Origin of the sequence: Enterobacter cloacae complex sp. 277I4, from assembly GCF_050031465.1 — a bacterium.
GTDB lineage: Bacteria > Pseudomonadota > Gammaproteobacteria > Enterobacterales > Enterobacteriaceae > Enterobacter > Enterobacter cloacae.
In genome coordinates this window covers 1,721,696-1,779,366 of sequence record NZ_JBLGWC010000001.1, presented here as the reverse complement: position 1 = coordinate 1,779,366, position 57,671 = coordinate 1,721,696, and the positions used below count along the sequence as shown (strand labels likewise).

Genomic DNA, 57,671 nt, shown 5'->3' with positions numbered 1-57,671 from the left:
ACCCACCTGCGCCATCAGCGGCAGCTGATAGTAGCTTTTCGTTTCACTCCCTGAGCTACAGGCCGTGAGCACCATCGCACCTACAATCGCTAGCCATTTTTTCATTGTTTCGCCCTCTTCGGCTCAGGATCCTTTTTATCTTTTGCTTCAAACACCAGCGCGTTGCTCTTCTCATTGAGCGTTTTCAGTACGGGCTGCAGTTCACGCAAGACCTGATCAAGACGCTGCATATCTGCCACCATCTTGTTGTAGGCCGCCGAACCAGGCTGGAAGCCCTGCATGCTACGGTTCAGTTCACGCAGCGTTTTCTGCATATCCTGCGGCAACTGCTGCATGCTCTGGCTTGCCGTGAGCTTATTGATGTTATCCAGCGTGGTTTGCAGACGCTGCATCGTCTCCTGGCTCTGATGCAACGAGCCTGTCGCCGCTTCAATCATCGGATTCAGTGGCAGATTGTTGATCTTATCCAGTGTTTCCATCAGACGCTGCTGGATTTGAGCCAGACCGCTGCTCACCGTTGGAATGATCTTGTAGCCGCCAAATTCACGGATACCGGTAATCGGCGGAGCTTTTGGATAGAAATCCATATCCACATACAGCGCACCAGTCACCAGGTTGCCAGTCTTCAGCGAGCCGCGCAGGCCACGGTTCATCAAATCAGTAATATGCGCGCCGATATCCTGATTCTCGCCAATCTGGTTAACCAGACGCTCTGGCTCAATGCGGATCAGCACCGGAATACGATAGTCATCATCAAGTACCTGCTGAAGTCCCGGCACAAAGAACGGCACCTGTCCGACCGTACCCAGACGAATACCGCGGAACTCAACGGGCGCCCCTGGCTGCAGGCCGCGGACGGAATCTTTAAAGAACATCAGGTAATCAATGTGATCGGTATAGAGCGCGTCCTGAATGCTTCTTTGATCGTCAAAGAGCCTGAAGGCCGTTTTCTCAGCCACCGGCTGCCCCAGATCCAGCCCTTCCGGCACGTCAAAGCTGACGCCGCCGCCAAACAGGGTGGTCAGCGACCCCATTTCAACGCGCATACCTGCTGAGGTGAGATCGACCGCGATCCCGCTGTCTTTCCAGAAGCGTACGTTGCTGGTCACCAGACGATCGTTTGGCGCATTGATGAACAGCTGATAGCTGATGGTCCTTTTTTGCGGATCAAAGGTGCTGGTCTCGACTGAGCCAACACGATAGCCGCGGAACAACACCGGATCGCCAGGTGAGAGCTGGCCCGCTTTTTTACTGTCGAGAATCACGCGGATCCCTTTTGCATCAGGCGGGGCTAGCGGTGGAGAGTCTAAAAGCTGATACTGGGCTGGCTGCGCCCCTTTTGCCCCCGGCTGTAGCTCAATGTACGCGCCCGAGAGCAGCGTGCCTAAACCACTGATCCCTTCCCGACCGACCTGCGGTTTAACCACCCAAAAAACGGAGTCACCGTGAAGCAGCTTTTCCATCCCGGCATTTAACCGCGCTTTAATTTCTACGTGCGTTAAATCATCCGTCAGGGTGGCGCTTTCAACCACCCCTACATCCACGCTGCGGCTTTTGATGGTCGTTTTACCGCCCTCAATCCCCTCGGCATTGGTGGTGATGAGCGTCACTTCCGGTCCCTGATGGCTGTAATGATAAAACAGGATCCATGCACCGATCAGCGCCGTCACGATGGGGAAAATCCACACCGGTGACCAGTTTTTGACCTTCTGCACTTTCGCCTCTCCACTCTTATTTTCCATGCTCTTACTCTTCCTCATGGCTTGATTCAGGCTCACGATCCCACGATAAACGAGGGTCGAAGGTCATGGCCGCAAACATGGTCATAATCACGACCAGCGCAAACATTAAAGCCCCCATCGCAGGATAAATACTCATCAAACCGCCCATCCGCACCAGTGCAGAGAGAACGGCAATGACAAACACGTCAATCATTGACCAGCGTCCAACAAACTCGACAACTTCATAAATGAGGTGCATGCGTTCGCTGTCGCGTTTGCCGTGCCCTTTCGCATCCCAGCAGAGCCAGGCAATCGCGATCATTTTTAAGGTAGGCACCATAATACTGGCGATAAAAATCACCCCAGCCACCGGATAAGATCCCTCGCCCCACAGCAATATCACCCCGGCGAGGATCGTCGAGGGCATTTTGTCACCGAGCAAATCGGTGATCATGATCGGCAGAATATTCGCGGGAAGATACAGCATGACAGAGGTCACCAGCAGCGCCATGGTCCACTGCAGGCTATTTTTGCGTCTCACATGGCCTTTGGTTTCACAGCGTGGGCAGACGTCCAGATCCGCGGGCAGCACGGCAGTACAGCAGGAGCAAGAGCGCAGTCCCTGGCGGATCCCCGGCACGCCAACCTTCACCGTCTGGGCAAGTGTGGGAGCCGGAGCGATATCATCCCATGCCCAACGCCGGTCAACGCACTGGAATGCGCGCAGTTGCAGCACGCAATAGAGACACCACGGGATAAAGCTGCTGCCAATCCCCACGTCACCGTAGGCCATCAGCTTTACGAAGCTGACCAGAATACCCGCCAGAAAAATCTCGGCCATCCCCCAGCTTTTAAGCTGAAACAGGACTCGCGCCAGTTTGATTTTCAGGGCTGCGGGCATTTTTACGCGGTTGACCAGCAAAAGGATGACAACCAGACAAAAAGCCGGAACGATCTGCACAAACAGAAGGAAGAAGGTGCCGAGGCTGGCGTAATCTTCCGAGAACATCACCCCCGGAATTTCAAGCAGATCGACCTGGCTTGTCATCCCTCCCACCTTCATATAGATGAAGGGGAAGAGATTAGAGAGCAGCAACATGAACAACGCGGCCAGCGCATACGCCGTGGGACGCTGTCTTGGCGCGTCCCATTCGGTTGTCAACGTTGTGCCGCAACGCGGGCACAGGGCCTTATGTCCGTGACCAAGCTCTGGCAACGCCACGAGCATATCGCATTGCGAGCATAGTATATGCCTGTCGGCATGGTGCTGGTCACACATATGTTATCCCTGTTTTATGCGCCGTTTTTCAGAGACTCAAGGTACTCCCAGCGCTCAAATGCTTCTTCCAGAGCTTTTTCAGCTGCGGACAGTTCGGCCAGGACTTTTTGAGTATAGTCGTGCGATTGGGTGAAGAAGGATGCATCGGCAACCTGCGCTTGCAGCGCCTCCAGCGCGGCCTCCAGCTCCTCAAGACGCTGAGGCAAACCCTCCAGTTCGCGCTGCAGGTTATAGCTTAGTTTAGCCGAGGTTTTCTTGACAGTTTCTGCTTTTGTTACAACAGGTTCAGTCGTTGTTTTAGACTTCGCCTGTTTTTGCGCCAGCGACTGTGCCTGCTGCCCTTTCGCGTCGTGGTAGCCACCCACATATTGACCAATCCGCCCTTCGCCTTCGAAGATCCAGCATTCGGTCACGGTGTTGTCAACGAACTGACGGTCGTGGCTCACCAGCATCACGGTGCCCTGATAACCATCGATCAGCTCTTCCAGCAGTTCGAGCGTTTCGACATCCAGGTCGTTGGTTGGTTCATCGAGAATCAACAGGTTGCTTGGTTTCAGGAATAACCGCGCCAGCAGAAGACGGTTTCGCTCACCGCCAGACAGCGCACGCACCGGGGTCATCGCCCGTTTAGGGTGGAACAGGAAGTCCTGGAGATAGCCCAGCACATGGCGCGGCTTACCGTTTACCATGACCTCCTGCTTACCTTCGGCAAGGTTATCCATCACCGTTCTGTCCGGATCCAGCTCCGCGCGGTGCTGGTCAAAATAGGCCACTTCCAGTTTGCTACCGCAGTGAATTCGGCCGCTATCCGCCTGCAACTGGCCCAGCATCAGCTTCAGCAGCGTGGTTTTACCGCAGCCATTGGGGCCAATCAGGGCGATTTTATCCCCGCGCTGAACCTGGGCGGAGAAGTCTTTCACCAGCACTTTCCCGTCAACCTGGTAGTTAACGTTTTCCATCTCGAAGACGATCTTGCCGGAACGGGAGGCCTCTTCTACCTGCATTTTGGCGCTGCCCATCACTTCGCGACGTTCGCTGCGTTCACGACGCATCGCTTTCAGGGCACGAACGCGGCCTTCGTTGCGGGTACGGCGGGCTTTGATCCCCTGACGGATCCACACCTCTTCCTGTGCCAGTTTGCGGTCGAATTCGGCGTTTTGCAGCTCTTCCACGCGCAGGTTTTCTTCTTTTTCCAGCAGATAAGTATCGTAATCGCCGGGATAAGTGACCAGCTTGCCACGATCGAGATCGACAATGCGCGTCGCCATATTGCGAATGAAGGAACGGTCGTGGGAGATGAAGATAATGGTACCGCTGAAAGTTTTCAGGAACCCTTCAAGCCAGTCGATCGCTTCAATGTCCAGGTGGTTGGTTGGTTCATCCAGCAGCAGCACCTTCGGCCCGCTGACCAGCGCGCGGCCCAGTGCCGCCTTACGCAACCAGCCGCCAGATAGCGCAGACAGCTGCATATCCGGCTCCAGGCCCAGCTGAGCCAGCACCTCGTTAATACGGTTCTCCAGCTGCCACAGGCCGTGATGATCGAGCATCTCCTGGACTTTCGCCAGTTCGTTAAGATTTTTGTCGCTCGGGTCGGCCATCACCAGATGAGAAATCTCGTGATAGCGCTTCAGGTATTCAGCCTGCTCCGAAATCCCTTCCGCTACGAAATCGTACACGCTGCCGGTGACATGACGCGGCGGATCCTGCTGCAGGCGGGAGACAATCAGATCCTGCTCGTAAACAATACGCCCGTCATCCAGACCCTGCTCGCGGTTGAGGATTTTCATCAGCGTGGATTTACCCGCGCCGTTACGGCCCACCAGACAGACGCGTTCGTTGTCTTCGATGTGCAGTTCAGCATTGTCGAGAAGCGGTGAGTCGCTGAAGGAGAGCCACGCACCGTGCATACTAATTAAAGACATTTATTTTTCCTTTCAGGCCGCGGTGATAAGCCAGCAGTTATGGATCTGACGATTACGGGCAAAGTCCTGAGACAGCGTTTTTTGGCTGATTTCTTGTGCTTTCAGTCCCAGAGCGGCCAGGCCGTCGTGATCCATGCGGAAACCGCGTTTGTTATTCGAGAACATAATCGTGCCGCCTTTACGCAGAAGGCGCTTCAGGTCGGTCATCAGGCGCAGGTGATCGCGTTGTACATCAAAGCTATCCTCCATACGCTTGGAGTTGGAGAACGTTGGCGGATCGATGAAGATCAGATCGAACTGTTCATCGGTGTCACGCAGCCAGCCCAGGACATCGGCCTGCATCAGACGATGCTGGCGTCCGGTCAGGCCATTGAGACGCAGGTTGCGCTCCGCCCACTCCAGATAGGTGCGCGACATATCCACCGTAGTGGTGCTGCGCGCGCCGCCCAGGCCCGCATGCACGCTGGCGCTACCGGTGTAGGAAAACAGGTTAAGGAAGTCCTTACCTTTGCTCATCTGGCCCAGCATACGACGGGCAATGCGGTGGTCGAGGAACAGCCCGGTATCGAGGTAATCCGTCAGGTTAACCCACAGGCGAGCGTTGTATTCGCCCACTTCAATAAAGTCGCCTTTCTCACCCATCTTCTGATACTGGTTTTTCCCTTTCTGACGCTCGCGGGTTTTCAGCACCAGTTTGTTTGGCGAGATGCCAAGCACGGCAATCGTCGCTGCGATCACGTCCAGCATGCGCTGGCGCGCTTTTTGCGCATCAATGGTTTTTGGTGGAGCATATTCCTGAATCACCACCCAGTCTGCATAGCGGTCAACCGCCACGTTGTACTCCGGCAGATCGGCGTCATACAGGCGATAGCATTCAATGCCTTCCTGTTTGGCCCATTTTTCAAATTTCTTCAGGTTCTTGCGCAGACGGTTAGCGTAATCTTCCGCCACGCCCGACGGTTTGCTGTCCGCCGCTTTCTCCGCCAGATGGTAGTTTTTCTGCACACAGTCCAGCGGGCCATTCTTCGCCTTAAACTGGCGATCGGCGCGCAGCTGCAGACAGCTCAGCAGTTCTGGTGAAGCGCTAAACAGGGAAAGATTCCAGCCGCCAAAGTAGTCTTTCATATTGCGGCCCAGCAGGCTGTGCAGAGCAATCAGCGCCGGTTCGCTATCCAGACGCTCGCCGTATGGCGGGTTGCTGATAACGGTACCGTAGGGGCCTTTCGGCAGCGGGTTGGTCAGGTTCGCGACATCTTTCACTTCAAAGGTCACCAGCTCACCGATACCTGCGCGACGGGCATTGCTGCGCGCACGTTCAATGACGCGCGGGTCGCTGTCAGATCCATAGAAATGGGATGTGTACTCCGCCAGGCCTTTACGCGCACGGGCCTGCGCTTCGGCTTTGACCTCTTTCCAGAGTGTTTCATCGTGCTGCGCCCAGCCGCTAAAGCCCCAGTGGCCACGATGCAGGCCGGGAGCGCGGTCGGTGGCCAGCATCGCGGCTTCAATCAGCAGCGTACCGGAACCACACATTGGGTCGAGCAGCGGCGTGCCCGGCAGCCAGCCGGAGCGCATCACGATGGCGGCGGCCAGCGTTTCTTTGATGGGCGCCATACCGGTGCGATCGCGGTAGCCACGCAGATGCAGACCTGCCCCGCTCAGATCCAGAGAGATGCTGGCGGTATCGCCATTGAGCCAGACGTTAATGCGCAGATCCGGGTTTTCACGATCGACGTTTGGTCGTTCTTTGTTTTTACGGGTAAAGCAGTCCACGATGGCATCTTTCACGCGCAGCGCGCCGTACTGGCTGTTGCGGATCTCATCGTTTACACCGTTAAAATGCACCGCGAAGGTCGCGTCTGGCGTGAAGATCTCTGTCCAGTCGATCATCTGTACGCCGGTATAGAGATCAAGATCGCTGTAGACCTTGCACTCTTTCATCGGCAGCATGATGCGCGACGCCAGGCGGCTCCACATCAGGCTCTGGTAAATAAGCCGTGTGTCGCCCTCAAAATGGACACCACCCTGAACCACCTGGCACTCTTGCGCGCCCAGGGCTTCCAGTTCAGTTTTTAACAGCTCTTCCAGCCCACGGGCCGTACTGGCAAACAGAGAATTCATATCGTCACTTTTACTCTAAGAAAATTGTCGCGCATTATAGCTAATATGACGTGTATGTCATAAAGTTGAAGGCTTATTTTCATTCGAGGGACTGTGCACAGTGGCGACGTTATCCAGGCTTTTTATTCATCCGGTGAAATCCATGCGCGGTATCGGCGTTTCTCACGCCCTGGCTGACATCAGTGGATTTGCCTTCGATCGTATTTTTATGGTCACCGAGCCTGACGGTACGTTCATTACCGCACGCCAGTTCCCGCAGATGGTGCGTTTTACGCCTTCGCCGCTGCATGACGGCCTCCACCTCACCGCCCCGGATGGCTCAAGCGTGGTGATTCGCTTTGCTGATTTTGCGCCTGTCGATGCGCCAACGGAAGTGTGGGGCAATCATTTTACCGCTCGCATCGCTCCGGACGAAATTAACCGCTGGCTGAGCGGCTTCTTCTCCCGCGAGGTACAGCTGCGCTGGGTGGGTCCGGCGCTGACGCGACGCGTCAAGCGCCACGACGCGGTTCCCCTCTCGTTTGCCGATGGTTTCCCGTTCCTGTTAACCAGCGAAGCCTCGCTGCGTGACCTGCAGCGTCGCTGTAAGGCCAGCGTGCAGATGGAACAATTTCGCCCGAATCTGGTGGTGACCGGTACGGAAGCCTGGGAGGAAGATACCTGGAAAGTCATCCGCATCGGCAGCGTCATTTTTGATGTCGTGAAGCCGTGCAGCCGCTGCATTTTCACCACCGTAAGTCCGGAGAAAGGCCTGAAGCATCCTTCCGGCGAACCGCTGAAAACCCTGCAATCATTCCGTACCGCGCAGGATAATGGCGACGTGGATTTCGGCCAGAATCTTATTCCGCGCTCAAGCGGAGTGATCCGCGTGGGTGACGAGGTGGAAATTCTCACCCGTGGGCCTGCGCGCGTGTACGGTGCGGGTCAGGAAGAAGAAACGGTAGAGGTTGAGACGCAAGCCAGTTCGGCAGTGGATATTCACTGGCAGGGCCGCGTTATACGGGGTAACAATCAGCAGGTGATACTTGAGCAGCTGGAGCAAGCCGGGATCCGTATCCCGTATTCCTGTCGGGCGGGTATCTGTGGTTGCTGTCGAATCAAGCTGGTCGAGGGCGATGTCAGTGCGCTGAAGAAATCCGCAATCGGTGATGACGGGACGATCCTGTGCTGTAGCTGTATTCCAAAAACGTCGATACAGCTGGAAGCTTAAACCGCCTGTTCCAGGCTGAATGAATCCACGCGCAGCTGCGGTTTCAGCCTGTCATTCATGACCTTAATGGCATCCCCGAGCTGCATCGTCCGCCCGGCAATGGTCACGCCGGGCTGGGCCAGCAGACAAAGCGCGGCATTTTCGCCAGGTTCCACCACCAGTAAACTCACCTCTTCTGCGGTATCGCTCAGATTGACGCTGGCCGCATCGCCCGTGGACGGCGTCCAGTTCATATCATGCGGCAGAAAATGCCAGCTTTTCGGCATTTGCGGTTTCAGAAAACGAATCGCCACCAGCGCGTTTAATATCAGTTCGGCACGCTGTTCTTTTGAGAGCAGCAGGTCACGGCATTTCTCTTCAAAGGAGAAATAAAGCGCAGCATCGTCTACACAAAAGCCAGACGGGGAGAAAGCGTCCGGGGTTAACATTCGACGCGCAAAACGAGAACGGAACAACATGCCATTGGCTAAATCGAGCATCATTCGATCATGCTCTTCACAAAAATACCAGCGCCAGTTATCGTCAGGTTTAATTCGCATGTGTCTCTCCCGTACCCAAACGTCCTGTACTAAAAATGTCCCATTCGCCGCTTCGTTTATAACACCATTAATAAAAGACTATAATGTCTAAATAAGCAACAGTGACGGAATATAAAACAACCAGGGCTGGAAATAAAGCCCTGGTTGTCTGATTAAGAGAAAAGATTAGATATGAGTAACGATTTCTTTTATGAGCGGCGGGCCTTTAAAAATAAAGCCGGAATAGATTTGCACCAGTGAGGCGCCCGCAGCCATCTTCTCGCGCGCAGCAATCACCGAATCGATACCACCGACACCGATTATTGGCAGACGACCTTTTAATTCGGCGGAGAGCGCCCGAATAATTTCCGTACTTTTTAATTGTACCGGACGTCCACTTAACCCACCCGCTTCGTCACAGTTTTTCATTCCCTGGACGAGGGAGCGATCGAGCGTCGTATTGGTCGCAATCACACCATCAATATTATGGCGAACTAAGCTGTCGGCAACCTGGATCAATTCTTCAGCAGAAAGATCCGGTGCGATCTTAACCGCCACCGGAACATATTTATGATGGATCGCCTGCAGCTCATTTTGTTTATTTTTAATGGCGCTGAGAAGATCGTCCAGCGCTTCACCATATTGCAGAGAACGTAGCCCCGGGGTATTCGGCGATGAAATATTCACGGCGATATAACCGGCATAGGCGTAGACTTTTTCCATACAAATCAGGTAGTCATCTTTACCCTGCTCAACCGGCGTGTCTTTATTTTTGCCAATATTGATGCCTAATACACCATCAAAATGGGCTTTTTTAACGTTTTCTACGAGATGATCCACGCCGAGGTTATTAAAGCCCATACGGTTGATCAGCCCCTCGGCTTCGACCAGGCGGAACAAACGCGGCTTATCATTACCCGGCTGTGGACGCGGCGTGACGGTACCGATTTCGATGGAACCAAAGCCCATCGCGCCCAGGGCATCAATGCACTCGCCATTTTTATCCAGACCTGCCGCCAGACCCAGCGGGTTTTTAAAGGTCAGACCCATGCACTGCACAGGTTTTTCCGGCACGTTCTGACGCACCAGCGCGGCCAGCGGCGTTCCCGTAATACGGCGTAATTGCTGGAATGTAAATTCATGAGCGCGCTCAGGGTCGAGCTGGAAAAGGGCTTTACGAACGAAGGGGTAGTACATGAACTCTCCTGGATTCCCGGTGTGCAAACCGGGAGGGGATTATGTGCGATCCTGCCCGGAAAGGGAATTGACCTGCGGCAAAAAAATCAGCGTAAAACGCAAACGTTTACTTCCCCGTACACTTCTTATGCGCTTTTTCGCATTTTAATTGCGGATAAATCATTTAGTGGAATAACCACGCAGTGTCACACTCCTGAAAATTGTTATGAATGTTAGATAAAAGCAAACAATTAGTTATAAGGAGCACACATGCGCGTCATCACCCTGGCCGGAAGTCCACGTTTCCCTTCTCGTTCCAGCGCCCTGCTGGAATATGCTCGCGAAAGGCTTAATGCTCTGGATGTGGAAGTGTGCCACTGGAATCTGCACAACTTTGAACCTGAGGATCTGCTCTACGCGCGCTTTGACAGTCCGGCATTGAAAACCCTGATTGAACAGCTAAAAAGTGCTGACGGGCTTATCGTCGCGACCCCGATTTATAAAGCCTCATTTTCCGGCGCACTGAAAACCTTGCTCGATCTGCTGCCTGAACGTGCACTTGATGGAAAAGTGGTGTTGCCGCTGGCTACGGGCGGCACGGTTGCCCATTTACTGGCCGTGGATTACGCCCTGAAGCCAGTACTGAACGCGTTGAAGGCGCAGGAGATCCTGCACGGCGTTTTTGCCGATAACTCGCAGGTTATCGATTACCAGCACAAACCGCATTTCACACCGAATCTGCAAACCCGGCTCGACACTGCGCTGGAGACATTCTGGCATGCCCTGCACCGTCGCGATATTCAGGCACCTGCGTTTGGACAGCCACAAGGAGTCGCACATGTTTAAAACATTTACCCGTATCAGCCTGGCTGGTCTGCTCACACTCTCGTCCCTGACCCATGCAGCAGAGACGGCACCTGACAGTTTGCGCATTGGTTACCAGAAAGGCAGCGTCAGTATGGTGCTGGCAAAAAGCCACCAGCTTCTGGAAAAACGCTTCCCACAGACCAAATTCTCCTGGGTGGAGTTTCCTGCCGGGCCACAAATGCTGGAGGCGCTGAACGTTGGAAGCATCGATTTAGGCAGTACTGGCGATATTCCACCGATCTTTGCGCAGGCGGCCGGGGCCGATCTGGTCTACGTTGGCGTTGAGCCACCAAAACCTAAAGCCGAGGTGATTCTGGTGCCGGAAAATAGCGCCATTAAAAATGTCGCCGAACTTAAAGGTCACAAAGTCGCATTCCAGAAAGGTTCCAGCTCGCACAACCTGCTACTCCGCGCCCTGCAGGAGGCCGGGCTAAAGTTCACCGATATTCAGCCCGTCTATCTGACCCCTGCTGATGCCCGCGCCGCCTTCCAGCAAGGCAATGTCGACGCGTGGGCTATCTGGGATCCTTACTACTCCGCGGCATTACTTCAGGGCGGCGTACGGGTATTGAAAGATGGCACAACCCTGAAACAGACCGGTTCGTTCTACCTTGCAGCCCGTCCGTATGCAGAGAAAAACGGTGCCTTTGTTCAGGAGGTCCTGAATACCTTTACCGAGGCCGATACCCTGACGCAAAGCCAGCGCCCGGAGAGCATCACCCTGCTGGCGAAAACCATGGGCTTACCGGAGGCGGTGATCGCGAGCTACCTCAACCACCGTCCACCCACCACCATTATCCCAGTGGACGCGCATGTTGCAGCCCTGCAACAACAGACTGCCGACCTCTTTTATCAAAACCGCTTAGTACCAAAACAGGTGAACATTCGCGAACGCATCTGGCAACCCGCAGCCAAAGAAGGAGCCAAATCATGAGTCTGAATCTTTTCTGGTTTTTACCCACCCACGGTGATGGACACTATCTTGGTACCGAAGAAGGGTCGCGCCCGGTTGACCACGGCTATCTGCAGCAGATTGCGCAGGCGGCAGACCGAATCGGTTTCACCGGCGTGCTGATCCCCACCGGACGCTCGTGCGAAGACGCCTGGCTGGTCGCCGCGTCGATGATCCCGGTCACCCAGCGCCTGAAATTCCTGGTGGCATTACGTCCGAGCGTGGTTTCTCCGACCGTTGCCGCGCGTCAGGCGGCAACGCTCGACAGGCTCTCCAACGGACGCGCGCTGTTTAACCTGGTCACCGGCAGCGATCCGCAGGAACTGGCCGGTGACGGCGTGTTCCTCGATCATACGGAACGCTATGAGGCCTCCGCCGAGTTTACCCGCGTCTGGCGACGTCTGCTTGAGGGCGAAACGGTCACCTTCGATGGCAAGCATATTCATGTTCGCGACGCGAAACTCTACTTTCCTCCGGTACAGCAGCCGCGTCCACCGCTCTACTTCGGCGGATCGTCGGATGTGGCACAGGATCTGGCGGCAGAACAGGTCGATCTCTATCTGACCTGGGGGGAGCCACCTGAACTGGTGAAAGAGAAAATTGCCCAGGTGCAGGCCAAAGCCGCCGCCCACGGCCGCAAGGTGCGCTTTGGCATTCGCCTGCACGTGATTGTGCGTGAAACCAACGAAGAGGCCTGGCAGGCCGCTGACCGGCTGATCTCGCATCTGGACGATGAAACCATCGCCAAAGCGCAGGCGGCGTTTGCGAAAACCGACTCCGTTGGACAGCACCGGATGGCTTCGTTACATAACGGCAAACGCGAGAACCTGGAGATCAGCCCCAATCTCTGGGCGGGTGTCGGCCTAGTACGCGGTGGCGCAGGTACTGCGCTGGTGGGTGACGGCCCGACCGTGGCGGCGCGTATCAACGAATATGCCGAGCTGGGTATCGACAGCTTTATCCTCTCGGGCTATCCGCATCTTGAGGAGGCATACAAAGTGGGAGAACTGCTGTTCCCGCATCTGGATGTCGCTATCCCGGACATTCCGCAGCCCCGCCAGCTGCAGCTTCAGGGCGAAGCCGTGGCCAACGAGTTTATTCCGCGAAAAGTCGCGCAAAGCTAAGGAGTGGCTATGTCTCTCACCACACAAAAATGGCTGTTGCGCGCCGCCCCGTGGTTTTTACCTGTCGGCATTGTCCTTATCTGGCAACTGGCCTCCTCCACCGGCTGGCTGTCGAGCCGTATCCTGCCCTCTCCGGAGGGCGTGATCGAAGCCTTCTGGTCGCTGAGTGACAGCGGCGAGCTGTGGCAGCACCTGGCCATTAGCTCCTGGCGCGCGGTGATTGGGTTTGCCATCGGCGGGAGCATCGGCCTGACGCTGGGGTTGATCAGCGGCCTGTCCCGCTGGGGGGAACGGTTGCTGGATACCTCCATTCAGATGCTGCGCAACGTACCGCATCTGGCGCTGATCCCTCTGGTCATTCTGTGGTTTGGTATTGATGAGAGCGCCAAAATTTTCCTCGTGGCGCTGGGCACGCTGTTCCCGATTTACATCAATACCTGGCATGGGATCCGCAATATCGATCGCGGGCTGGTTGAGATGGCACGCAGCTACGGATTATCAGGATTTGCCCTGTTTATCAACGTGCTGCTGCCGGGCGCCCTGCCCTCCATTATGGTTGGCGTTCGCTTTGCGCTCGGCCTGATGTGGCTGACGCTGATCGTCGCGGAGACCATTTCAGCCAACTCCGGCATTAGCTATCTGGCAATGAACGCCCGCGAATTCCTGCAAACGGACGTGGTGGTAGTCGCCATTATCCTTTATGCCCTGCTGGGCAAACTTGCTGACGTCAGCGCCCAGTGGCTGGAACGCAACTGGCTGCGCTGGAACCCGGCCTATTTCTCTCAGGAGGCGAAAGCATGAATACTGCCCGACTCACTCAGGGGACACCGCTGTTACTTAACGGCGTCACGAAACGCTACGGCGACAAAACCATTCTTAACGCCCTGGATCTGCATATCCCCGCCGGACAATTTGTGGCCGTTGTCGGCCGCAGCGGCGGCGGCAAGAGTACGCTGCTGCGCCTGTTAGCCGGACTGGAAGCGCCGAATGGAGGGGAGATTCTGGCAGGGACAACGCCGCTGGCCAATATTCAGGATGATACTCGCATGATGTTTCAGGATGCGCGCCTGCTGCCCTGGAAAACGGTGATCGATAACGTCGGGCTGGGGCTGAAAGGTCACTGGCGGGAGGAGGCGCGTCAGGCGCTGGCCGCCGTCGGGCTGGAGGATCGCGCCGGTGACTGGCCTGCGGCCCTCTCAGGCGGGCAAAAACAGCGCGTAGCGCTGGCGCGTGCGTTGATACATCGTCCAGGCCTGCTGCTGCTCGATGAGCCGCTCGGGGCACTTGATGCCCTGACGCGGATTGAAATGCAGGATTTAATTGCCTCGCTCTGGCAGGAGCACGGTTTTACGGTCCTGCTGGTGACGCACGACGTGAGCGAAGCCGTCGCCATGGCCGACCGGGTGCTGTTAATAGAAGAGGGAAAAATTGGTCTGGATCTGACGGTGGATATTCCACGCCCTCGCCGTGTGGGATCGGCAAGACTGGCAGAGCTGGAAGCGGAGGTGCTGGAGCGGGTGATGAGGCGCGGTGTGAATGAGCGCGCCTTGATTACGGCTAATACCTGATGCCTTCACCCGGCCCTCTCCCACGGGGAGAGGGTGGGATTAACGTTTATATTACGCCAGCGCCTTCGAAATCTTCTCGTACAGATCGCCTGAGAGATTTTCCAGCCCTTTAAGCTGCTCAAGCGCGGCACGCATCTTCGCCTGGCGCTGCGCATCGTAGCGTTTCAGGCGGATCAGCGGCTCAATCAGACGTGATGCCACCTGCGGGTTACGGCTGTTCAACTCGGTCAGCATTTCTACCATGAACTGATAACCGCTGCCGTCTTCCGCGTGGAACGCAGCCGGGTTGCTGCTGGCAAACGCGCCAATCAGGGAGCGGACGCGGTTCGGGTTGCTCATGGTAAAGGAGCGATGCTTCAGCAGGCTGCGCACGTTGCTGAGCGCATCGGCTGCCGGACTGGTCGCCTGCAGAATGAACCACTTGTCCATAACCAGGCCATCCTGGTACCACTTGTCGTCATACTCTTGCATCAGCGCATCACGGCACGGTAACTCGGCTGCCACGCTTGCCGCCAGGGCGGCGAGCGCGTCGGTCATATTATCCGCTTCGTGATACTGCTTACTCACCAGCGTGTTCGCCAGGTCTGTTTCACCAAAGGCCAGGTAGCGCAGACAGGTATTGCGCAGGGAACGTTTACCAATGTCGCCATGTTCCACGCGGTACGCATCCAGCTTGTTGGCGTTGTAGATCGCCAGGAACTCATCCGCCAGTTCGGCCGCCAGCGTGCGAGTCAGCGCTTCACGCACAGCCACGATGGCAATAGGATCGATGGTCTCGAACAGCTCAGCGATTTCGGTCGCGGACGGCAACGTCAGGATTTCAGCCGCGAGGGCCGGATCAATCTGTTCATCCAGCAGAACCGCACGGAACGCGTCAGCCACGTGAACCGGCAGCGACAGCGGCTGGCCCTGCTGATGACGATTAACGTTCAGCTTGATGTATGTCGCGAGCAGGCTTTGCGCGGCATCCCAGCGGGAGAAATCGTTGCGCGCGTGACGCATCAGGAACGTCAGCTGTTGATCGCTCCACTTGTACTCCAGCTTCACTGGTGCAGAGAATTCACACAGCAGCGCAGGCACAGGCTGGAAATAGACGTTATCGAAGATAAAGGTCTGCTCTGCCTGGGTCACGTTCAGCACGTGGTGTACCGGATGACCGCCCTTCTGCAGCGGGATCACTTTGCCTTCGTTATCATACAGTTCAATGCTGAACGGAATGTGCAGCGGATATTTTTCTTCCTGCTCAGCCGTTGGCGGCGTGCGTTGGCTGATGGTCAGGGTGTACTGCTCGGTCTCCGGATTGTAATCGTCTTTAACGGTGACAATCGGCGTACCGGCCTGGCTGTACCAGCGGCGGAAGTGAGAGAGATCCACATTCGACGCATCTTCCATTGCCTGCACAAAATCATCGCAGGTGGCGGCGCTGCCGTCGTGACGCTCGAAATAGAGCTGCATCCCTTTCTGGAAGTTCTCCTCGCCCAGCAGGGTGTGGATCATACGGATAATTTCCGCCCCTTTTTCATACACCGTCAGGGTGTAGAAGTTATTCATCTCGATGACTTTGTCCGGACGAATTGGGTGCGCCATCGGACTGGCATCTTCCGCGAACTGCAACCCACGCATGGTGCGCACGTTGTTGATGCGGTTAACCGCCCGCGAGCCCAGATCGGAGCTGAACTCCTGGTCACGGAATACGGTCAGGCCTTCTTTAAGGCTCAGCTGGAACCAGTCGCGGCAGGTGACGCGGTTACCGGTCCAGTTATGGAAATATTCGTGGCCAATAACGCGCTCGATATCGAGGTAGTCTTTATCGGTGGCGGTATCGGTACGGGCCAGCACGTATTTGGAGTTAAAGATGTTGAGACCTTTGTTCTCCATCGCGCCCATGTTGAAGAAGTCGACGGCGACAATCATATAGATGTCGAGATCGTATTCCAGACCAAAACGCTCTTCGTCCCATTTCATGGAGTTGATGAGCGAGGTCATCGCCCATGGCGCGCGATCGAGGTTGCCACGGTCAACGAACAGTTCCAGCGCCACTTCTCGGCCAGAACGGGTTTTGAAGGTGTCACGTAAGACGTCGAAATCACCCGCCACCAGCGCAAACAGGTAGCATGGTTTCGGGAACGGATCCTGCCACTGTACCCAGTGACGGCCGTTTTCCAGCTCACCCTCACCCACGCGGTTACCGTTAGAGAGCAGGAAAGGATAAAGCGTTTTATCCGCGATGATTTTGGTGGTAAAGCGCGCCAGCACGTCCGGACGGTCAAGATACCAGGTGATGTGGCGGAAACCTTCCGCTTCACACTGGGTGCACAGCGCCACGCCAGACTGGTAGAGCCCTTCCAGCGCCGTATTGGCGGCAGGGCTGATTTCATTCACGATGCGCAGCGTAAAGCGTTCCGGCAGGTTATCGATCACCAGCTGGTTGTCTTCTTCTTTATAGTCAGTCCAGGCTGCATCATTAATATGCAGGGAGACCAGCGTCAGGTCTTCACCATCCAGACGCAGCGGCACTGCCGTCGCGCTCTGGCGCGTCACCTGGCTTACCGCCGTCACAACGGTTTTAGTGGCATCCAGGTCAAAAGTCAGATCGATATCGCTAATCAGGTAATCCGGCGCACGATAGTCGTGGCGGTATTTGGCTTGTGGCTGTTGTGTCATAGAAAACCTTATGCATCGTTTGTCGAATAACGATTCCAGTCTATTCCTGTTGTGTAGATCGCGCTATGCAGAATGTTCATCTTTTCAGGTACAAACACCCTTTTTGCTACATTTGTATAACACGGGGCACAAAATGCCCTCGACCATAAAGAGCGCTTATGTTGTGATCGGGGTTCAATAAATCACTAAACAAGGTATACTCCGGAGTTGTTTATTGTACTAAACGCTCCTGTGAGAGGATGCTACTGCGCACCTATGACTCGATTCGCTTCTCCTGTTCTGCATACGTTGCTGGATACCGACGCGTATAAACTGCACATGCAGCAAGCCGTTTTCCACCATTACTATGATGTTGATGTTGCGGCGGAATTCCGCTGTCGTGGCGACGACTTGCTCGGTATCTACGCAGATTCCATTCGTGAACAGGTCGATGCTATGCAGCATCTGACGTTGCAGGACGACGAATACCAGTGGCTTTCCGGCCTGCCTTTCTTTAAAGCGGACTATCTGAACTGGCTGCGCGACTTCCGTTATAAGCCAGAGCAGGTCACCGTCACGAATGATAACGGCAAGCTGGATATTCGCCTTGAAGGCCCATGGCGTGAAGTGATCATGTGGGAAGTTCCGCTGCTGGCCGTGATCAGCGAGCTGGCTCACCGCTACCGTTCGCCGGAAACAGGGGTGACTCAGGCACTGGCCGCGCTGGAAAACAAACTCTCAGGGTTTGCCACCCTGACGGATGGGCTGGATATGTCCCGCTTCCGTCTGATGGACTTTGGCACGCGTCGCCGTTTCTCCCGCGACGTTCAGCAGGCCATTGTTCAGCGTCTGCAGCAAGAGTCGTGGTTCATGGGCACCAGTAATTACGATCTGGCACGTCGTCTGAACCTGACACCCATGGGTACCCAGGCGCATGAATGGTTCCAGGCGCATCAGCAGATCAGTCCAGATCTGGCCAACAGCCAACGCGCCGCACTGGCCGCGTGGCTTGACGAGTATCCGAATCAACTCGGCATCGCCCTGACCGACTGCATCACCATGGATGCGTTCCTGCGTGATTTCGGCCCTGAGTTCGCTGAGCGTTACCAGGGGTTACGTCATGACTCCGGGGATCCGGTTGAATGGGGTGAGAAGGCGATAGCGCATTACGAAAAACTCGGCATCGACCCGATGAGCAAGGTGCTGGTCTTCTCCGACAACCTCGATCTCGCGAAAGCGGTTGAACTCTATCGCCATTTCAGTACCCGAGTGAACCTGAGCTTCGGGATTGGCACCCGTTTAACCTGCGACATCCCTCAGGTAAAACCGCTGAATATCGTGATAAAACTGGTGGAATGTAACGGCAAGCCGGTAGCCAAGCTCTCCGATAGCCCGGGTAAAACCATCTGTCATGATAAAGCGTTTGTCCGCGCGTTACGCAAAGCTTTCGATCTCCCTCAGGTCAAAAAAGCCAGTTAAGCGCTTAAGGGAGCCAAATGGCTCCCTACTTCTTATTTATTTCTTAATTCTTCTCTTTTGACTGCGAAATTTACTTGTCTGATAGCGGATGGCAGGTAACATAGATATCCCCCCATTTGGGTGGACAAGTGTTTATTTTTTCCGACTATTAACAGAGAGAATATTATGAGCGTTGTGCCTGTAGCCGACGTACTCCAGGGCCGTGTCGCCGAAGACCTAGAAGTCACCGTGCGCGGATGGGTGCGTACCCGCCGAGATTCTAAAGCTGGCATCTCCTTCCTTGCCGTCTATGACGGTTCCTGCTTTGATCCTGTACAGGCCGTCATTAATAATTCTCTGCCCAATTACAATGATGACGTTCTGCACCTGACAACCGGTTGTTCCGTAATTGTTACCGGCGTGGTTGTCGCATCACCGGGTCAGGGTCAGAGTTTCGAAATTCAGGCCACTGCCGTTGAAGTGACCGGCTGGGTTGAAGATCCTGATACCTACCCGATGGCCGCAAAACGTCACAGCATCGAATATCTGCGTGAAGTGGCTCACCTGCGTCCACGCACCAACCTGATTGGTGCGGTGGCCCGTGTCCGCCACACGCTGGCGCAGGCACTGCATCGCTTCTTCGATGAGCAGGGTTATTTCTGGGTATCTACCCCGCTGATCACCGCCTCCGATACCGAAGGCGCTGGCGAGATGTTCCGCGTTTCTACGCTGGATCTGGAAAACCTGCCGCGCACGCCGGAAGGTAAAGTGGACTTTGACAAAGACTTCTTTGGTAAAGAAGCCTTCCTGACGGTATCCGGCCAGCTCAACGGCGAAACCTACGCCTGTGCGCTGTCTAAAATCTATACCTTCGGCCCAACCTTCCGAGCGGAAAACTCCAACACCAGCCGCCACCTGGCAGAATTCTGGATGCTGGAGCCTGAAGTGGCTTTCGCAGATCTGAACGATGTCGCTGGCCTGGCGGAAGCCATGCTCAAGTACGTCTTCAAAGCGGTACTGGAAGAACGTGCTGATGATATGAAATTCTTCGCTGAGCGTGTCGATAACGAAGCGATTGCACGTCTGGAGCGCTTTGTTTCCTCCGACTTTGCCCAGGTGGATTACACCGATGCGGTCGCTATTCTCGAGAAATGCGGTGAGAAGTTTGAGAACCCGGTTTACTGGGGCGTGGATCTCTCTTCCGAGCATGAGCGTTACCTGGCTGAGAAGCACTTCAAAGCACCGGTTGTTGTGAAAAACTACCCGAAAGACATTAAGGCGTTCTATATGCGCCTTAACGAAGACGGTAAAACCGTTGCCGCAATGGACGTACTGGCGCCGGGCATTGGTGAAATTATCGGTGGTTCCCAGCGTGAAGAGCGTCTGGACGTGCTGGATGCGCGCATGCAAGAGATGGGGCTCAATCCGGCGGATTACAGCTGGTATCGCGATCTGCGCCGTTACGGTACTGTGCCACACTCAGGCTTTGGTCTGGGCTTCGAACGTCTGATCGCCTACGTCACGGGTGTTCAGAACGTACGTGACGTTATTCCGTTCCCACGTACGCCGCGTAATGCTAGCTTCTAAGTAACCAAAATCATAATGGCCAGCATTTGCTGGCCATTATTTTATTCTGCTCTGTCAATTTTCGTCAGCGTAAAGTAAGCACCTTTCAACTTTGACCCCGTCACAACCACTAGTTGTTACGTTTTGTTTCCACGAAATATCTACGAACAAAAAATAAACCCTATTCTTATTGCGATTATTTAATCCTCAAGCAATAGCACAAATTTCAACCAAAATCACAGCCATCCAGAAGTCCTTTTGGGGTCATAAGAAAAAATGAGTCGTTGAAGGTGCGCGTATACGAATTGCCTTTATCTAAATTAATTATAAGGAATTCATATATATAGGAATCTGCTTGTCGTTTAATTCGCCAGGTCTTTCTGAAATTTGAGGTGGTTCACAAAGTTCCGAAAAATACACATTTAGTTACATATAATTTCTTTTTGTTACTCAATCTTGAAAACTGTAGCACTTTCAGGCTAGCGAAACGGTTCTATGAATGGAAAGATGCCTGACAGATACATAAAGACACCAAACTCTCATCAATAGTTCCGGAAATATTTATTGACGGAATTTATTGGCGGCAGTGGCGAGTGTCATAAAAAAACCAATGAGGGTAATAAATAATGATGAAGCGCAATATTCTGGCAGTGGTAATCCCTGCCCTGCTGGTAGCCGGTGCAGCTAACGCTGCAGAAATCTATAACAAAAACGGCAACAAACTGGATCTGTACGGGAAAGTGGTTGGTGAGCACGATTTCGTGACCTCCGGTGACAACACAGACAGCAGCGATGCGACCTATGCTCAGATCGGTTTCAAAGGCGAAACCCAAATCAACGACCAACTGACCGGTTACGGCCAGTGGGAATACCGTGCTCTGGCAAGCCAGCCAGAAAGCAGCCAGACTCAGCGTACCCGTCTGGCGTTCGCTGGCCTGAAAGCTGGTGATGCAGGTTCCATCGACTACGGCCGTAACTACGGTATCGTTTACGATGTAGAATCTTACACCGATATGGCGCCATCCTACTCAGGTATGACCTGGGCTAACTACTCTGATAACTTCATGACCGGCCGTACCACTGGCGTTCTGACCTATCGTAACTCTGACTTCTTCGGTCTGGTTGATGGTCTGAGCCTGGGCCTGCAGTATCAGGGTAAAAACGATCGTACCGACGTTAGAACCGCTAATGGTGACGGTTTTGGTACCTCTGTTGGTTATGAATTCGGCGAAGGTTTCGGCCTGATCGGCGCATACAGCAACTCTGACCGTACTAACCTGCAGACCGCTGACGGTAAAGGCGAGAAAGCGGAAGCATGGGCTGTTGGTGCTAAGTACGACGCGAACAACATCTACCTGGCAACCACCTACGCTGAAACCCGCAACATGACCCGTGAAGAAGACGGTTCATTCGCAAACAAAACTCAGAACTTCGAAGTTATCGCTCAGTACCAGTTCGACTTCGGTCTGCGTCCATCCGTGTCCTACGTTCAGTCTAAAGGTAAAAACCTGGCTCAGCGCGGCACCTTCGCGGGCGGCGATGCTGACCTGCAGAAATTTGTTGAACTCGGTGCAACTTACTACTTCAACAAAAACTTCAACATCTATGTTGACTACCAGCTGAATCTGATCGACGACACCGACTACTCTCGTAGCGTGGGTATCGTGAACGGTAAAGACGACCAGGTTGCAATGGCTGTAACTTACCAGTTCTAATCAGTACACCACTTTGTTATATGCTTAATGAACAGGGCTTCGGCCCTGTTTTTTTATGCCTGACAGAAAATAATGGCGACTTTTGAAAAGCCGCACGCTTTTCGTCGCAAACGGTTGGCATTTTGTAAATCTACCGTTAACCTGATAGCGGATTTCACTTCTGTAATCACAATGGAACTTCGTCATGTTTGAGAACATTACCGCCGCTCCTGCCGACCCTATTCTGGGCCTGGCCGATCTGTTTCGTGCCGACGACCGCCCTGGCAAAATCAACCTGGGTATTGGTGTATATAAAGATGAAACCGGCAAAACCCCGGTACTGACCAGCGTAAAAAAAGCTGAGCAGTATCTGCTGGAAAATGAAACCACCAAGAACTACCTCGGTATTGATGGTATCCCTGAGTTTGGTCGTTGCACGCAGGAGCTGCTGTTCGGTAAAGGTAGTACAATTGTGAGCGACAAACGCGCGCGCACAGCACAAACGCCTGGCGGTACCGGCGCACTGCGCGTGGCGGCGGATTTCCTTGCAAAAAATACCGCTGTTAAGCGCGTATGGGTAAGCAACCCAAGTTGGCCGAACCATAAGAGCGTCTTTAACTCTGCGGGTCTGGAAGTGCGCGAATATGCCTACTACGACGCCGCAAATCACGCTCTGGACTTCGACGGTCTGCTGGCGAGCCTGAGTGAAGCCCAGGCGGGCGACGTGGTACTGTTCCACGGCTGCTGCCACAACCCAACCGGCATTGATCCGACGCTTGAACAGTGGGAACAGCTGGCGAAACTGTCTGTCGAAAAAGGCTGGCTGCCGCTGTTTGACTTCGCTTACCAGGGCTTCGCCCGTGGTCTGGAAGAAGATGCTGAAGGTCTGCGCGCTTTCGCAGCCGTCCATCAGGAGCTGATCGTTGCTAGCTCCTACTCCAAGAACTTTGGCCTGTACAATGAGCGTGTTGGTGCCTGCACGCTGGTCGCAGCAAACGAAGAGACTGCCGATCGTGCGTTCAGCCAGATGAAATCAGTTATCCGCGCTAACTACTCTAACCCACCAGCACACGGTGCCTCTGTCGTTGCCACCATCCTGAGCAACGATGCGCTCCGCGCGATTTGGGAACAAGAGCTCAACGATATGCGTCAGCGTATTCAGCGCATGCGCCTGCTGTTTGTGAACACCCTGGCAGAGAAAGGTGCAGACCGTGATTTCAGCTTTATTACTAAGCAGAACGGTATGTTCTCTTTCAGTGGCCTGACCAAAGAACAGGTTCTGCGTCTGCGTGAAGAGTTTGGCGTGTACGCCGTGGCCTCTGGCCGCGTGAACGTTGCAGGTATGACCCCTGACAACATGGCGCCACTGTGCGAAGCGATTGTCGCCGTACTGTAATGTAATTAGCGCCCACAAAAAAGCCTGCACAATGCAGGCTTTTTTTATTATCCGGATTTACCAGACAGGCATTTCATCCTGAAGGAAGGGGTTATGCACCCGCTCGTAGCCCAGCGTCGACATCGGGCCGTGTCCAGGGATAAACGTCACGTCATCACCCAGTGGCAATAACTTCTGTTTAATCGACTGGATCAGCTGTCCGTGGTCGCCACGCGGAAAATCGCTGCGCCCTACGCCACCTTTGAAAATCACATCTCCGGAAATCAGCAGACGGGACTGGTCATCAAAGAAGACAATATGGCCTGGCGTATGCCCAGGACAATGCAACACCTGTAAAGTCACATTCCCTACGTTCACACGCTCTCCTTCGTTTAACCAGCGATCGGGCGTCAATGGCTGACACTCATCGAGGCCAAACATGCGGCTTTGGGCTGGCAAACCCTGCAGCCAGAACTCATCTTCTTTTTCCGGACCGATCACCGGCACTCCATAGTGCTGTGCCAGCTCCGCCGCTGCGCCGACATGGTCAAGGTGACCATGCGTCAGTAAAATCTGCATCAGCGTCACACCGCTTTCTGCAACTTCCTGTTTGATCTTCTCAGCGTCACCGCCGGGATCGACAAGCGCGGCCAGTTTGGTTTGCTCACACCAGATCAATGAACAATTCTGGGAGAACGCCGTAACCGGAATAATACGATAGTTCATACTGCTCCTGTGTTTCGTTATTACCAGTGCCGAACTGGACCGGTATCAATATGCACAAAGTTACTACTTGGGTAATATCCTACACCACCTGCGCGCATAGATAACGCAGCTTTGCGAATATTGGCTAACGAAACGCCTTCAATATGGAAATCCATTGCCTGTCCCCTGGTGTGATAGCTTTTTTTCGCTACCCCACGGCTGCGGGCGCGCAATTCATTATTGGTATCAATGGAACGATAACCCGAAATGAGTTGCACCGGCTTGCTGGTACCCAGCAGGCCCTGAAGGCGGAACAACTGGTCAAATAATCCTGGGTCGATGGCTTTTACTTTATTCGCGCGGAAATCACGGAAAAAATGGTTAAGTCTTGCTAATTCATCCTGAATATAGCCTCTGCCATCGAAGAATTCCGCTTTTAGCGACTCACCAGTATGCAGATTGTTGAGCGTTAAAATACGCGGACGAGGTGTCGAGAGGGTGGCAAATGCTGGCGTCGGCAGGATGGCCGCTGCGCCGAGCGCAACGCCACCTAACGCCAGCAGTTTGCGGCGATTAGCGTCAAATTTGTCCATGATAATCAGGTCTACAGGTCAAAGAAATCGTAATATGCTTAGCGCACGAAGGGCACCTTAACTGGCAAAGCCGACGACGTCAAGGCACCCAACCCCAGCAAACACGCGGCTTCCAGCCATATCGCCACGTATTTGCCCTAACTTACGACAACCTATTTTCCCGAACTGCTTCATTTACCTGATTAATTGTTCAGCTTTTGGCAAAATTTGTGCGCCGGATCGCGCCGTGAGATCATAATTGTAAATATCTGTACGATACTGGGTACGTCCATCTTCGCCAACAAACGCCGTCAGATAGTAAAGATTGACCGGTATATTGTGTCGAATGTTAACGTAACGGGTGTCCCCCTGCTTGAGGGCATCGGAAATCCGCGTGTCGTTCCAGCCCGCATCCTGCAACAGCATATTCGCCAGTTCCGATGCCTTATTCACACGAACGCAGCCTGAGCTGAGCGCACGGGCATCTTTCTGGAACAGGTTATGGTTCGGCGTATCATGCAGATAGATAGCGTCCGAACTTGGCATGTTGAATTTATAGCGCCCCAGCGAGTTATGCGCACCCGGTGCCTGCTGGAAACGGAATGGCAGGTTCGACGGCGTAATTGTTGACCAGTCAACCATCCACGGATCGATCGTCTCTTTGCTGTTCCAGCCGCGGATCACCGTATAGTTATGACGCTCCAGATAGCCAGGATCGTTCCAGACCTTAGGCAGAATATCCTTGCGCGCCAGCGTCGGTGGCACGTTCCACGGCGGGTTTACCACCACGTTATTCAGGGCACTGCTCATCATCGGCGTTTTACGGTCAGGACGTCCGACAATCACACGCGACGCCAGCACCTCGCTACCGTTCTGATAATAAACCAGCGAATACGCTGGAATATTCACCATAATCCCGGTCGACAGTGTTCCCGGCAGCAGACGTAAACGCTGGATATTCAGCGCCAGCACCCCAGCACGCTGGGCAGGCGAGACGTTCAGCCAGTCGCGGGTGGATGGACCGATCACCCCGTCTGCGCCCAGCCCCTGCGCGGCCTGGAACTGCTTAACCGCCGCGACCAGTTCGCGATCGTAGGCGGCGGGTTTGTTGCTCTGTGCAACGGCCTTTTTCTCTTTTACCGGGGCCGACGGGCTGACGACCGCGCTTTGCGTATCGTCGCCAGGCAGCGCAATCTTAGGACCGCTTTCGAGAATGCCGGAGCGTTTCATAATTTCGCGGATCGCCGGGACATCGCTGCTCCACTGTCCCGGACGAAGCGTGGTTGTGCCACGCACCTGAGGCCACGGGCGGGAATCCGCAACCAGCTCAAGCAGCGACTGATGCATGGTGGCATACTGCGGATGGGCCGGCGCCAGGCTTGCGATAAAGCGCGGCAGGTCACCGTTGTCCAGCGCCAGTTGCCACTGGTTAATGACCGACAGCGCAGGCGTCGCCAGCTTGTATGTTTTTTGACTGTATAACCAGCGGTTGCCATTGACCGGAATGCCCGCCACGAACTGGAGGTAGCCCATCATGGCATCAGACAGCACCACATCACGCGCCTGACCGGTAACGGCTGGATCGGTGAGGAGCTCAACCCAAGTGGTGAATTGCGGCTGAAAACCTGCAATGGCGACTTCCGCCAGCTGCTGCTGGAAAGCGCGCACGGCGTCCCGGTTTTCCCACATCGGCTTCATATCACGCGCGGCATAAAGCAGCGTAAGCTGGTTAATGTAGGCAGGCGTGTATCCTGCTGGAAGCCCGGTTAGAAGCTGCTGGCGGAGCGCGCCGGTGTCGATACCTTCGGGTAGCGGTCTGATACCCGCTAAAATGGCCGTTGCCGGAGATTGATCCAGCGGTTGTGACAGCGACGTCGGCTGCGCCCCCATCGTCGCGGAACTGTCTGACGGTACAACTTCAGGCTCATCGGCCTGAGCGCTTAACAGTGGAGCAAACATCACCGCCAGACACAAACTCAACGCTGACAGCTGATGACCACGATTTTTCTTTAGCAACATCCCTTGCCCCCTGTTTTCTCACGACATGCCCATCACACTGGGGCTTTTATTCATTATAGGAAGGCACAAACGCAGTTGCCTTACCTTATGTAAAGAAGTTTAAAGATAACGCAGCCGTAAGCATAAGTTAAGCGTAAAAAAAAGCGGCGCTAATGCGCCGCGCTTTGTAACAACACGCCTCAGGAGGCGTCTGCCGTGCCCGGTAAGGACTCCGGCGGCTGCGGAGCAAAGCCACGCAGGCCTACAACATGAACGTGCTCGCTGTTCTGGAACACTTTACGCACCAGTTTATAGGTTGTGCCTTTTTCCGGACTAATATTTTCCGGTGCCGCAATGATGAGCTGCATATCCAGACGTTCGCAGAGCTCAAACAGCGTGGCGATGGAGCGGGCATCCAGACGCGCTGCCTCATCAAGGAACAGCAGACGGCATGGGGAAATATCTTTGCCGCGCAGACGACGCGCTTCATCTTCCCAGCTCTGCACCACCATCACCAGAATCGACATCCCGGTACCGATAGCTTCACCGGTCGACAGTGCCCCGGATTCCGCACGCAGCCAGCCATCTGAACCACGGTTAACCTCAACTTCCATCTCCAGGTAGTTACGGTAATCCAGCAGCTCTTCACCGATGGTTTGCGGCGTACGTTGCCCCATATCAATCTGCGGATTCAGACGCTGATACAGCTTCGCCAGCGCTTCAGAGAAGGTCAGACGGTTGCTGTTAAACAGATCCTGATGCTGTTCATGCTGCTCAGAGAGCACATCCAGCAGCGTAGAGTGCGCTTCACGGACGTTTACATTCAGACGTACGCTGTTCACCTGACCAAACGATACGCTCTGCAGACCCTGGTTCAGCTGGCGAATACGGTTCTGCTCGCGCTGAATGGTCTTGCGGATGATGTTCGCCACGCTACGGGAGCTGATAGCCAGCTTCTGTTCACGGGAGGTCAGTTCTTCCGTCAGGCGCCCCAGTTCAATTTCCATCTGTTCAATGGCTTCGACCGGATCGTCGGTACGGATGATGTCCTGACGAATACGCTCACGCAGATGCTGGTATACCGCAACGAAGAACTGAATTTTACGCTCAGGACGCTTCGGATCTTCAGACATACGCAGCACATCGCGCAGATGTTCGTTATCTGCCACCGCCAGACGCAGCGCACCCAACGCCTTATCCGACATAGATCGCAGTTCATCCGCAGAGAGGTACGCCAGTTCACGACGATGCAGACGGCGTTCAACATTATTGTCTTTCACCATGCGCATCACCGCGCACCAGCCAGCCTTCGCAGATACCACCTGCTCGCGCATTTCGTGATAGTCGCGCTCAAGCTTGCGCAGGCGGCGAGTCAGGTTATCCATCTCCGCTTCACAGAAGGTCAGCGCTTTTTCCAGCTGATTACGACGCGCGCGGTTATTGCTCAGCTGGGCATGCAGCTCATCACGACGAACACGCGCCCGCTCTTCTGCCCCGCTGTCGGCACGGACGCCGATATCCTGCAGCTCTTTTTGCAGATCGTTTAACAGCTCTTTCTTGGTATCAAAGGAGCTTTTTAGCGAGGCCAGAACCTGGTTGTACTGGTTCAACTGGGCCGCGTGGCTACGCATCGCTTCACGGGCACGCGTACGTTCCGCTTCAGCCTGCTCAAGGCGCTGGCGTAATTTCTCGTTCAGATCGCTGTTACCGCTCAGCATTTCCGCCGAGTCAGAGTAGCCGAAGTGAGCGCGACGCTGCACCACTTCCGTCAGGGCAAACGCCTGCTGGCGTGCTTCACGCTGCACCTGCTGGGACCAGGCATAATCTTCTTTTAGCTGCTCAAACTGCTCTGGATCGCTTTGAAGCACCGAAACGACCGGCTCCAGCTTCGCCAGCTGATTACCGTGTTGCTGAACGAAGCGTGCGGCTTCCTGCGCTTCATCCAGACGTTCCTGGATTTCATCCACACGGTCAGCCAGCGTATCGTCCGCCAGCAGATTCAGACGCGGCAGAATGCGGTTAAGGGCAGCAACGCCCTCTTTCGCCTGTTCAAACTGAACGCGGCTCTGCTGGTTGTCATTTTCATGGCTGGCAATTGCGCGCTCAAGCTCGCCACGGCGGGTGTTGAGCTTGCGAATTTCCGCTTCCGGGTCAGCCTCAAAGGCCACTCCCAGATGGCTACCGATAAAGCGGCTAAATGCCTGATGCAGGCGCTGGGTTTTCTGCACGTCAAACGACAACGTCGCAAAACGTTCAGACAGTGTTTCACGCTCAGCGTGCAGGCTCTCAATACGACTTTCACGCGCGGCGCGGCCAAACAGAGGAAGTTCCGGGAAGCGCGAGTAACGCCACTGACGGTCAGCGATTTTCACCACTACCGCTTTTTCCAGCTCGTCAACGCTGAACACGCTGTCATCGAACGACTGCGGATCCCCTTCGATCAAATAGAGATCTTCCGGGCAATCTTCCAGCCCTTCGAGCTGTTCGGCAATCAGAGACAGATCCGGCACCACAATCGCGTTACGCGACGGGCCATACAGCGCGGAGAAGTACGGCGCATCGTCCAGACCCACGTCATCATAAATTTCTGACAGCAGTACGCCACCGAAACGCTCCGCCAGCGTATTCAGGCGTGCATCTTCCGCACCGCCCGGCTGGCTTAAGCGTTCAATCTCTTCGTCAACCTCGCGCTTGCGCGCGCCAACTTCATCACGCTCAACAATCGCCTCGCGCTCGCGCTCAAGCAGCTGTTGCAGATATTCGGTCACTTCCTGGCTGGATTCGAACGTTTCACCGCACTGTTCGCTGAGCTGGTTCAGGCTGCTTTGCGCCGCCAGCCAGACGGGTGCGCGTTGCAACAGCGTCTGCGAGCGGGACTGAAGCTGCTCCAGCTCCTGACGCAGCGTCATCCGCTGTTCGCTGGCGCTGGATACTGTATCGGAAAGGGCGGCGATACGGGCTTCAAGCTCCTGGTGCAGAGCCTCAAGATCGTCAATATCGTAATGTTTACCCTGACGCTTACAGAACTCGGCCAGCAGACGCTCGGCCTCCTGCTGCTCGCGCAGACGCTGTTCCAGCTCGTTCAGACGCATACGCAGCGGTTGCACCTGTTCGGCCAGATGACGCTGGTTGACGCCGTCGCGCAGCAACTCGCGGGCTACGTCCCACGCTTCGTTTCGCGCCAGCGGGCCGTTAATCGCCACCACCAGCTGATAAGCTTGTTCAAACTGGCTGTGCGCGGTCTGCGCGACGCTCATTTTCTGTTCCAGGGAGAGCAGTTTTTCCGTGGCTTCCTGCTCTTTCGCCTGGAAGGTGTCCAGCCATTCATCGGCGCTGTCCGGCGTCAGGTCAGGCAGATGGCATAGCTCTTTCGCACGCTGCAATGCCTGCAGGGCCTGGTTGTACTGAATTGCACGCGTCTGCTGTACGTCCAGCGCCTGCTGGTAATCGGCGAGCTGGCTTTTCAGCTCATCCACTTCCAGTTCGGCGGCTTCGGCACGCGCTTCGTTCTCTTCCTGCATGTCGGCGGCTTCGGCCACCACTTCGTTTTGCTCTTCGAGACGAATTTGCAGTTCATCGAGATCGGCTTCGTAGCGCTCGATTTTTTCCTGCTGGCGCAGCGCGGTCTGAACCAGGTTCAGGTGATCGCTGGCGGCCTGATAATCGGCTTCCAGATCGCCCTCAGCCCCGTTGTGTTCGCCCAGTTCACGGGCCATTTCAACGTGCTTATACTGCTCAGCCACCAGCTGTTTACGGGAGGTGAACAGCTCGCGGCGGTACTCTAATGCCTGATCGAGATGCACGCGGCGCTCGTTGGCGTGACGCATATAATCCGCCGCCACATAGTTGGTGGCTTCACTGATCAGGTGTTTAAACAGATCGCGGTCAGACTGGGTAACGCGAATCGCTTCCAGCGTCATGCGGTTTTCACGCAGCGCGGCTTCCATGTCCTGGAAGGCCTTACGCACGCCGCTGTTTTCCGGCAACAGGTAGTCGCGCAGGGAGCGGGTAATGGCGCTGGAGATCCCGCCGTACAGGGAGGCTTCAATCAGACGGTAATATTTGCTGCGGTCGGATGCGGTACGCAGACGACGCGCCACCACGCCCAGATCGAACATCAGGGAGTGGTAATCGGTAATCGAGTTGAACTGCTTGAACTGCACGCCTTCGATAGCTTCGAGCTTGTCTTTCAGCTCCTGCAGCGTCAGTACGCGCGCCTGGCGCTCATTGAGCGCTTCCGTCAGCAGCGCCGTTGGCTGCATTGAGGTTGGCAGCCCCTGAATCGCGAACGGTTTGATATCCACTTTTCGATCGCGACCGGCGACCTGCTGCAGACGCACGCCCACCACCACACGCTGGTGACGGGAGTTGATCACATCCAGCACCGAATAACAGACGCCAGCTTTGAGCTTACCGTGCAGGCCTTTATCACGAGAGCCGCTTGTCGCCCCCGCTTCGGTGGTGTTACGGAAGTGCAGCAGCGTCAAATCAGGGATCAGCGCCGTCACAAAGGCCGCCATGGTGGTGGATTTACCCGCACCGTTACCGCCGGAGAGCGTTGTCACCAGCTCATCGAGATCAAAGGTTCGGGCAAAGAAACCGTTCCAGTTAATCAGCGTTAGTGAGCGAAATTTACCGCGTTCAATCATTACTCTTCCTCCCCGCTATCCGGCTGATTGTCTTCAGGCTCGTCATTGAGCTGCAAATGGTTTTCCACCGGCATCGCCTCACCGTCGCGGATCATGCGAAGCTGCGCTTCACGCGCGTCGTCGCCCGCACGCACGTCGGCACCGAAGCGGAAAACAGATTCCGTAATGCGGAATTTGCTGCTGTCGTGGCCCATAAACCAGACCATCCCCAGACGACGCAGACGGTTCAGAGAAGAGCGAACTTTTTCCTGCAATTTCTGACGATCGAGATCCGACCCCGTTGAACGGTTGTTCACAAGCTTCAGCAGCTTGCTTTCGTCTGCCAGCGTCAACAGCTCATCGTAAAGCTCCTGCTGGGTGAAGATCCCTTCATTTGCCAGACGTTCCGGGCTGAGGTAGAGGTAGCACAGAATTTTGCCGACCATCATATCCAGCTCGGAGAGCACGGAGCGCGGAATAAGCGTGGTGGAGCGCGGACGCAGGTAGAAGAAACCTTCCGGCGCGCGGATAAGCTCAACGTTATAGCGTGCGTAAAACTCTTCCAGATACTCCTGGAAGTCCATCAAAAAGGCGTGATTATCCAGCTCGTCGAGGCCAATATGACGACCGGCACGCAGCTGGCTGTCCAGCGCCGGAAATAACGGATTCGCCAGCGCCTGTGCCAGCTTTAATGGCATCACTTGTTCAATATTTGTCAATGACATGCGCCTGTACCTTGGCTCCGTAATCGTTAATCGGCTGCCACTTCGGCGGCAGTCCGGTGAAATCTGCTTGCGCGATACCCAGGCGAACCGCCTGATCTACCACAATGCGGGCAACGTCGAAGTGGCGCGCGCGAGGATATTGCGCCAGATAGTCGCGCACCACGAGACCAAGATCCAGCGGTACCTGTCTGGTTTTGTAGACAGCGAGCTGTTCTTCGATCATGGCCGCAAGCTGCTCACGAATTTCGTTGAATTCTTCGTATTCCAGATCCGGCGGCAGCTCACCGGTTACCTCTTCATCACGCAACGCCATCTCTTCGTCACGCATATCGAGCAGACGATCGGCATTGGCGTAGGTTAGCGCCCACGGCGCATCGAAGTAGGTTTGAACAGACTGACGCAGACGCTGAGCAAAGACGCGGTTTTTATCCATATCGATGGCGGTACGGATAAATTTATGTACGTGACGATCGTAACCGATCCACAGGTCAATCGATTGCTGGCCCCAGCTAATGATGCGATCGAGCTTGCTCTGCAAATCAAAGACCAGACGGTCGATAAAATGCAGATCGTCATGTGCCATGGTCGCATCCTGAATGCGCAGCAGGTTGGCCTGGAGCTTATCGCCTGCGGCTTCCAGCGTATCCTGCAGTTCACGCAGCGTGCCGGAGGTTTCCGACAGCAGCAACTCACAGCTGGAGATGGCCGCACGCCAGTCTTTATTCAGCAATTGCGCGATATCATCTTTCACCTGCTGCTGCTGTTCGTCCATCAGACGCTGGGTCAGATCGATACTGTCAAAAATCTCCGCTACCGAATATTTCAGCGGCGCGTAGACGTTACGGTGCCAGTGGAATTCATCACCGTTTTCATCCGCAGCATCGGCTGCACGCTTGAGTTCACCCGCCACAATGGAGAGCTGCATGGAAAGACGCAGCGTGGAAAACTCACGCTGGCGGATGTAGTAATCGGTAATGCCGATGCCCAGTGGCGTCAGTCGATAAATGGCGTTACCTTCCGCCTGCTCGCTGGTAAAGCGGTTCAGCAGACGTTGACGCACCATATCGTTGATTGCGTTGTTGGCACGCACGCTAATGGTTTCGCTGGTTTGCTCAAACGCATCACTCACATGGCGGAACGCATCCACCAGTTCACCCTCGCTCATTTCGCCATCGAGCCGTTCGCCGTTCAGCGTGGCAACCGCCAGCAGGAAAGAGAGTCTGTCTACCGGCAGCGAGATGGAGAAATCATTTTTCCTGGCCCAGGCAACCAGTTCGGGGACTGTCTGGGAAAATTCACTCATAGGTTATCCTTGCATCTGCGGCTTGTGCGCGGTGACGTGAATATAGCGGCCAAGACTGATAAACGGTTCCTGACGGCAATACCGCGTTTCTAATTCTGTTAAGGTGTCAAAACAGTCACGCTGTTTGTGTTTTTCACGCAGATAATCATGAAACACCCTGACGCCCGTCTTCCCGGTTATCTGCCAGCCAATCTCTTCCAGCCAGCCGTAAACCTGCTGGGGATCGCGCGGATAGTCCGGGGAAAGCGTGCGCTTTTTCTTTTTCGGCATTCCGACCTGAACATAGTCGAAGTTGCCCGCAACCATGTTGTGCATCAGGAAGCCGTTAGCATTGTAGAACATCAGCGACAGCGTACCGCCCGGGCGTAGCATCGACCACAGGGTTTGTAACACGCTTAAGGGATCGGCTACCCATTCCAGCACCGCATGAAACAATATCAGATCAACCTGTGTTTCCAAATGCTGTGCGATGTCCTGAGCGGCGCATTGTACAAAATGCATGTTGTCGCTCACACCTTTCTCCTCTGCTGCACGCGTGGCACGCGCAACCATCTCAGCAGAAAGATCGCAAAGTGTGACGTGATGACCGCGCTCAGCCATTTTTATGGCCGTCTGCCCTTCACCGCCTCCGGCGTCAAGCACGCGCAACGTTTGACCGCCATACGTGGCCAGAATGGTGTCCAGATCCTGCCAGAGGATCGTCTGACGTAACTGCCCTTTTGTGGTGCCGTATATGTTGCGCGAAAACTTTTCCGCGATGTCATCAAAATTGCGATCCCGCATTGGGAGAGTTCCACTCGCTAACTGCAAAACCGCTATTTTGTCACACCCGCGCGGAGAATGAACCTCTCTGGTGTAATATCACGGGTATTCGCCTGCTATATGGTTAAAAAAGGAACCAAAAAGGATGCTTTTTACCCTGAAGAAATACATTGGAGGCATGATGCTTCCCCTTCCGCTACTGCTGCTCATCATCGCGCTGGGGCTGGGGCTGGTGTGGTTTAGTCGCTTTCAGAAAAGTGGCAAAACGCTGATCACCTTCGGCTGGCTGGTACTGCTGCTGCTGAGCCTGCAACCCGTCGCAGACAAACTGTTACGTCCCATCGAAAACACCTACCCAACCTGGCAGGGAAACCAGAAAGTGGAGTACATCGTGGTGCTGGGCGGCGGGTATACCTGGGATCCAAACTGGGCCCCCAGCTCCAACCTGATCAATAACAGCCTGCCGCGCCTGAACGAAGGTATTCGCCTGTGGCTGGCTAATCCGGGATCAAAAATGATCTTCACCGGCGCGCCAGCCAAAACCAACCCGGTCAGCACGGCTGAAGCCGGCGCCAGGGTGGCGGAATCCCTCGGCGTGCCGCGCTCCGCTATTATCACGCTAGACAGTCCGAAAGATACCGAAGAAGAAGCCGCCGCGGTGAAACAGGCTATTGGCGATGTTCCGTTCTTACTGGTGACATCTGCTTCACATCTGCCAAGGGCAATGATTTTCTTCGAAAAACAAGGTCTGCACCCGCTTCCCGCGCCGGCGAACCAGATGGCCATTAACGCCCCGCTCAACCCATGGGAACGGGTGATCCCGTCCCCAATGTGGTTGATGCATAGCGATCGCGTCGGCTATGAGACGCTGGGACGCATCTGGCAGTGGCTGAAAGGCTCCTCAGGCGAGCCAGGGCAGGAGTGATTTTGTCGCAAGGTCAAAGTTGGCGCGGTTGAAACGTCCGGTATTCACCAGCTGCGCCACTTCATCCCACAATAAATAAAGCCAGCGCCGCCAGAGAAACGCCTCCGCAACGGGCGCGCGCTGCAGATAGTGCCACAGCAAGCCTTCAGCGGCCGCGCTGTCGCTGAGCCTGAACAGGTCATACTCGCGCGGAGCCCAGAGCATGACCCCTGGCCCCAGCATCGCCAGAAGCTGATCGCTACGAGAATCTTTAAGCATGCTACGCAGGGTAAAATTACCGTGTATCAACACGCAGTTGTCGTTAAAGCCCTCAAACAGCGCCGGTAAACACTCCCGGGTGCGGAACAGGATACGTTTATCCTGCATGGTCAAGCCGGTGTTGTTGAACTGATTAAGCGTTCCCCACAGCACCTCCACCCGCTGGCGATACCACAGCGGCCAGAGATTTTCCTGAGTGCTGTCGACGGGTCCCACAAGGCCACGGCTATCCTGCCGGTGCCAGGCCAGCAGTGCCTCCACAATCTGGTCTTTCAGTTGTTCCCAGCGCTCCGGTGTACGCGCCGGGGCTTCAACGGATACTCCGCGTAAACGCTCAATCAGCAGAACATCCGGACCGGGGTGCTCTTCATGCGTCATCACCCCATAAACCGTCGGCATACGCACGGTTCCTTGCCGCGCGAGCATTGAAATTTTCCAGGCGAGCTGCCTGGCTACACCCGGCGAGGTAAAGCTTCGGGCCATCAGCGGCATTGGGTTTCCCTGACTGTCGTACAACGACCAGAGCGCGGTATCTGCCTTTTCACTTACACATTCCACTCGGCTTAACTTCTCGCCAAGCAGGTGACTCAGTTCGGCACGCAGCTGTTCCATATGAGATTACCCCCATTAAGACTACTGCTTTTATAATGAGCGCGCAGGACGCAGATGTCACCCTGCGGAGATCAATTATGGAAAAGATAAGAGAAAATAAACGGCGGAGTGCATCCCTCCCAAAAGAGGGATGCCGCAAGGATTAACGCAATTCAGCGCGAACGCGCTCAAGATCTTCTGGGGTGTCTACGCCTGTACCAGGCACCTCTTCGGCGACGGCAACGTGGATCTTTTCGCCGTACCAGAGCACACGAAGCTGTTCCAGCATTTCAATATGCTCCAGCGGACTCGGTGTCCAGGTTACATACCGGCGAATAAAGCCAGCGCGATAGCCGTAGATGCCAATATGGCGCAGGAAGGTATCGCCAATGGTCTCTTTGGACACCGCAAAGCGATCACGATCCCACGGGATGGTGGCACGGGAGAAATAGAGCGCATAGCCCTCCGCATCCGTCACAACCTTCACCGCGTTCGGGTTGAACGCTTCTTCCGCGTGGTGGATAGGTACCGCGAGAGTTGCCATGCCAACCTGACGCTGCGCCAGGTTTTCCGCCACCTGACGAATAATCGCCGCCGGGATCATCGGTTCGTCGCCCTGCACGTTAACGATTAACGTATCGTCGCTGAATGCGCATTTCTCAACCACTTCAGCCAGTCGTTCAGTACCAGACTGGTGATCGGCGCGGGTCATGCACACTTCCCCGCCTGCGGCTTCAACCGCACGCGCAACATCAGGATGATCGGTGGCCACGATAATACGGTCAGCGCCGGACTCACGGGCGCGTTCAAGGACATGCACAATCATTGGCTTGCCGTTGATATCTACCAGCGGCTTACCCGGCAGACGCGTTGAGGCGTAACGGGCAGGAATAATGACGACAAAGCTCATGGTTTGCTCTCTTCTGCGACCAGGGAACGGGCTTCGTTTTCCAGCAGTACCGGAATACCGTCACGCAGCGGGAAAGCCAGGCTGTCCGGTTTGCAAATCAGCTCTTGTTTGTCCTGGCTATAGTAGAGTTTGCCGTTGCACACCGGGCAGGCAATAATTTCAAGTAAACGGTGATCCATAGTTCCTCCGTATGGGTAATCGCTAAAGCTTAACACATTCTCTTTTCAGGGCGTGCCTGTTTCCCAGCCACTTCGACAGGATGTAAAGAGTCCGTCAGGCACGCGGCCCAGCGTCACTTCACAGGCCTTCTGCCAGCAGGCGAAATCATTGATGGCGGATGTTAACCTTTTTTCCAGGGGCGCGGTTAACCTGACGCCCTCTTCCAGATACAGCGCAATGACCTCTAGCGTGCCGGTTTTACGGTGCATTTTGGCATCCATGCGCCCTACCAGTTGTCCCTTGTGCAGCAGGGGCAAAACAAAGTAACCGTACTGGCGCTTTGGCGCGGGAGTGTAGCACTCCAGCCGGTAGCTGAAATCAAACAGCTGCTCGGCCCGTTTTCTGTCCCAGACCACCGGATCAAAAGGTGACAGCACCGCGCTATGGGTTGCCTGAAGTTTACCTGCTTCAGCTTGTGGCAGCAGCGGGAGTAAATCCGCATGCAGCCACATTTCGCCCAACTTCTCTACAGAGACCGGGATAACCCGCTGTTCACGCTGCCAGTTATCCAGCAACGGTTTCAGCTCGGGCTGTCGGAGACGGTAATAATCGGCCAGCCATTGCGGACGGAAAATACCCAGACTGCGGGCGCTGTTTTCAAGCATGACGGCTTCGGCTGCCTCCTGTGTGAGCAGGTCGCGCTCGTCGTCCCAGTGAGGCATCACCCGCTGCGTCAGGTCGTACACCCGTTGAAAATTACGCCGCTCGACTACCATCACCTTGCCTGATGTAAACAACCCTTCGAGATGACGCTTGTGCGGTTTCCATTCCCACCAGCCGCTTGCCCCTTTTCGTGGATGTTCAAAATCCGCGGAACGTACTGGCCCCTTTTCCGCGATATGGGCAATGAGCTGCTCAATCTCAGCCGCATGCTCGTGCATCCACGCCTGCCGGTATTTCCAGCCCATTTTTTCCGGGGCGAGCATACGGTGGCGAACCAGGGCAAAATCGCTGCGGGGCAGGAAACAGGCTTCATGTGCCCAGTATTCCATCAGCTCTCCCTTGCTGAGCGCATCATCGAGCCACTGAGGCGGATAATTACCCAGCCGGCTGAACAGCACCAGGTAGGGGCTACGAGCCACAATGTTGATGGTGTCGATTTGCAACAACGACATGCGTTGCACGGTAGTGAGGATATCGGCAGGCTGCGCGCGGCGACGGGGCTTTTTAAGAAGTCCTTGCGCGGCAAGGTGCAAGTTACGTGCGGCTGAAAGCGAGAGTTGCGGTAAAGACATGCGTTTTCCTGTCAGTCAAAGCGCCACCAGAACCGCGTAAGCTCTTAATGCACCAACGCAATCAGTTCCTGGAGCAAGTGTTCCGGCTGCTCGCCGCTGAGTTCAGCGTCAACCGGCAGATACCACCAGTTTTCTTTCGCAAAAGCGCGGCATTTCACCGCATCTTTTTCGGTCATGATTAATGTCTGACCGGATGTTGTCAACGCGTCTACCTGCTCCGCCACCAGCGCCTGGTGATCGGCCAGCGGAACACGCTTTTCAAGGCGGGCACCACACTGTTCCAGCGTTGCGAAGAAACGCGGAGGATGACCAATACCTGCCATCGCGACCAGCGCCGGTAGCCGGGAAACGGCCTGTCGTTCACCGGTCAACAGGTTAATTGCCATGCCTGGCTGGAGTTGCATCGGGATCTCCCCCGGCTGTGCCACACCGCCGTTAACAATCACCGCATCCACGGACTTCAGGCGCGAAGCGCGTTCACGCATGGGGCCTGCAGGCAGCCACCAGCCGTTGCCAAAACGGCGGACGCCATCAATGACCACAATCTCTTTATCACGCGCCAGCGCGTAATGCTGCAGACCGTCATCGGTAATAATTATTTGCACGTCGTGTTCGGCAAGCAGCGCCTGAACAGCATCACTACGCACCGGAGAGACTGCGACAGGCGCGCCAGTACGCTGATAAATCAATACCGGCTCATCCCCCGCCTCGGCGGTCGTCGTGTCCGGCGTCAGGAGCAGTGGATAGTGCGCCGCTTTGCCGCCGTAACCTCGCGACACCACGCCGGGGCGGATGCCGCGCTTTTGCAGTTGCTCAACCAGCCAGATGACCACAGGGGTTTTACCGTTCCCCCCTGCCGTGAGGTTACCCACCACGACAACCGGCACCGGCGCACGCCACGCCCGCTTTAGCCCCAGACGGTAAAGCAGACGAATAATGCCGCTCACCAGACCATACAGCCAGGAGAGCGGCAGAAGCAGCAGCCACAGCGGGGACTCACCGGACCAGATGCGGGCAATCATTCGCCGAACTGCATCTTATGGAGCTGAGCGTAAACACCACGCTGTGCCAGTAAATCGGTATGGCTACCGCGTTCTACAATGACCCCATCCTCCACAACGACGATTTCGTCAGCCTGTTCAATCGTTGACAGGCGGTGCGCAATCACCAGTGATGTACGGTTCTTTTGCAGTTCATCCAGCGCAGACTGAATTGCACGTTCAGATTCTGTATCCAAAGCAGAGGTTGCTTCGTCGAGGATCAGAATAGGGCTGTTACGCAGCAGTGCACGGGCGATGGCGATACGCTGACGTTGACCACCGGAGAGCAGAACTCCATTCTCACCGATGATGGTATCCAGGCCGTTGTCCATCTTGTTAATAAAGTCCATGGCATAGGCCATGCGAGCGGCTTCTTCAATCTGCTCGCGGCTGTACTCTTCAGTGCGCGCATAGGCAATGTTGTTCGCAACAGTATCGTTGAACAGATGCACGTTCTGAGAAACCAGCGCAACCTGGTTACGCAGCGACTGCAGGGTGTATTCCCGCAGGTCGTGACCGTCTAACAGAATTTCACCCTGATCGATGTCGTAGAAACGGGTAATCAGGCTGGCAATCGTCGATTTACCCGAACCGGAACGGCCGACCAGCGCAACGGTTTTGCCTGCCGGAATGGTCAGGTTGATGTTACGTAATGCTGGAACTTCACGGCCAGGGTAAGTGAAGGTCACGTTGCGGAATTCGACATCGCCCTTTGCGCGCTCAATGACGCGAGTACCTTCGTCTTTCTCTTGCTCAGAATCCAGGATGCTGAACAGCGTCTGGCATGCTGCCATCCCGCGCTGGAACTGGGCGTTAACGTTGGTCAGCGACTTCAGCGGACGCATCAGCGCAATCATGGAAGAGAACACAACGGTGATGGTCCCCGCCGTCAGCGTTTCCATTACGCTCGGGAAGCTTGCCGCATACAGGACGAATGCCAGAGCCAGAGAGGCAATCAGCTGAATAATGGGATCAGAGATTGAAGAGGCCGAGACCATTTTCATCCCCTGCAGACGCATTTTGTTGCTGACTTTATCGAAGCGTTTTGTTTCGACCTCCTGCCCGCCGAAAATCAACACCTCTTTATGTCCTTTCAGCATCTGCTCAGCGCTGGTGGTCACCTGCCCCATCGTATTCTGCATATTCTTACTGATATTGCGAAAACGCTTTGAAACGACGCGGATCGCGACAGAAACAACCGGAGCCAGCACGATGAGGATCAGCGACAGCTGCCAGCTATAATAGAACATCATCACGAACAGACCGATAATTGACGCACCTTCACGCACAACGGTAATCAGTGCGCTGGAGGAAGAGGATGCCACCTGTTCTGAGTCATAGGTGATACGTGACAACAACGTACCTGTCGATTGTTTGTCAAAGAAGGCCACCGGCATGCCCATCATGTGGCTGAACAGCCGACGGCGCATTGTCATGACCACTTTTCCTGACACCCAGGAGATGCAATAACTGGAAATATAGCTGGTGATACCGCGTAAGATCATCAGTCCGATCACCACCAGAGGCATCCATAGCAACACTGAGCGATCCGTTTTACCAAAACCGTCATCCAGTAACGGTTTGAGGAGCGATAACATAAAAGTATCGCTGGCTGCGTTGAGAACTAACGCTATACCCGCCACGATTAAACCTGCTTTAAAAGGTGCAATCATCGGCCAGAGTCGGCGGAAGGTTTGCCACGTGGAGAGATCTTTGTCGTTATGCATTCAAAAAACCAGCATCTGTTGAAATAGCCGCATATTCTACCCGTTATCGACGGGCGCGCCAAACCACTGATGATACCAACGCGGTAAATATTGCTCCCGCAACCGTCGGATTTGCCAGGCATGTTGCGAAAACGTCACCGATATTTGGCCCGAATGAGGGGTATCGTGCCAGACATAGCCCTCCTTTCGATAACGCTTCACCACCTTCACTGACGGGAATCGCCACGCATTGTAACGGGCCGCAGAATCCAGCGCGATTTCACCTCCCACCCGTTGTACCAGCGGCAACGATGAGGAGGTATTACTGCCATGGTGCGGCACCTGTATCACCGTTGACGTCAGATAACGCCAGTAATGGCTAAGCATAGCCTGTTCCGCTTGCGCTTCAATGTCCCCTGTCAGCAAAACACTCTGCTCACCGTCATCAATTTTAACCACGCAGGAGCGATTGTTACCCTGGGCAGTGGATCCAGCCGGTGGCCAGTGGACGGTGAATGTTAACCCCTGCCATTTCCACTGCTGCCCGCGAAAGCAGGAAAGATGCTGCGCCCACCCCAGCGGGCTTCGTACCCATAAGCCGGGCCATGCCGCCTGCAGCGATGCCAGACCACCAGCATGGTCCAGGTGCTCGTGACTGAGAATAACGCCCTCTGGTTGCAGGTGATGCCAGCGTAACCACGGAATGATCAACTGCTGCGCACTGTCTCCCCCAGGCCAGCCGGGACCGGTGTCGTATAGAAGCGCTTTACCCTGCCGCTCAATAACCATTGATAGCCCCTGCCCCACATCCAGCATATGCAACGTCCAGCTATCGGTTTTCTCCGTTCGCATGAATGGGGATGCCAGCACGACAGTTCCTGTCAGACACACCGCCGGCATGCTTTTCCAGGAGCGAAAACGCCAGCCGATAATGGCCAGCCAGGGCAGTAATGTCAGGTACTGCCAGCGCTCATCGACGTCCTGCCAGCCATCAGGCAGACGCTGCAGCAGCCAGAACAAACCGGCCAGGGACTTATCTGCCGCAAACCATACGCCAGTTTCCAGAGAGACCAGCGGGAGCAGGTGCAGTAGCATACCGAGCAGGATCAGCGGAACCGAGATAAAGGTCACCAGCGGAACGGCAAAGAGATTGGCTACCAGCGAAGAGACGCTGAAGCCATGGAACATCAACACCTGCAAAGGCAGGAGCAGCAGCAACATCCCAACCTGCAGATAGAGTAAATTTACCAGGGGTCGCACCCGGCGAGTCCAGCGCCAGCTGGGGAGTGGCAGCCACTGATACCAGAAAATCAACGCCGCGACAGCAAACGCTGACAACACCAGGCTTTGAGAAAGCACCGCCAGCGGATCAACGATGAGTATCGCTGCAATACAGCTACACCAGATCTGCCATGCAGACCACTGACGCGCGCCGATCCGCAGAGCGGCCAGCACCGCAAGCGCGATGACCGTGCGTAATGCAGGCGGCTGCAGACCCGTTAGCCATGCGTAGAAGGCCGCAAAAAACAGTCCCGCAAGCAGAGGCATCTGCCAGCGGATCCACTGACACGGCAATAAAAACTGAAAACCCCTGGCAAGCGTCCAGATGATGGAAGCCGCCAGCGTGATATGCAAACCCGAGATCGCCATCAGATGCGACGTGCCGGTTTCACGCATCAGTGTTTTTATTTCCCGGGGCACATCCAGGCGCTCGCCCATCCCCAGCCCCAGGATCACCGCTCCCCAACGATAGGCTGAAAGGGTGTCGTGCAGCGATGACAGATAGCGGGCACGCAAGCTGCAGCGTTCATCAATGATTTCTGCCCGTGTAAAACGTCCGCTCAACGTTTGATGCCGGGCAAAAGCATTTCGCTGAGGATCATATCCTCCGTCGTTCAGTTCACCATGTACAGGCCTTAGCCTGAGCGTCATGGCCCAGCGTTGACCCGCGCAGCCCTTTTGCGGCAGGTAATTGCCATACAACACGATGCCCGTCGATGCCCACCAGCGTTTGCCATTAAGTGCAACGATTTTACCCTGATGGACTGTTGCGCCATCGGTGGCGGTGATCTCCACCTCTGCCTTGACTGCACCGGTGGTTAAATGCTGCATCGGCCAGACGCTTTCCTGCGCAGCCAGAATGCCCCACGCGCAAAATAACAACCCCATACCGATACACTTCAGACTGATGCTTCGCTGTAAGCCCAGCACCAACCCGCCGGCAACCATGATCCATAAAGTATGCCGTGCAGGTAGTTCAGGTAACCAGAGTAGCGGCACTATCGCCAGAATGGCGCACAGACTTAGTGTGGGAATTCCCATTACGACCTCCCTGTTTCAGGGCGGCAGTATGTAAGAAGAGGGAGAGAGGCGTCAGTTGAATAAAATGCAGGTTACAGCGCACGCTGCACTGTTTTTGTCGGTTTGCAGAAAACGACACGGGGATTGCGGCACGGCTTCAGAATAAAAACGATAAGTACAAAAAAAGCACCCGGAGGTGCTTTCTTTTGAACCCAGTTTAACCTGATGGCTAAACTCAGTTGCCGTAAATATTGGCGCGATCGCGCAGTTCTTTACCCGGCTTAAAGTGTGGAACGTACTTACCTTCCAGCTCGACTTTATCGCCAGTCTTCGGGTTACGCCCGGTACGTGGAGCACGATAGTGCAGAGAAAAACTACCGAAACCGCGGATTTCAATGCGCTCGCCCTGGGCAAGAGTGGTGGCCATATGCTCCAGCATCTCTTTTACGGCATCTTCCACTGCTTTAGCTGGGATATGCGGTTGCTGACTGGCAAGTCTTTCAATCAATTCTGACTTGGTCATGATTCCTCCGGTTCCTTTCAAACCAATTAGCTGAACAGCTCATTAAACAAGGGCGGCCGTAGCCGCCCTTTGTTATTGATTACAGGACGAATCCTGCAATCTGTCAAGTTTGCTCCTCATCCTTCGCGCGATAAATGCGTTACCGCTCAAAGGATGCTGAGGACTTGATATTACTCGCCTTTAGCTGCTTTGAAAGCTTCAGCCATTGCGTTGTTAGAGAAGTTTGCATCTTCCTGTTTGTTAACAGTAGCGATTGCATCTTTCTCGTCAGCTTCGTCTTTCGCACGAACAGACAGGCTGATTGCACGGTTCTTACGGTCAACACCGGTGAACTTAGCTTCAACATCGTCGCCAACGTTCAGAACCAGAGTGGCATCTTCAACGCGGTCACGTGAAGCTTCAGAAGCGCGCAGGTAACCTTCAACGCCGTCAGCCAGTTCTACGGTTGCGCCTTTAGCGTCAACTGCAGTCACTTTACCGTTTACGATTGCGCCTTTCTTGTTCAGTGCAACCCAGTTGTTGAACGGATCTTCTGCGAGCTGTTTAACGCCCAGAGAGATACGCTCACGCTCTGCGTCAACCTGCAGAACAACTGCTGCGATTTCGTCGCCTTTTTTGTATTCACGAACTGCTTCTTCGCCTGCAACGTTCCAGGAGATGTCAGACAGGTGAACCAGGCCGTCGATGCCGCCGTCCAGGCCGATGAAGATACCGAAGTCAGTGATAGACTTGATTTTACCTTCAACACGGTCGCCCTTGTTGTGGGTTTCCGCGAACTGCTGCCATGGGTTGTTTTTGCACTGCTTCAGGCCCAGGGAGATACGACGACGTTCTTCGTCGATATCCAGAACCATAACTTCCACTACGTCACCAACGTTAACAACTTTGGATGGGTGGATGTTTTTGTTGGTCCAGTCCATTTCGGAAACGTGTACCAGACCTTCAACGCCTTCTTCGATTTCAACGAAGCAGCCGTAGTCAGTCAGGTTGGTCACGCGGCCAGTCAGTTTGGTACCTTCTGGGTAACGCTTAGCGATAGCTACCCATGGATCTTCGCCCAGCTGTTTCAGGCCGAGGGATACACGAGTACGCTCGCGGTCGAACTTCAGCACTTTAACAGTGATTTCGTCGCCCACGTTCACGATTTCGCTTGGGTGCTTAACGCGTTTCCACGCCATGTCGGTGATGTGCAGCAGGCCATCAACGCCGCCCAGGTCAACGAATGCGCCGTAGTCAGTGAGGTTCTTAACGATACCTTTGACTTCCATGCCTTCCTGCAGGTTTTCCAGCAGCTGATCGCGTTCTGCGCTGTTTTCGGATTCGATAACGGCACGACGGGAAACAACAACGTTGTTACGCTTCTGGTCCAGCTTGATTACTTTGAACTCAAGCTCTTTGCCTTCGAGGTGCAGGGTGTCACGGACTGGACGAACGTCTACCAGAGAACCTGGCAGGAACGCACGAATACCATTCAGCTCAACAGTGAAGCCACCTTTAACTTTGCCGTTGATAACACCGACCACAGTTTCAGCTTCTTCGTAAGCTTTCTCCAGCGTGATCCATGCTTCGTGACGTTTAGCTTTTTCACGAGACAGCAGGGTTTCGCCGAAGCCGTCTTCTACTGCGTCCAGAGCAACGTCAACTTCGTCACCTACCTGGATTTCCAGCTCGCCCTGGGCGTTTTTGAACTGCTCTGCCGGAATGGCGGACTCAGATTTCAGACCGGCGTCAACCAGTACAACGTCTTTGTCGATAGCAACAACAACACCGCGAACGATGGAACCCGGACGGGTTTCGATTTCTTTTAAGGATTCTTCAAACAGTTGAGCAAAAGATTCAGTCATGTTTAATCTTCAGGTTAATATTAACGTCCACCTGGCTCCGTGCCGGATGGGGTTGTTTCACATACCCGCCGTCAATCCATTGCAGCGGGGGTACTGCTAAATCGGTCGCAATTACGCGAGTGCCAGTTTTTGGCGCGCATATTGTAGCGCTTTTTCAATCACTTGCTCAATAGTTAAACTGGTGGAATCCAGAACTAATGCATCTTCTGCAGGAACAAGTGGGGCGACGGCGCGGTTACGGTCGCGGTCATCGCGCTCTTTTATCTCGGATAAAAGGCGATCAAAGTTAACACTAAACCCCTTCTCCTGCAACTGAAGCATGCGGCGTTGAGCCCGTTCTTCCGAGGAAGCGTCAAGGAAAATTTTCACTGGCGCATCAGGGAATACCACCGTCCCCATATCTCGTCCGTCAGCGATCAGGCCGGGTGCTTCACGGAAAGCACGCTGACGGCGTAACAGGGCCTCACGAACGCGCGGGAAAGCCGCCACCTGAGAGGCAGCGTTAGCAACCTCCTGCGTACGAATTTCGCCGCTCACATCTTCCCCTTCCAGGATCACTTCGAGGTTGCCATCGGTCGAGACAAAACGCACATCCAGATGCGCAGCCAGCGGAACCAGCGCCTCTTCAGACGCAACATCCACATGGTGATGCAGCGCTGCCAGCGCCAGCACGCGATAGATAGCTCCCGAATCTAAAAGATGCCATTGCAATGCTTCCGCCATCGCCTTGCACAGAGTTCCTTTCCCTGCGCCACTAGGCCCATCAATGGTGATTACCGGGGCAACTGCCGTCATCTTTTTCTCCTTAATAAAGGCATACCGTTAACATGAACGCCGCGCATTATACGCGCCAACGTGCGCAACTGTTACCTTTGCGTGCAAATTACGGAATTAATGAAGCAGAGTGTAGAAGAAATGTGCGGGAACAAACGTCAGAAAACGTAAGGAAATGCCGCATCGGGTGATGCGGCATCATGTCATCAGGCCAGTGTACTGATGCGGGCCAGCTGTTCGAAATAGTCCGGGAAGGTTTTCGCCGTACATTTCGGATCGAGGATCGTGACAGGTGTATCGGACAACGCCACCAGCGAGAAGCACATCGCCATACGGTGATCGTTGTAAGTTCCGATTTCCGCGAACTGCAGTTTTGCCGGAGGCGTTACGCGAATGTAGTCTTCGCCCTCTTCCACTTCGGCACCCACTTTACGCAACTCGGTGGCCATCGCGAACAGACGGTCAGTCTCTTTTACGCGCCAGTTGTAGATGTTACGCAGCGTCGTAGTGCCTTTTGCAAAGAGCGCAGCGGTGGCAATGGTCATTGCCGCGTCAGGAATGTGGTTCATGTCCATATCGATGGCGTTGAGTTCACCACGTGTACAGGCGATGAAATCCTCCCCCCAGGTCACTACCGCACCCATTTTCTCCAGCACATCAGCAAAACGAATATCGCCCTGCACGCTGTTACGGCCAATACCGGTCACTTTCACCGTACCGCCTTTAATAGCACCTGCCGCCAGGAAGTAAGACGCAGATGAGGCGTCACCTTCAACCAGATAGTTACCCGGAGACTGATACTGCTGCGCACCGCGAACCACGAAGCGCTGATACGCGTGGTTTTCCACCTCCACACCGAAGGTTTTCATCAGATGCAGGGTGATATCAATGTACGGCTTAGACACCAGGTCACCCTTGATGGTGATGACCGTATCCTGCGGTGCCAGCGGTGCAGTCATCAACAGTGCCGTCAGGAACTGGCTGGAGACGCTGCCGTCCACCTCGACGTTGCCGCCGGTAAAGCCACCGCGAAGGCGCAGTGGTGGGTAATTTTCTTGCTCCAGATAGTCAATCTGGGCACCGCCCTGACGAAGGGCATCCACCAGATGACCGATCGGACGCTCTTTCATGCGCGGTTCGCCGGTCAGAACAATATTGTTGCTGCCCAGGCACAGAGCTGCCGCCAGTGGGCGCATGGCGGTTCCCGCGTTACCCAGAAACAGTTCCAGTTCCTCGGCTGAACGTAGCGCACCGCCGTTCCCCGTCACTTCACAGCGGGTACGGTCGTCAGACAGCGTGTAGTGAACTCCCAACGCTTTCAGCGCATTGAGCATATGGCGCACGTCATCGCTGTCCAGCAGGTTCGTGAGGACGGTGGTGCCGTTTGCCAGAGCTGCCAGCAGCAGAGCGCGGTTCGAGACACTTTTTGAACCAGGCAGATTGATGGTGCCATCTACCCGCGCGATAGGATGTAACGTCAGGGATTCCATGAAACTTAACTCTCAACTCAACATAATAAAAACCCCGCAGCAGGGCTACGGGGGTGAAAACAGCGCAATCAACCGTGGCGACGTTCAAAGTCAATCATGAAATCGGTCAGGGCTTTAACGCCTTCCAGCGGCATGGCGTTATAGATGGAGGCGCGCATGCCGCCTACCACACGGTGACCTTTCAGCGCATGCAGACCTGCGGCGAAGGACTCTTCCAGGAAAACTTTATCCAGGTTGCTGTCCGCCAGCTGGAACGGCACGTTCATGCGGGAACGGTTGGCTTTCGCCACATCGTTACGATAGAAATCACTCTTATCAATGACGCCGTACAGCAGTTCAGCTTTCTGCTGATTGATCTTGTCCATCTGCGCCACACCGCCGTTTTGCTTCAGCCATTTAAAGACCAGGCCGGAGAGATACCAGGCAAACGTCGGTGGGGTGTTGAACATGGAGTCGTTATCGTTCAGCACAGTGTAATCAAGAATCGACGGGCAGGATTTATGCGCTTTACCCAGCAGATCGTCACGTACGATGACGATAGTCAGGCCTGCAGGGCCGATATTTTTCTGCGCACCCGCATAGATGACACCGTAGCGGCTGACGTCAATCGGCGCAGAGAGAATGGTGGAGGAGAAGTCAGCGGCAACCACCACGTCTTTACCGAAGTCCGGCGTCTCGTCGATGGCAATCCCGTCAATGGTTTCGTTCGGGCAGTAGTGCAGATACGCGGCGTTGTCAGAGAGCTGCCACTCGCTCATTGGCTTCACGGCACGCAGGCCATCAACGGTCACTTTGGCGTCGATGACGTTTGGCGTGCAATATTTATGCGCCTCTTTCACCGCGCTGGCAGCCCAGTAGCCAGCGTCAACATAGTCTGCCGTGGTTTTGTCACCCAGAATATTCAGCGGTACGCCAGCAAACTGGCCGCGCCCACCACCGTGGCAGAACAATACTTTGTAGTTCGAGGGAATGTTCAGCAGATCGCGAAAATCCTTTTCTGCCTCTTCCGCCACCTGAATAAACTCTTTACCTCGGTGGCTGATTTCCATCACCGACGTACCCAGACCGTTCCAGTCACAAAGTTCCTGTTGAGCCTGTTTAAGCACGTCTGCCGGTAACATTGCCGGACCTGAACTGAAATTAAAGACTTGAGCCATTTCCCCTCACCACGCTAAAAGCCATAAGTTATAACTGTGGATATCGGTTTTATCATTCAGTGACACGCGCCGCAATGTCTAAAACTTATGACCGGTGAAATGTGCCCTTCGTCACACAATACAATCTGCCGCCTCGCTGTCACAAAACCGACAAAATGGCTGTCAGACAAGGCGTTTGGCCCGGCTAACCTTCGACCATTCCGGATTTGTACAGCGGGGACATAATTGATGATCGCCCACGTGCATGGCAACGACATGGCTACATCTTACACAGGCATATTCGCCGGATTCCGGTACCGTTTTAAACCGCTCGATCAACATATCCGGCAGAATACAGAGCCCTGGCTTAACCTCGTCGTCAGGATAGTAATACACGCTGATTTGCCCATTCGTTTCCATTATCGCCAGACGCACTTGCCCAAGCTGCTCCACGCTGTTCAGCCGCAGCTCCATAAAGAACTCAAATTCGGTCATATTGGCGCTTTGGACATTTTCCCAGGCCAGCTGTCCGTTCTCAACGATAACGACGGGTTTCCCTTCAAGCATGTCTTCCAGCTTTTCGCTTTTCGACATCAGCCACATGACCAGCCGGTAAAGCAGCGCCAGCGTGACGAAGACAATAAACACCGGCACCATTGGCACATCATCGTAAAAAGCGACATCCCCCGCCGCTGAACCCAGCGTCAGAATGATCAGCACCTCAAACAGCGACATCTGCCGTACGCCACGCCGACCGGTGATTTTAAGAAACAGGAAGACCAGGACGAAGGTATACAGACTACGCAGCGCCACTTCGCCTAAAAATTCGGGTGGGACTTTATCAAACGCCATCCTTTGCAGATCGAATGCTTTCATTTTTTTTATGCCTTAACAGTCAGTTACTGACAGTAAGCATAGCCCAGTCTTTTATTTTCGCCGGAGATAGCACCCGTCACGCAAAACCCGTATCATTGCGCGCTTTACGTACGATAAAAGTGAACGCCATGACTCAAACGTTTATCCCCGGCAAAGACGCCGCCCTGGAAGATTCCATCGCTCGCTTCCAGCAGAAACTGACCGACCTGGGCTTTAATATCGAAGAAGCCTCCTGGCTTAATCCAGTGCCTCACGTCTGGTCCGTGCATATTCGCGATAAAGACTGTGCACTGTGCTTTACCAACGGTAAAGGCGCGACGAAAAAAGCGGCGCTGGCTTCTGCGCTGGGTGAGTATTTTGAACGTCTGTCGACCAACTACTTCTTCGCCGATTTCTGGCTGGGTGAAACCATCGCTAACGGCCCGTTTGTTCACTATCCCAATGAAAAATGGTTCCCGTTGACCGAAGACGATGAACTGCCGGAAGGCATTCTGGATGCGCGTCTGCGTGCGTTCTACGATCCAGAAAATGAACTGACCGCCAGCATGCTGATCGATCTGCAGTCGGGTAATGAAGAGCGTGGGATCTGTGCCCTGCCGTTCACCCGTCAGTCTGATGAACAGACCGTGTACATCCCGATGAACATTGTCGGTAACCTGTATGTCTCTAACGGCATGTCCGCCGGTAATACCCGCAATGAAGCGCGTGTGCAGGGGCTGTCAGAAGTGTTTGAGCGCCACATTAAAAACCGCATCATTGCTGAATCCATCAGTCTGCCTGAAATTCCGGCCGACGTGCTGGCGCGCTATCCGGGCGTGGTGGAATCCATTGCTAAGCTGGAGGCAGAAGGCTTCCCTATCTTTGCGTATGATGGCTCGCTGGGCGGTAAATACCCGGTTATCTGCGTTGTGCTGTTTAACCCAACGAACGGCACCTGCTTCGCCTCCTTCGGCGCACATCCTGACTTCGGCGTGGCGCTGGAGCGTACCGTCACCGAGCTGCTACAGGGCCGTAGCCTGAAAGATCTCGATGTATTTACTCCACCAACCTTTGACGACGAAGAAGTGGCCGAGCATACCAACCTCGAAACCCACTTCATCGACTCCAGCGGTTTGATCTCCTGGGATATGTTCAAGCAGGACGCAGACTATCCATTCGTCGACTGGAGCTTTGCCGGTACGACCGAAGAAGAGTTCGCTACCCTGATGGCCATCTTCAACGCGGAAGATAAAGAAGTCTACATTGCTGACTACGAACACCTGGGTGTTTACGCCTGCCGTATTCTGGTGCCGGGCATGTCCGATATCTATCCGGCTGAAGATCTGTGGCTGGCAAACAACAGCATGGGTGCGCACCTGCGTGAAACGCTGCTGGCCCTGCCGGGCAGCGAGTGGGAAAAAGAGGATTATCTGAACCTGATCGCCCAGCTGGACGACGAAGGCCATGATGACTTCACGCGCGTACGTGAACTGCTGGGTCTGGCTACCGGTAAAGACAACGGCTGGTATACCCTGCGCATCGGCGAGCTGAAAGCGATGCTGGCGCTGGCTGGCGGCGATCTGGATCAGGCCCTGGCCTGGACCGAGTGGACCATGGAATTCAACCAGTCAGTGTTCTCTGCCGAGCGCACCAACTACTACCGCTGCCTGCAAACCCTCCTGCTTCTTGCGCAGGAAGAGGATCGTGAGCCGCTGCAGTACCTGAACGCCTTCGTGCGCATGTACGGTGCAGAGGCGGTAGAAGCCGCCAGCGCGGCCCTGAGCGGCGAAGCACCATTCTACGGACTGCAGGCGGTAGACAGCGATCTGAAAGCCTTCCCTGCGCATCAGTCGCTGTTGAAGGCCTATGAAAAACTGCAGAAAGCAAAAGCCGCTTACTGGTCAAAATAAGCGCATATAACATTATCAGCAGTAGGCGTATTTAATCGTCTGGGCTATATTACGGGGCAATTTCATTGCCCCGTTTTTTATTTTTTTCGGCAATGAACGTTGAATGTAATAATAAAGTTAAATATGGGTAAATATAATAATATTTACCTGGGCTTTACTGTTACTTTTTATGGCAAATACTCCATATTAATTAACTGTTTCAGAGGTGGCCGACCGAAAAAATTCAACTCTTTTCATAACTTTTAAAATTTATTTTTATACGGATAATCAAAAACTTACACCGCATTTGTCGTAAAACCATACACACTGCGGGCCTATAAGCCAGGCGAGATATGATCTATATCAATTTCTCTTCTATAATGCTTTGTTAGTATCTCGTCGCCGACTTAATAAAGAGAGAGTTAGTGTGAAAGCTGACAACCCTTTTGATCTTTTACTCCCTGCTGCGATGGCCAAAGTGGCCGAAGAAGCAGGTGTCTATAAAGCAACGAAACACCCGATGAAGACGTTCTATCTGGCGATCACGGCCGGTGTGTTCATCTCTATCGCGTTCGTCTTCTACATCACTGCCACCACCGGTACTGCCGCGATGCCTTACGGCATGGCCAAACTGATTGGCGGCATTTGCTTCTCACTGGGTCTGATTCTGTGCGTTATCTGCGGCGCCGACCTCTTCACCTCAACGGTGCTGATTGTCGTAGCAAAAGCCAGCGGAAGAATTACCTGGGGTCAACTGGCGCGCAACTGGCTTAACGTCTATGTTGGTAACCTGATTGGCTGTCTGCTCTTTGTTTTGTTGATGTGGCTCTCTGGCGAGTATATGACCGCCAACGGTGGCTGGGGACTGAACGTCCTGCAGACCGCGGACCACAAAATGCACCACACATTTATCGAAGCGGTTGCACTTGGCATCCTCGCGAACCTGATGGTCTGTCTGGCGGTATGGATGAGTTACTCCGGCCGTAGCCTGATGGACAAAGCCATGATTATGGTTCTGCCGGTTGCGATGTTTGTTGCCAGCGGCTTCGAGCACAGTATCGCGAACATGTTTATGATCCCAATGGGTATTGTAATCCGCAACTTTGCGAGCCCGGAGTTCTGGACTGCAATTGGTTCAACCCCGGAAAGTTTCTCTCACCTGACTATTATGAATTTCATTACTGATAACCTGATCCCTGTCACTATCGGGAACATTATCGGTGGGGGTCTGTTAGTTGGGTTGACATACTGGGTCATTTACCTGCGTGGCGACGATCATCATTGATGGTTATCTCAGGCAGTAAATAAAAAATCCACTTAAGAAGGTAGGTGTTACATGTCCGAGCTTAATGAAAAGTTAGCCACAGCCTGGGAAGGTTTTGCAAAAGGTGACTGGCAGAATGAAGTAAACGTACGTGACTTCATTCAGAAAAACTATACCCCGTATGAAGGTGACGAATCCTTCCTGGCTGGCGCAACTGAAGCGACCACCAAGCTGTGGGACAGCGTAATGGAAGGCGTAAAACTGGAAAACCGCACTCACGCGCCAGTTGATTTTGACACCTCCGTTGCTTCCACCATCACTTCTCACGATGCTGGTTACATCAACAAAGCCCTTGAGAAAATCGTTGGTCTGCAGACTGAAGCACCACTGAAACGTGCGATCATCCCGTTCGGTGGTATCAAAATGGTTGAAGGTTCCTGCAAAGCGTACAACCGCGAGCTGGACCCAATGCTGAAAAAAATCTTCACCGAATACCGTAAAACCCACAACCAGGGTGTATTCGATGTTTACACCAAAGACATTCTGAATTGCCGTAAATCCGGTGTTCTGACTGGTCTGCCAGATGCCTACGGCCGTGGCCGTATCATCGGTGACTACCGTCGCGTTGCGCTGTACGGTATCGACTTCCTGATGAAAGACAAATACGCGCAGTTCGTTTCCCTGCAGTCCGATCTGGAAAACGGCGTAAACCTGGAAGCAACCATCCGTCTGCGTGAAGAGATCGCTGAACAGCACCGTGCGCTGGGTCAGATCAAAGAGATGGCTGCTAAATATGGCTGCGATATCTCTGGTCCTGCAACTAACGCTCAGGAAGCTATCCAGTGGACCTACTTCGGCTACCTGGCCGCAGTTAAGTCTCAGAACGGTGCAGCAATGTCCTTCGGTCGTGTATCCACCTTCCTGGATGCGTACATCGAACGTGACCTGAAAGCAGGTAAAATCACCGAGCAAGACGCTCAGGAAATGATTGACCACCTGGTCATGAAACTGCGTATGGTTCGCTTCCTGCGTACCCCTGAATATGATGAACTGTTCTCTGGTGACCCAATCTGGGCAACCGAATCTATCGGTGGTATGGGCGTAGATGGCCGTACTCTGGTCACCAAAAACAGCTTCCGCTTCCTGAACACCCTGTACACCATGGGTCCTTCTCCGGAGCCAAACATCACCGTTCTGTGGTCTGAAAAACTGCCTCTGAACTTCAAGAAATTCGCCGCTAAAGTGTCCATCGACACCTCTTCTCTGCAGTATGAGAACGATGACCTGATGCGTCCGGACTTCAACAACGACGACTACGCTATCGCATGCTGCGTAAGCCCAATGGTTGTTGGTAAACAAATGCAGTTCTTCGGTGCGCGTGCAAACCTGGCGAAAACCATGCTGTACGCTATCAACGGCGGCGTTGATGAAAAACTGAAAATGCAGGTTGGTCCTAAGTCTGAACCAATCAAAGGCGATGTGCTGAACTATGACGAAGTCATGGATCGCATGGATCACTTCATGGACTGGCTGGCGAAACAGTACGTTACTGCACTGAACGTTATCCACTACATGCACGACAAGTACAGCTACGAAGCCTCTCTGATGGCGCTGCATGACCGTGACGTTATCCGTACCATGGCGTGTGGTATTGCAGGTCTGTCCGTTGCTGCTGACTCCCTGTCTGCTATCAAATATGCGAAAGTTAAACCAATTCGTGACGAAGACGGTCTGGCTATCGACTTCGAAATCGAAGGCGAATATCCGCAGTTTGGTAACAACGACGCTCGCGTTGATGACATGGCGGTTGACCTGGTTGAACGTTTCATGAAGAAAATTCAGAAACTGACCACTTACCGTAACGCTATCCCGACTCAGTCTGTTCTGACCATCACCTCTAACGTTGTGTATGGTAAGAAAACCGGTAACACCCCAGACGGTCGTCGTGCTGGCGCGCCATTTGGCCCAGGTGCTAACCCAATGCACGGTCGTGACCAGAAAGGTGCGGTTGCCTCTCTGACTTCCGTTGCAAAACTGCCGTTTGCTTACGCGAAAGATGGTATCTCTTACACCTTCTCTATCGTGCCAAACGCGCTGGGTAAAGATGACGAAGTACGTAAAACTAACCTCGCGGGTCTGATGGATGGTTACTTCCACCACGAAGCGTCCATCGAAGGTGGTCAGCACCTGAACGTGAACGTCATGAACCGTGAAATGCTGCTTGATGCGATGGAACACCCTGAGAAATATCCTCAGCTGACCATCCGTGTATCTGGCTACGCAGTACGCTTTAACTCCCTGACTAAAGAACAGCAGCAGGACGTTATCACCCGTACTTTCACTCAGTCCATGTAACTGGAATTGACTGAAATCACGCGTTAAAAAGCGTACAATAAAGGCTCCACGTCAGTGGGGCCTTTTTCTTCCCCACCCCAGTCTCTTTTGGCCGCTATCTATACTGAATGGATAACAGCCAAAACAGACTCGACATAGCCTTTGAGCTGTGCATCAACACAGGCCCCGGGATGGGCCAAATTCGGAGATATCACCGCAATGTCAATTATTGGTCGCATTCACTCCTTTGAATCCTGTGGCACTGTTGATGGCCCGGGCATCCGTTTCATCACCTTTTTCCAGGGCTGCCTGATGCGCTGCCTGTACTGCCACAACCGTGACACATGGGATACGCACGGCGGCAAAGAAGTGACCGTTGAAGATCTGATGAAAGAGGTGGTGACTTACCGCCACTTTATGAACGCGTCCGGCGGGGGCGTCACCGCATCCGGTGGTGAAGCCATTCTTCAGGCGGAATTTGTGCGCGACTGGTTTCGCGCCTGCCACAAAGAAGGCATACACACCTGCCTCGACACGAACGGGTTTGTGCGCCGCTACGATCCGGTCATCGATGAATTGCTTGAAGTCACCGACCTGGTCATGCTCGATCTCAAACAGATGAATGATGAGATCCACCAGAACCTGGTTGGCGTATCCAACCACCGTACGCTGGAGTTCGCCAAATATATTTCAGCCAAGGGCATCAAAACCTGGATCCGCTATGTCGTGGTTCCAGGCTGGTCTGATGATGATGATTCCGCACATCGCCTGGGCGAATTTACCCGCGATATGGGCAACGTCGAGAAAATTGAGCTTCTGCCCTACCATGAGCTGGGTAAACATAAATGGGTGGCGATGGGTGAAGAATATAAGCTTGATGGCGTTAAGCCGCCGAAGAAAGAGACGATGGAGCGCGTGAAAGGTATTCTGGAACAATACGGACACAAGGTCATGTATTAAACAAGAGGCCCGGTGAGAACCGGGCCTTTTTGTATTTTATTTAAAGACACCATTAATAATGGAAGTCACAATCGCAGTACTCAGCGCAACCAGGACCAGATCGTCACCGACCACGCGCCATTCATAGCCAGGATAGTTAGGGAGCTGGCCCAGCATGGAGGCTGGCACGGTTTTCTTCGCAATACCTGGAGGCAGTGGTTTGCCGCGCGCGAGGTTTTTAGCGATGCCCGGAGGCAGCGATTCATACCCCGTTAATCCATAGTTCACTGCCAGATGGCGAGCATGATCGAAGCTCACGCGAGCATCGACATCATCGCTGACGCTTTTATTCGATTTACCCGGGTTGTCCAGACCACTTTTTTTATTGCCATGAGTATCGGACATTCCGTTGCCATGATTGCCGGAATTCCCGTTGCCGTGATTACCGCCATTACCTTGTCCGCCACTGTTACCGTGACCACCACCGCCATTCCCGTTTCCAGGGTTAGCCATGACCGGTGCTGTAGCAAACGTTAAAGACAACACTACTGCCAGTGCGGTAGTGGTTAAACGACGTGTAGCCATGATTGCTGCCTTTTAGTGTTAGAACTCACCTGAATTATCGCCTGGCGTGATAAACAAACAATGCGTAAAATTCTTATATGTGATGGGGACAAAAAAGCCAGTCAATGACTGGCTTTTAATTCATCAGGCATGCGCCACTGGCGTGGGATGTTCGCCCGCTTTGCGCAGCAGCATTAAGAGATAAATAAACGACACGCTGGCAATCATGATAAACAGCAAATTGTCGGAATAATTCTGCATCAGCATCGCGGTGAATGTCGGCCCCAGCAAACTCCCAATGGTATAGCTTAATAACAGCGCCTGGTTCATTGCCACCAGCTGGTGATGTTCAACTTTTTCACAGGCCCAGGCCATCGCGACCGGATAAAGTGTGAAGCCTGCCGCCCCCAGAATAAACAGCGCTGGCGCCATCGCGGCATTGCTGAGCATGGCAAGGCAACCCATGATCACCACGAAGACCTGAACGCGCAACACCAGCAGACGCCCAAAACGGTCTGCCAGACGGCCAATCGGCCACTGTCCGACGATGCCCGCGCTGACCATTACCGCCATCCAGAAGCCGATCCCGGAATCACTGACGCCCTGATGGTTCAGGTAGAGCGGCATCAGACCATAAAGCGACCCCAGAACAATTCCGGAGATGATGCAGCCGTTCACGCCCAAACGCGCCTGTCGCAGTCTCAGCATCGGCCAGACGTGGGTCGCTTCCTGATGCTCACTGTTCTGATTCACAATGCGTGTAAAGAGCAGCGGCAGGATCGCCGCCAGGACCATGCCCGTTACCCACGGCAGAACGCTCATCAGGTCGGTCGTCAGTTTGCTGACCATTAATTGCCCAAGCACGGTTCCGACGTAATAGACCATCATATACGCTGCCAGCAGACGTCCCCGGTTGCGCGAGGTACCGCTGCACATCAGCGCACTTTCCACCACGACCCAAATCATCGCGCAGCCTACGCCAGCGAT

General features: G+C 54.3%; 45 protein-coding genes (2 of these 45 running past the window's edge). 15 read left to right on the top strand and 30 right to left on the bottom strand.

The window, feature by feature from the left end:
- The 5 genes in view from pqiC to rlmKL are tightly spaced (at most 14 nt apart) and all read right to left on the bottom strand, a layout consistent with a single transcriptional unit that may run on beyond the window.
- Positions 1-105: the 5' portion of a membrane integrity-associated transporter subunit PqiC gene (gene pqiC / locus ACQG19_RS08445; RefSeq protein WP_013097262.1), read on the bottom strand. It extends 462 nt beyond the left edge of the window; the window shows 105 of its 567 coding nt (coding positions 1-105); it begins with the start codon at positions 103-105; its stop codon lies off the left edge, out of view.
- Positions 102-1,742: an intermembrane transport protein PqiB gene (pqiB, locus tag ACQG19_RS08440; protein ID WP_013097263.1), complete on the bottom strand. Its 1,641-nt coding sequence runs from the start codon at positions 1,740-1,742 to the stop codon at positions 102-104. Before pqiB ends, pqiC begins: the two co-directional genes overlap by 4 nt.
- A gap of 4 nt (positions 1,743-1,746) precedes the next feature.
- On the bottom strand, positions 1,747-3,000 hold the full coding sequence (pqiA, locus tag ACQG19_RS08435) for a membrane integrity-associated transporter subunit PqiA (RefSeq protein WP_028027912.1): 1,254 nt from the start codon (positions 2,998-3,000) through the stop codon (positions 1,747-1,749).
- 14 nt (positions 3,001-3,014) lie between these two features.
- Entirely contained in the window at positions 3,015-4,922 is a 1,908-nt protein-coding gene (locus ACQG19_RS08430; RefSeq protein WP_246931485.1) for an ABC transporter ATP-binding protein, read from the bottom strand.
- A gap of 12 nt (positions 4,923-4,934) precedes the next feature.
- The gene (gene rlmKL / locus ACQG19_RS08425) at positions 4,935-7,043 is read right to left on the bottom strand and encodes a bifunctional 23S rRNA (guanine(2069)-N(7))-methyltransferase RlmK/23S rRNA (guanine(2445)-N(2))-methyltransferase RlmL (RefSeq protein ID WP_246931487.1); all 2,109 of its coding nucleotides are present in this window, start codon (positions 7,041-7,043) and stop codon (positions 4,935-4,937) included.
- A gap of 100 nt (positions 7,044-7,143) precedes the next feature.
- Here rlmKL and ACQG19_RS08420 point away from each other — a divergent pair, with 100 nt between their 5' ends.
- Entirely contained in the window at positions 7,144-8,253 is a 1,110-nt protein-coding gene (locus ACQG19_RS08420) for a YcbX family protein (protein ID WP_095907626.1), read from the top strand.
- On the opposite strand, the gene zapC is transcribed toward ACQG19_RS08420, so the two are convergent.
- The gene (gene zapC / locus ACQG19_RS08415) at positions 8,250-8,792 is read right to left on the bottom strand and encodes a cell division protein ZapC (RefSeq protein ID WP_020689696.1); all 543 of its coding nucleotides are present in this window, start codon (positions 8,790-8,792) and stop codon (positions 8,250-8,252) included. The two genes, ACQG19_RS08420 and zapC, sit on opposite strands and share 4 nt — an antisense overlap.
- A gap of 165 nt (positions 8,793-8,957) precedes the next feature.
- Positions 8,958-9,968, bottom strand: a complete 1,011-nt coding sequence (gene pyrD / locus ACQG19_RS08410) for a quinone-dependent dihydroorotate dehydrogenase (protein ID WP_013097269.1) — start codon at positions 9,966-9,968, stop codon at positions 8,958-8,960.
- A 249-nt stretch (positions 9,969-10,217) separates the two neighbouring features.
- Here pyrD and ssuE point away from each other — a divergent pair, with 249 nt between their 5' ends.
- From ssuE to ssuB, 5 genes are read left to right on the top strand one after another with little or no spacing between them, the layout of a single operon-like run.
- The gene (gene ssuE, locus ACQG19_RS08405; protein WP_246931489.1) at positions 10,218-10,793 is read left to right on the top strand and encodes an NADPH-dependent FMN reductase; all 576 of its coding nucleotides are present in this window, start codon (positions 10,218-10,220) and stop codon (positions 10,791-10,793) included.
- The gene (locus ACQG19_RS08400; RefSeq protein WP_095440310.1) at positions 10,786-11,748 is read left to right on the top strand and encodes a sulfonate ABC transporter substrate-binding protein; all 963 of its coding nucleotides are present in this window, start codon (positions 10,786-10,788) and stop codon (positions 11,746-11,748) included. The genes ssuE and ACQG19_RS08400 overlap by 8 nt, the downstream gene beginning before the upstream one ends.
- The gene (ssuD, locus tag ACQG19_RS08395; protein ID WP_013097272.1) at positions 11,745-12,890 is read left to right on the top strand and encodes an FMNH2-dependent alkanesulfonate monooxygenase; all 1,146 of its coding nucleotides are present in this window, start codon (positions 11,745-11,747) and stop codon (positions 12,888-12,890) included. Before ACQG19_RS08400 ends, ssuD begins: the two co-directional genes overlap by 4 nt.
- A gap of 9 nt (positions 12,891-12,899) precedes the next feature.
- Entirely contained in the window at positions 12,900-13,691 is a 792-nt protein-coding gene (gene ssuC / locus ACQG19_RS08390; RefSeq protein WP_246931491.1) for an aliphatic sulfonate ABC transporter permease SsuC, read from the top strand.
- Positions 13,688-14,458 (top strand): aliphatic sulfonates ABC transporter ATP-binding protein, encoded by a 771-nt coding sequence (gene ssuB / locus ACQG19_RS08385; RefSeq protein ID WP_246931493.1) that lies wholly within the window; start codon positions 13,688-13,690, stop codon positions 14,456-14,458. The genes ssuC and ssuB overlap by 4 nt, the downstream gene beginning before the upstream one ends.
- Positions 14,459-14,509: 51 nt before the next feature.
- Here ssuB and pepN read toward each other — a convergent pair whose 3' ends face one another.
- A complete protein-coding gene (gene pepN / locus ACQG19_RS08380; RefSeq protein WP_246931495.1) occupies positions 14,510-17,122 on the bottom strand; it encodes an aminopeptidase N in 2,613 nt (870 codons plus the stop codon).
- 255 nt (positions 17,123-17,377) lie between these two features.
- Here pepN and pncB point away from each other — a divergent pair, with 255 nt between their 5' ends.
- The 4 genes from pncB (at position 17,378) to ACQG19_RS08360 (ending at position 23,215) form a co-directional block, all read left to right on the top strand.
- Complete coding sequence (gene pncB, locus ACQG19_RS08375) at positions 17,378-18,580, top strand: nicotinate phosphoribosyltransferase (RefSeq protein ID WP_246931497.1); 1,203 nt, start codon at positions 17,378-17,380, stop codon at positions 18,578-18,580.
- A gap of 165 nt (positions 18,581-18,745) precedes the next feature.
- A complete protein-coding gene (asnS, locus tag ACQG19_RS08370; RefSeq protein ID WP_029882977.1) occupies positions 18,746-20,146 on the top strand; it encodes an asparagine--tRNA ligase in 1,401 nt (466 codons plus the stop codon).
- Between the two features lie 605 nt (positions 20,147-20,751).
- A complete protein-coding gene (locus ACQG19_RS08365) occupies positions 20,752-21,840 on the top strand; it encodes a porin (RefSeq protein WP_038981303.1) in 1,089 nt (362 codons plus the stop codon).
- Between the two features lie 184 nt (positions 21,841-22,024).
- Complete coding sequence (locus ACQG19_RS08360; protein ID WP_029882979.1) at positions 22,025-23,215, top strand: amino acid aminotransferase; 1,191 nt, start codon at positions 22,025-22,027, stop codon at positions 23,213-23,215.
- Between the two features lie 57 nt (positions 23,216-23,272).
- Here ACQG19_RS08360 and ACQG19_RS08355 read toward each other — a convergent pair whose 3' ends face one another.
- The 7 genes from ACQG19_RS08355 to cmoM all read right to left on the bottom strand — a co-directional run bounded on the left by ACQG19_RS08355 (position 23,273) and on the right by cmoM (position 33,908).
- Positions 23,273-23,920, bottom strand: coding sequence for an MBL fold metallo-hydrolase (locus tag ACQG19_RS08355; RefSeq protein WP_013097289.1), 648 nt, complete (start codon positions 23,918-23,920; stop codon positions 23,273-23,275).
- 20 nt (positions 23,921-23,940) lie between these two features.
- Positions 23,941-24,492 (bottom strand): YcbK family protein, encoded by a 552-nt coding sequence (locus ACQG19_RS08350; RefSeq protein ID WP_013097290.1) that lies wholly within the window; start codon positions 24,490-24,492, stop codon positions 23,941-23,943.
- Between the two features lie 174 nt (positions 24,493-24,666).
- Positions 24,667-26,490, bottom strand: a complete 1,824-nt coding sequence (ldtD, locus tag ACQG19_RS08345; protein WP_246931498.1) for a L,D-transpeptidase — start codon at positions 26,488-26,490, stop codon at positions 24,667-24,669.
- A gap of 179 nt (positions 26,491-26,669) precedes the next feature.
- Positions 26,670-31,118, bottom strand: coding sequence for a chromosome partition protein MukB (gene mukB / locus ACQG19_RS08340; RefSeq protein ID WP_058660290.1), 4,449 nt, complete (start codon positions 31,116-31,118; stop codon positions 26,670-26,672).
- A complete protein-coding gene (gene mukE / locus ACQG19_RS08335; RefSeq protein ID WP_013097294.1) occupies positions 31,118-31,822 on the bottom strand; it encodes a chromosome partition protein MukE in 705 nt (234 codons plus the stop codon). Before mukE ends, mukB begins: the two co-directional genes overlap by 1 nt.
- Complete coding sequence (mukF, locus tag ACQG19_RS08330; RefSeq protein WP_013097295.1) at positions 31,803-33,125, bottom strand: chromosome partition protein MukF; 1,323 nt, start codon at positions 33,123-33,125, stop codon at positions 31,803-31,805. The genes mukE and mukF overlap by 20 nt, the downstream gene beginning before the upstream one ends.
- A gap of 3 nt (positions 33,126-33,128) precedes the next feature.
- Positions 33,129-33,908, bottom strand: a complete 780-nt coding sequence (gene cmoM / locus ACQG19_RS08325; protein ID WP_013097296.1) for a tRNA uridine 5-oxyacetic acid(34) methyltransferase CmoM — start codon at positions 33,906-33,908, stop codon at positions 33,129-33,131.
- 124 nt (positions 33,909-34,032) lie between these two features.
- Here cmoM and elyC point away from each other — a divergent pair, with 124 nt between their 5' ends.
- A complete protein-coding gene (gene elyC / locus ACQG19_RS08320; protein WP_013097297.1) occupies positions 34,033-34,812 on the top strand; it encodes an envelope biogenesis factor ElyC in 780 nt (259 codons plus the stop codon).
- Here elyC and ACQG19_RS08315 read toward each other — a convergent pair.
- The 13 genes from ACQG19_RS08315 to ACQG19_RS08255 all read right to left on the bottom strand — a co-directional run bounded on the left by ACQG19_RS08315 (position 34,789) and on the right by ACQG19_RS08255 (position 49,715).
- Entirely contained in the window at positions 34,789-35,682 is an 894-nt protein-coding gene (locus ACQG19_RS08315; protein ID WP_013097298.1) for a YcbJ family phosphotransferase, read from the bottom strand. The genes elyC and ACQG19_RS08315 overlap by 24 nt on opposite strands.
- 142 nt (positions 35,683-35,824) lie before the next feature.
- Positions 35,825-36,571, bottom strand: coding sequence for a 3-deoxy-manno-octulosonate cytidylyltransferase (gene kdsB, locus ACQG19_RS08310; protein WP_222168596.1), 747 nt, complete (start codon positions 36,569-36,571; stop codon positions 35,825-35,827).
- Complete coding sequence (gene ycaR, locus ACQG19_RS08305; RefSeq protein WP_013097300.1) at positions 36,568-36,750, bottom strand: protein YcaR; 183 nt, start codon at positions 36,748-36,750, stop codon at positions 36,568-36,570. The genes kdsB and ycaR overlap by 4 nt, the downstream gene beginning before the upstream one ends.
- A 45-nt stretch (positions 36,751-36,795) precedes the next feature.
- On the bottom strand, positions 36,796-38,025 hold the full coding sequence (locus ACQG19_RS08300) for a winged helix-turn-helix domain-containing protein (RefSeq protein WP_222168595.1): 1,230 nt from the start codon (positions 38,023-38,025) through the stop codon (positions 36,796-36,798).
- 44 nt (positions 38,026-38,069) lie between these two features.
- Positions 38,070-39,047 (bottom strand): tetraacyldisaccharide 4'-kinase, encoded by a 978-nt coding sequence (gene lpxK, locus ACQG19_RS08295; RefSeq protein WP_058679353.1) that lies wholly within the window; start codon positions 39,045-39,047, stop codon positions 38,070-38,072.
- Complete coding sequence (gene msbA, locus ACQG19_RS08290) at positions 39,044-40,792, bottom strand: lipid A ABC transporter ATP-binding protein/permease MsbA (protein WP_013097303.1); 1,749 nt, start codon at positions 40,790-40,792, stop codon at positions 39,044-39,046. Before msbA ends, lpxK begins: the two co-directional genes overlap by 4 nt.
- A gap of 36 nt (positions 40,793-40,828) precedes the next feature.
- Positions 40,829-43,093: a ComEC family protein gene (locus ACQG19_RS08285; RefSeq protein WP_129252579.1), complete on the bottom strand. Its 2,265-nt coding sequence runs from the start codon at positions 43,091-43,093 to the stop codon at positions 40,829-40,831.
- A 214-nt stretch (positions 43,094-43,307) separates the two neighbouring features.
- Positions 43,308-43,595 carry an integration host factor subunit beta gene (gene ihfB / locus ACQG19_RS08280; protein WP_003858233.1) on the bottom strand — a complete coding sequence of 96 codons (288 nt, stop codon included), beginning with the start codon at positions 43,593-43,595 and terminating at the stop codon, positions 43,308-43,310.
- 170 nt (positions 43,596-43,765) lie between these two features.
- Entirely contained in the window at positions 43,766-45,439 is a 1,674-nt protein-coding gene (gene rpsA / locus ACQG19_RS08275) for a 30S ribosomal protein S1 (protein WP_008499966.1), read from the bottom strand.
- A 111-nt stretch (positions 45,440-45,550) separates the two neighbouring features.
- Positions 45,551-46,234, bottom strand: a complete 684-nt coding sequence (gene cmk / locus ACQG19_RS08270; RefSeq protein WP_013097305.1) for a (d)CMP kinase — start codon at positions 46,232-46,234, stop codon at positions 45,551-45,553.
- Between the two features lie 185 nt (positions 46,235-46,419).
- Positions 46,420-47,703 carry a 3-phosphoshikimate 1-carboxyvinyltransferase gene (gene aroA / locus ACQG19_RS08265; protein WP_045295727.1) on the bottom strand — a complete coding sequence of 428 codons (1,284 nt, stop codon included), beginning with the start codon at positions 47,701-47,703 and terminating at the stop codon, positions 46,420-46,422.
- Positions 47,704-47,771: 68 nt separating this feature from the next.
- Positions 47,772-48,860, bottom strand: coding sequence for a 3-phosphoserine/phosphohydroxythreonine transaminase (gene serC / locus ACQG19_RS08260; protein WP_048972468.1), 1,089 nt, complete (start codon positions 48,858-48,860; stop codon positions 47,772-47,774).
- A gap of 162 nt (positions 48,861-49,022) precedes the next feature.
- Positions 49,023-49,715 carry a DUF421 domain-containing protein gene (locus ACQG19_RS08255; protein WP_013097308.1) on the bottom strand — a complete coding sequence of 231 codons (693 nt, stop codon included), beginning with the start codon at positions 49,713-49,715 and terminating at the stop codon, positions 49,023-49,025.
- A gap of 128 nt (positions 49,716-49,843) precedes the next feature.
- Between ACQG19_RS08255 and ycaO the strand changes: the two genes are divergently transcribed.
- From ycaO to pflA, 4 genes are all read left to right on the top strand, one after another.
- Positions 49,844-51,604, top strand: coding sequence for a 30S ribosomal protein S12 methylthiotransferase accessory factor YcaO (gene ycaO / locus ACQG19_RS08250; RefSeq protein WP_038981416.1), 1,761 nt, complete (start codon positions 49,844-49,846; stop codon positions 51,602-51,604).
- A gap of 406 nt (positions 51,605-52,010) precedes the next feature.
- Positions 52,011-52,868: a formate transporter FocA gene (focA, locus tag ACQG19_RS08245; RefSeq protein WP_102752528.1), complete on the top strand. Its 858-nt coding sequence runs from the start codon at positions 52,011-52,013 to the stop codon at positions 52,866-52,868.
- Positions 52,869-52,919: 51 nt separating this feature from the next.
- The gene (gene pflB / locus ACQG19_RS08240) at positions 52,920-55,202 is read left to right on the top strand and encodes a formate C-acetyltransferase (protein WP_013097311.1); all 2,283 of its coding nucleotides are present in this window, start codon (positions 52,920-52,922) and stop codon (positions 55,200-55,202) included.
- 198 nt (positions 55,203-55,400) lie between these two features.
- Entirely contained in the window at positions 55,401-56,141 is a 741-nt protein-coding gene (pflA, locus tag ACQG19_RS08235; RefSeq protein ID WP_014831281.1) for a pyruvate formate lyase 1-activating protein, read from the top strand.
- 36 nt (positions 56,142-56,177) lie between these two features.
- Here pflA and ACQG19_RS08230 read toward each other — a convergent pair whose 3' ends face one another.
- Together ACQG19_RS08230 and ACQG19_RS08225 are read right to left on the bottom strand one after the other, a co-directional pair.
- Positions 56,178-56,705, bottom strand: coding sequence for an anti-virulence regulator CigR family protein (locus ACQG19_RS08230; RefSeq protein ID WP_040022911.1), 528 nt, complete (start codon positions 56,703-56,705; stop codon positions 56,178-56,180).
- A 123-nt stretch (positions 56,706-56,828) separates the two neighbouring features.
- Positions 56,829-57,671 carry the 3' portion of an MFS transporter gene (locus tag ACQG19_RS08225; protein ID WP_222168594.1) on the bottom strand. Its footprint extends 306 nt past the window's final position, so only the last 843 of its 1,149 coding nucleotides appear in the window; the start codon falls outside the window, past its right edge; it ends in the stop codon at positions 56,829-56,831.

Coding starts and splice junctions, on each gene's coding strand:
- pqiA (WP_028027912.1), bottom strand. CDS start 3,000: ATGTGTGACCAGCACCATGCCGACAGGCATATACTATGCTCGCAATGC.
- pflB (WP_013097311.1), top strand. CDS start 52,920: ATGTCCGAGCTTAATGAAAAGTTAGCCACAGCCTGGGAAGGTTTTGCA.
- elyC (WP_013097297.1), top strand. CDS start 34,033: ATGCTTTTTACCCTGAAGAAATACATTGGAGGCATGATGCTTCCCCTT.
- ACQG19_RS08315 (WP_013097298.1), bottom strand. CDS start 35,682: ATGGAACAGCTGCGTGCCGAACTGAGTCACCTGCTTGGCGAGAAGTTA.
- kdsB (WP_222168596.1), bottom strand. CDS start 36,571: ATGAGCTTTGTCGTCATTATTCCTGCCCGTTACGCCTCAACGCGTCTG.
- ssuD (WP_013097272.1), top strand. CDS start 11,745: ATGAGTCTGAATCTTTTCTGGTTTTTACCCACCCACGGTGATGGACAC.
- cmoM (WP_013097296.1), bottom strand. CDS start 33,908: ATGCGGGATCGCAATTTTGATGACATCGCGGAAAAGTTTTCGCGCAAC.
- mukB (WP_058660290.1), bottom strand. CDS start 31,118: ATGATTGAACGCGGTAAATTTCGCTCACTAACGCTGATTAACTGGAAC.
- lpxK (WP_058679353.1), bottom strand. CDS start 39,047: ATGATTGCCCGCATCTGGTCCGGTGAGTCCCCGCTGTGGCTGCTGCTT.
- ihfB (WP_003858233.1), bottom strand. CDS start 43,595: ATGACCAAGTCAGAATTGATTGAAAGACTTGCCAGTCAGCAACCGCAT.
- ycaR (WP_013097300.1), bottom strand. CDS start 36,750: ATGGATCACCGTTTACTTGAAATTATTGCCTGCCCGGTGTGCAACGGC.
- mukE (WP_013097294.1), bottom strand. CDS start 31,822: ATGTCATTGACAAATATTGAACAAGTGATGCCATTAAAGCTGGCACAG.
- ACQG19_RS08230 (WP_040022911.1), bottom strand. CDS start 56,705: ATGGCTACACGTCGTTTAACCACTACCGCACTGGCAGTAGTGTTGTCT.
- pepN (WP_246931495.1), bottom strand. CDS start 17,122: ATGACACAACAGCCACAAGCCAAATACCGCCACGACTATCGTGCGCCG.
- ACQG19_RS08350 (WP_013097290.1), bottom strand. CDS start 24,492: ATGGACAAATTTGACGCTAATCGCCGCAAACTGCTGGCGTTAGGTGGC.
- ACQG19_RS08360 (WP_029882979.1), top strand. CDS start 22,025: ATGTTTGAGAACATTACCGCCGCTCCTGCCGACCCTATTCTGGGCCTG.
- mukF (WP_013097295.1), bottom strand. CDS start 33,125: ATGAGTGAATTTTCCCAGACAGTCCCCGAACTGGTTGCCTGGGCCAGG.
- ssuC (WP_246931491.1), top strand. CDS start 12,900: ATGTCTCTCACCACACAAAAATGGCTGTTGCGCGCCGCCCCGTGGTTT.
- ACQG19_RS08300 (WP_222168595.1), bottom strand. CDS start 38,025: ATGTCTTTACCGCAACTCTCGCTTTCAGCCGCACGTAACTTGCACCTT.
- ACQG19_RS08355 (WP_013097289.1), bottom strand. CDS start 23,920: ATGAACTATCGTATTATTCCGGTTACGGCGTTCTCCCAGAATTGTTCA.
- ssuB (WP_246931493.1), top strand. CDS start 13,688: ATGAATACTGCCCGACTCACTCAGGGGACACCGCTGTTACTTAACGGC.
- ssuE (WP_246931489.1), top strand. CDS start 10,218: ATGCGCGTCATCACCCTGGCCGGAAGTCCACGTTTCCCTTCTCGTTCC.
- asnS (WP_029882977.1), top strand. CDS start 18,746: ATGAGCGTTGTGCCTGTAGCCGACGTACTCCAGGGCCGTGTCGCCGAA.
- rlmKL (WP_246931487.1), bottom strand. CDS start 7,043: ATGAATTCTCTGTTTGCCAGTACGGCCCGTGGGCTGGAAGAGCTGTTA.
- msbA (WP_013097303.1), bottom strand. CDS start 40,792: ATGCATAACGACAAAGATCTCTCCACGTGGCAAACCTTCCGCCGACTC.
- pyrD (WP_013097269.1), bottom strand. CDS start 9,968: ATGTACTACCCCTTCGTTCGTAAAGCCCTTTTCCAGCTCGACCCTGAG.
- ACQG19_RS08430 (WP_246931485.1), bottom strand. CDS start 4,922: ATGTCTTTAATTAGTATGCACGGTGCGTGGCTCTCCTTCAGCGACTCA.
- ACQG19_RS08285 (WP_129252579.1), bottom strand. CDS start 43,093: ATGGGAATTCCCACACTAAGTCTGTGCGCCATTCTGGCGATAGTGCCG.
- aroA (WP_045295727.1), bottom strand. CDS start 47,703: ATGGAATCCCTGACGTTACATCCTATCGCGCGGGTAGATGGCACCATC.
- zapC (WP_020689696.1), bottom strand. CDS start 8,792: ATGCGAATTAAACCTGACGATAACTGGCGCTGGTATTTTTGTGAAGAG.
- serC (WP_048972468.1), bottom strand. CDS start 48,860: ATGGCTCAAGTCTTTAATTTCAGTTCAGGTCCGGCAATGTTACCGGCA.
- ACQG19_RS08365 (WP_038981303.1), top strand. CDS start 20,752: ATGATGAAGCGCAATATTCTGGCAGTGGTAATCCCTGCCCTGCTGGTA.
- ACQG19_RS08255 (WP_013097308.1), bottom strand. CDS start 49,715: ATGAAAGCATTCGATCTGCAAAGGATGGCGTTTGATAAAGTCCCACCC.
- rpsA (WP_008499966.1), bottom strand. CDS start 45,439: ATGACTGAATCTTTTGCTCAACTGTTTGAAGAATCCTTAAAAGAAATC.
- pncB (WP_246931497.1), top strand. CDS start 17,378: ATGACTCGATTCGCTTCTCCTGTTCTGCATACGTTGCTGGATACCGAC.
- ycaO (WP_038981416.1), top strand. CDS start 49,844: ATGACTCAAACGTTTATCCCCGGCAAAGACGCCGCCCTGGAAGATTCC.
- pflA (WP_014831281.1), top strand. CDS start 55,401: ATGTCAATTATTGGTCGCATTCACTCCTTTGAATCCTGTGGCACTGTT.
- ACQG19_RS08400 (WP_095440310.1), top strand. CDS start 10,786: ATGTTTAAAACATTTACCCGTATCAGCCTGGCTGGTCTGCTCACACTC.
- pqiB (WP_013097263.1), bottom strand. CDS start 1,742: ATGGAAAATAAGAGTGGAGAGGCGAAAGTGCAGAAGGTCAAAAACTGG.
- cmk (WP_013097305.1), bottom strand. CDS start 46,234: ATGACGGCAGTTGCCCCGGTAATCACCATTGATGGGCCTAGTGGCGCA.
- ldtD (WP_246931498.1), bottom strand. CDS start 26,490: ATGTTGCTAAAGAAAAATCGTGGTCATCAGCTGTCAGCGTTGAGTTTG.